The sequence below is a fragment of the Catenuloplanes sp. NPDC051500 genome (assembly GCF_044454585.1).
GTDB lineage: Bacteria > Actinomycetota > Actinomycetes > Mycobacteriales > Micromonosporaceae > Catenuloplanes.
Genome location: NZ_JBITDX010000002.1, coordinates 346,029 through 401,601, shown reverse-complemented (window position 1 = coordinate 401,601; position 55,573 = coordinate 346,029). Strand labels below are relative to the sequence as shown.

The 55,573-nt window shown below is 71.3% G+C and carries 52 protein-coding genes and 1 pseudogene (2 of these 53 only partly in view); 27 read left to right on the top strand and 26 right to left on the bottom strand.

The features are described 5' to 3' along the window. From ACIA8K_RS04790 to ACIA8K_RS04770, 5 genes are all read right to left on the bottom strand, one after another. Positions 1-460 carry the 5' end (the start) of an AraC family transcriptional regulator ligand-binding domain-containing protein gene (locus tag ACIA8K_RS04790; RefSeq protein ID WP_396055000.1) on the bottom strand. The gene continues 485 nt to the left of window position 1, outside the view, so only the first 460 of its 945 coding nucleotides appear in the window; the start codon lies at positions 458-460; its stop codon lies off the left edge, out of view. 38 nt (positions 461-498) lie between these two features. Then, positions 499-1,422, bottom strand: a complete 924-nt coding sequence (locus ACIA8K_RS04785; RefSeq protein ID WP_396054998.1) for an oxidoreductase — start codon at positions 1,420-1,422, stop codon at positions 499-501. Between the two features lie 108 nt (positions 1,423-1,530). After that, positions 1,531-2,175 carry a hypothetical protein gene (locus ACIA8K_RS04780; protein ID WP_396054996.1) on the bottom strand — a complete coding sequence of 215 codons (645 nt, stop codon included), beginning with the start codon at positions 2,173-2,175 and terminating at the stop codon, positions 1,531-1,533. 247 nt (positions 2,176-2,422) lie between these two features. Continuing rightward, positions 2,423-2,926, bottom strand: coding sequence for a hypothetical protein (locus ACIA8K_RS04775; protein ID WP_396054994.1), 504 nt, complete (start codon positions 2,924-2,926; stop codon positions 2,423-2,425). A 54-nt stretch (positions 2,927-2,980) separates the two neighbouring features. After that, positions 2,981-3,796, bottom strand: a complete 816-nt coding sequence (locus ACIA8K_RS04770; RefSeq protein ID WP_396054992.1) for a hypothetical protein — start codon at positions 3,794-3,796, stop codon at positions 2,981-2,983. Between the two features lie 66 nt (positions 3,797-3,862). Between ACIA8K_RS04770 and ACIA8K_RS04765 the strand changes: the two genes are divergently transcribed. Next, positions 3,863-4,108, top strand: a complete 246-nt coding sequence (locus ACIA8K_RS04765) for a hypothetical protein (RefSeq protein ID WP_396054990.1) — start codon at positions 3,863-3,865, stop codon at positions 4,106-4,108. 13 nt (positions 4,109-4,121) lie between these two features. Here ACIA8K_RS04765 and ACIA8K_RS04760 read toward each other — a convergent pair whose 3' ends face one another. Continuing rightward, complete coding sequence (locus ACIA8K_RS04760) at positions 4,122-5,525, bottom strand: amidase (RefSeq protein ID WP_396054988.1); 1,404 nt, start codon at positions 5,523-5,525, stop codon at positions 4,122-4,124. Positions 5,526-5,622: 97 nt separating this feature from the next. Here ACIA8K_RS04760 and ACIA8K_RS04755 point away from each other — a divergent pair, with 97 nt between their 5' ends. Beyond that, positions 5,623-6,189 (top strand): helix-turn-helix domain-containing protein, encoded by a 567-nt coding sequence (locus ACIA8K_RS04755; RefSeq protein WP_396054986.1) that lies wholly within the window; start codon positions 5,623-5,625, stop codon positions 6,187-6,189. Continuing rightward, positions 6,186-7,433: an MFS transporter gene (locus ACIA8K_RS04750; RefSeq protein WP_396054984.1), complete on the top strand. Its 1,248-nt coding sequence runs from the start codon at positions 6,186-6,188 to the stop codon at positions 7,431-7,433. Before ACIA8K_RS04755 ends, ACIA8K_RS04750 begins: the two co-directional genes overlap by 4 nt. A 241-nt stretch (positions 7,434-7,674) precedes the next feature. Here ACIA8K_RS04750 and ACIA8K_RS04745 read toward each other — a convergent pair whose 3' ends face one another. The 3 genes from ACIA8K_RS04745 to ACIA8K_RS04735 form a co-directional block, all read right to left on the bottom strand. Then, positions 7,675-8,190: a 2'-5' RNA ligase family protein gene (locus tag ACIA8K_RS04745; protein WP_396054982.1), complete on the bottom strand. Its 516-nt coding sequence runs from the start codon at positions 8,188-8,190 to the stop codon at positions 7,675-7,677. A gap of 1,111 nt (positions 8,191-9,301) precedes the next feature. After that, the gene (locus tag ACIA8K_RS04740; protein ID WP_396054980.1) at positions 9,302-9,781 is read right to left on the bottom strand and encodes a CAP domain-containing protein; all 480 of its coding nucleotides are present in this window, start codon (positions 9,779-9,781) and stop codon (positions 9,302-9,304) included. Between the two features lie 171 nt (positions 9,782-9,952). Continuing rightward, on the bottom strand, positions 9,953-11,638 hold the full coding sequence (locus ACIA8K_RS04735) for a RecQ family ATP-dependent DNA helicase (RefSeq protein WP_396054978.1): 1,686 nt from the start codon (positions 11,636-11,638) through the stop codon (positions 9,953-9,955). Between the two features lie 192 nt (positions 11,639-11,830). Here ACIA8K_RS04735 and ACIA8K_RS04730 point away from each other — a divergent pair, with 192 nt between their 5' ends. Next, positions 11,831-12,742, top strand: coding sequence for a metallophosphoesterase (locus ACIA8K_RS04730; RefSeq protein WP_396054976.1), 912 nt, complete (start codon positions 11,831-11,833; stop codon positions 12,740-12,742). A 28-nt stretch (positions 12,743-12,770) separates the two neighbouring features. Here the strand turns inward: ACIA8K_RS04730 and ACIA8K_RS04725 are convergent, their stop codons facing one another. The 5 genes from ACIA8K_RS04725 to ACIA8K_RS04705 are packed head-to-tail and all read right to left on the bottom strand — an operon-like array spanning position 12,771 to position 17,491. After that, positions 12,771-13,346: a DUF4145 domain-containing protein gene (locus ACIA8K_RS04725; RefSeq protein WP_396054974.1), complete on the bottom strand. Its 576-nt coding sequence runs from the start codon at positions 13,344-13,346 to the stop codon at positions 12,771-12,773. A gap of 23 nt (positions 13,347-13,369) precedes the next feature. Next, complete coding sequence (locus ACIA8K_RS04720) at positions 13,370-14,281, bottom strand: hypothetical protein (protein WP_396054972.1); 912 nt, start codon at positions 14,279-14,281, stop codon at positions 13,370-13,372. 10 nt (positions 14,282-14,291) lie between these two features. Further along, a complete protein-coding gene (locus ACIA8K_RS04715; protein ID WP_396054970.1) occupies positions 14,292-15,440 on the bottom strand; it encodes a DUF3696 domain-containing protein in 1,149 nt (382 codons plus the stop codon). Continuing rightward, a complete protein-coding gene (locus ACIA8K_RS04710) occupies positions 15,437-16,594 on the bottom strand; it encodes a DUF262 domain-containing protein (protein WP_396054968.1) in 1,158 nt (385 codons plus the stop codon). The genes ACIA8K_RS04715 and ACIA8K_RS04710 overlap by 4 nt, the downstream gene beginning before the upstream one ends. A gap of 51 nt (positions 16,595-16,645) precedes the next feature. Then, positions 16,646-17,491 (bottom strand): helix-turn-helix transcriptional regulator, encoded by an 846-nt coding sequence (locus ACIA8K_RS04705; RefSeq protein WP_396054966.1) that lies wholly within the window; start codon positions 17,489-17,491, stop codon positions 16,646-16,648. A gap of 129 nt (positions 17,492-17,620) precedes the next feature. Between ACIA8K_RS04705 and ACIA8K_RS04700 the strand changes: the two genes are divergently transcribed. After that, the gene (locus ACIA8K_RS04700; RefSeq protein ID WP_396054964.1) at positions 17,621-18,571 is read left to right on the top strand and encodes a zinc-binding alcohol dehydrogenase family protein; all 951 of its coding nucleotides are present in this window, start codon (positions 17,621-17,623) and stop codon (positions 18,569-18,571) included. Between the two features lie 47 nt (positions 18,572-18,618). Here the strand turns inward: ACIA8K_RS04700 and ACIA8K_RS04695 are convergent, their stop codons facing one another. Together ACIA8K_RS04695 and ACIA8K_RS04690 are read right to left on the bottom strand one after the other, a co-directional pair. Beyond that, positions 18,619-19,068, bottom strand: a complete 450-nt coding sequence (locus tag ACIA8K_RS04695) for a MarR family winged helix-turn-helix transcriptional regulator (RefSeq protein WP_396054962.1) — start codon at positions 19,066-19,068, stop codon at positions 18,619-18,621. Positions 19,069-19,226: 158 nt separating this feature from the next. Further along, positions 19,227-19,904 carry a pentapeptide repeat-containing protein gene (locus tag ACIA8K_RS04690; RefSeq protein WP_396054960.1) on the bottom strand — a complete coding sequence of 226 codons (678 nt, stop codon included), beginning with the start codon at positions 19,902-19,904 and terminating at the stop codon, positions 19,227-19,229. Between the two features lie 140 nt (positions 19,905-20,044). Here ACIA8K_RS04690 and ACIA8K_RS04685 point away from each other — a divergent pair, with 140 nt between their 5' ends. The 3 genes from ACIA8K_RS04685 to ACIA8K_RS04675 all read left to right on the top strand — a co-directional run bounded on the left by ACIA8K_RS04685 (position 20,045) and on the right by ACIA8K_RS04675 (position 21,894). After that, positions 20,045-20,203: a hypothetical protein gene (locus ACIA8K_RS04685; RefSeq protein ID WP_396054958.1), complete on the top strand. Its 159-nt coding sequence runs from the start codon at positions 20,045-20,047 to the stop codon at positions 20,201-20,203. Between the two features lie 88 nt (positions 20,204-20,291). After that, positions 20,292-20,912 carry a hypothetical protein gene (locus ACIA8K_RS04680; RefSeq protein ID WP_396054956.1) on the top strand — a complete coding sequence of 207 codons (621 nt, stop codon included), beginning with the start codon at positions 20,292-20,294 and terminating at the stop codon, positions 20,910-20,912. 28 nt (positions 20,913-20,940) lie between these two features. Continuing rightward, on the top strand, positions 20,941-21,894 hold the full coding sequence (locus ACIA8K_RS04675) for an LLM class F420-dependent oxidoreductase (protein ID WP_396054954.1): 954 nt from the start codon (positions 20,941-20,943) through the stop codon (positions 21,892-21,894). A 142-nt stretch (positions 21,895-22,036) separates the two neighbouring features. Here ACIA8K_RS04675 and ACIA8K_RS04670 read toward each other — a convergent pair whose 3' ends face one another. Together ACIA8K_RS04670 and ACIA8K_RS04665 are read right to left on the bottom strand one after the other, a co-directional pair. After that, complete coding sequence (locus ACIA8K_RS04670; protein ID WP_396054952.1) at positions 22,037-22,318, bottom strand: GNAT family N-acetyltransferase; 282 nt, start codon at positions 22,316-22,318, stop codon at positions 22,037-22,039. A 9-nt stretch (positions 22,319-22,327) separates the two neighbouring features. Beyond that, a complete protein-coding gene (locus ACIA8K_RS04665) occupies positions 22,328-23,548 on the bottom strand; it encodes a cysteine desulfurase-like protein (RefSeq protein ID WP_396054950.1) in 1,221 nt (406 codons plus the stop codon). A 60-nt stretch (positions 23,549-23,608) separates the two neighbouring features. On the opposite strand from ACIA8K_RS04665, the gene ACIA8K_RS04660 reads away from it, so the two are divergent. The 6 genes from ACIA8K_RS04660 to ACIA8K_RS04635 all read left to right on the top strand — a co-directional run bounded on the left by ACIA8K_RS04660 (position 23,609) and on the right by ACIA8K_RS04635 (position 27,395). Further along, a complete protein-coding gene (locus tag ACIA8K_RS04660) occupies positions 23,609-23,947 on the top strand; it encodes a hypothetical protein (protein ID WP_396054948.1) in 339 nt (112 codons plus the stop codon). A 51-nt stretch (positions 23,948-23,998) separates the two neighbouring features. Then, positions 23,999-24,820, top strand: a complete 822-nt coding sequence (locus tag ACIA8K_RS04655) for a DUF1206 domain-containing protein (protein ID WP_396054946.1) — start codon at positions 23,999-24,001, stop codon at positions 24,818-24,820. 156 nt (positions 24,821-24,976) lie between these two features. Then, positions 24,977-26,167 carry a mechanosensitive ion channel family protein gene (locus ACIA8K_RS04650; protein ID WP_396054944.1) on the top strand — a complete coding sequence of 397 codons (1,191 nt, stop codon included), beginning with the start codon at positions 24,977-24,979 and terminating at the stop codon, positions 26,165-26,167. A gap of 39 nt (positions 26,168-26,206) precedes the next feature. Further along, positions 26,207-26,662: a phage holin family protein gene (locus ACIA8K_RS04645; protein WP_396054942.1), complete on the top strand. Its 456-nt coding sequence runs from the start codon at positions 26,207-26,209 to the stop codon at positions 26,660-26,662. 2 nt (positions 26,663-26,664) lie between these two features. Continuing rightward, on the top strand, positions 26,665-27,090 hold the full coding sequence (locus ACIA8K_RS04640) for a DUF3618 domain-containing protein (RefSeq protein WP_396054940.1): 426 nt from the start codon (positions 26,665-26,667) through the stop codon (positions 27,088-27,090). Between the two features lie 32 nt (positions 27,091-27,122). Next, positions 27,123-27,395 carry a DUF4235 domain-containing protein gene (locus ACIA8K_RS04635; protein WP_396054938.1) on the top strand — a complete coding sequence of 91 codons (273 nt, stop codon included), beginning with the start codon at positions 27,123-27,125 and terminating at the stop codon, positions 27,393-27,395. Between the two features lie 327 nt (positions 27,396-27,722). Here the strand turns inward: ACIA8K_RS04635 and ACIA8K_RS04630 are convergent, their stop codons facing one another. Together ACIA8K_RS04630 and ACIA8K_RS04625 are read right to left on the bottom strand one after the other, a co-directional pair. Then, positions 27,723-28,058 carry a hypothetical protein gene (locus ACIA8K_RS04630; protein WP_396054936.1) on the bottom strand — a complete coding sequence of 112 codons (336 nt, stop codon included), beginning with the start codon at positions 28,056-28,058 and terminating at the stop codon, positions 27,723-27,725. Continuing rightward, positions 28,052-29,038: an aldo/keto reductase gene (locus ACIA8K_RS04625; protein ID WP_396054934.1), complete on the bottom strand. Its 987-nt coding sequence runs from the start codon at positions 29,036-29,038 to the stop codon at positions 28,052-28,054. Before ACIA8K_RS04625 ends, ACIA8K_RS04630 begins: the two co-directional genes overlap by 7 nt. A gap of 78 nt (positions 29,039-29,116) precedes the next feature. On the opposite strand from ACIA8K_RS04625, the gene ACIA8K_RS04620 reads away from it, so the two are divergent. The 6 genes from ACIA8K_RS04620 to ACIA8K_RS04595 all read left to right on the top strand — a co-directional run bounded on the left by ACIA8K_RS04620 (position 29,117) and on the right by ACIA8K_RS04595 (position 37,986). After that, positions 29,117-29,896, top strand: a complete 780-nt coding sequence (locus ACIA8K_RS04620) for a trans-aconitate 2-methyltransferase (protein WP_396054932.1) — start codon at positions 29,117-29,119, stop codon at positions 29,894-29,896. Continuing rightward, positions 29,893-30,903, top strand: coding sequence for an adenosine deaminase (locus ACIA8K_RS04615; protein WP_396054930.1), 1,011 nt, complete (start codon positions 29,893-29,895; stop codon positions 30,901-30,903). The genes ACIA8K_RS04620 and ACIA8K_RS04615 overlap by 4 nt, the downstream gene beginning before the upstream one ends. Before the next feature lie 76 nt (positions 30,904-30,979). Then, positions 30,980-31,987: a hypothetical protein gene (locus tag ACIA8K_RS04610; RefSeq protein ID WP_396054928.1), complete on the top strand. Its 1,008-nt coding sequence runs from the start codon at positions 30,980-30,982 to the stop codon at positions 31,985-31,987. After that, entirely contained in the window at positions 31,984-33,165 is a 1,182-nt protein-coding gene (locus tag ACIA8K_RS04605; protein WP_396054926.1) for a trypsin-like serine peptidase, read from the top strand. Before ACIA8K_RS04610 ends, ACIA8K_RS04605 begins: the two co-directional genes overlap by 4 nt. Further along, complete coding sequence (locus ACIA8K_RS04600; protein WP_396054924.1) at positions 33,162-34,979, top strand: trypsin-like serine peptidase; 1,818 nt, start codon at positions 33,162-33,164, stop codon at positions 34,977-34,979. Before ACIA8K_RS04605 ends, ACIA8K_RS04600 begins: the two co-directional genes overlap by 4 nt. A gap of 61 nt (positions 34,980-35,040) precedes the next feature. Next, entirely contained in the window at positions 35,041-37,986 is a 2,946-nt protein-coding gene (locus ACIA8K_RS04595; RefSeq protein ID WP_396054922.1) for a hypothetical protein, read from the top strand. Position 37,987: 1 nt separating this feature from the next. Here the strand turns inward: ACIA8K_RS04595 and ACIA8K_RS04590 are convergent, their stop codons facing one another. The 5 genes from ACIA8K_RS04590 to ACIA8K_RS04570 form a co-directional block, all read right to left on the bottom strand. Continuing rightward, positions 37,988-38,338: a hypothetical protein gene (locus ACIA8K_RS04590; protein ID WP_396054920.1), complete on the bottom strand. Its 351-nt coding sequence runs from the start codon at positions 38,336-38,338 to the stop codon at positions 37,988-37,990. A gap of 29 nt (positions 38,339-38,367) precedes the next feature. Further along, positions 38,368-38,718 (bottom strand): hypothetical protein, encoded by a 351-nt coding sequence (locus ACIA8K_RS04585; protein WP_396054918.1) that lies wholly within the window; start codon positions 38,716-38,718, stop codon positions 38,368-38,370. A gap of 54 nt (positions 38,719-38,772) precedes the next feature. Continuing rightward, positions 38,773-41,484: an RICIN domain-containing protein gene (locus tag ACIA8K_RS04580; protein ID WP_396054916.1), complete on the bottom strand. Its 2,712-nt coding sequence runs from the start codon at positions 41,482-41,484 to the stop codon at positions 38,773-38,775. A gap of 230 nt (positions 41,485-41,714) precedes the next feature. Further along, the gene (locus ACIA8K_RS04575; protein WP_396055642.1) at positions 41,715-43,115 is read right to left on the bottom strand and encodes an ATP-binding protein; all 1,401 of its coding nucleotides are present in this window, start codon (positions 43,113-43,115) and stop codon (positions 41,715-41,717) included. 29 nt (positions 43,116-43,144) lie between these two features. Then, entirely contained in the window at positions 43,145-43,834 is a 690-nt protein-coding gene (locus ACIA8K_RS04570; protein ID WP_306832792.1) for a response regulator transcription factor, read from the bottom strand. Between the two features lie 297 nt (positions 43,835-44,131). On the opposite strand from ACIA8K_RS04570, the gene ACIA8K_RS04565 reads away from it, so the two are divergent. From ACIA8K_RS04565 to ACIA8K_RS04535, 7 genes and pseudogenes are all read left to right on the top strand, one after another. Then, a complete protein-coding gene (locus ACIA8K_RS04565) occupies positions 44,132-45,214 on the top strand; it encodes a lytic polysaccharide monooxygenase (RefSeq protein ID WP_396054914.1) in 1,083 nt (360 codons plus the stop codon). 60 nt (positions 45,215-45,274) lie between these two features. Next, positions 45,275-46,309 (top strand): L-glyceraldehyde 3-phosphate reductase, encoded by a 1,035-nt coding sequence (mgrA, locus tag ACIA8K_RS04560; protein ID WP_396054912.1) that lies wholly within the window; start codon positions 45,275-45,277, stop codon positions 46,307-46,309. Between the two features lie 264 nt (positions 46,310-46,573). Further along, positions 46,574-47,971, top strand: a complete 1,398-nt coding sequence (locus ACIA8K_RS04555) for an AAA family ATPase (RefSeq protein ID WP_396054910.1) — start codon at positions 46,574-46,576, stop codon at positions 47,969-47,971. Further along, the gene (locus ACIA8K_RS04550; RefSeq protein WP_396054908.1) at positions 47,968-49,005 is read left to right on the top strand and encodes a tetratricopeptide repeat protein; all 1,038 of its coding nucleotides are present in this window, start codon (positions 47,968-47,970) and stop codon (positions 49,003-49,005) included. The genes ACIA8K_RS04555 and ACIA8K_RS04550 overlap by 4 nt, the downstream gene beginning before the upstream one ends. 96 nt (positions 49,006-49,101) lie before the next feature. Then, positions 49,102-51,111, top strand: a pseudogene (gene thrS / locus ACIA8K_RS04545) (threonine--tRNA ligase); the annotation flags it as partial. A 330-nt stretch (positions 51,112-51,441) separates the two neighbouring features. Next, positions 51,442-52,485 (top strand): pectinesterase family protein, encoded by a 1,044-nt coding sequence (locus ACIA8K_RS04540; RefSeq protein WP_396054906.1) that lies wholly within the window; start codon positions 51,442-51,444, stop codon positions 52,483-52,485. Positions 52,486-52,571: 86 nt separating this feature from the next. Beyond that, positions 52,572-53,027 (top strand): HIT family protein, encoded by a 456-nt coding sequence (locus ACIA8K_RS04535; protein WP_396055640.1) that lies wholly within the window; start codon positions 52,572-52,574, stop codon positions 53,025-53,027. Positions 53,028-54,099: 1,072 nt separating this feature from the next. On the opposite strand, the gene ACIA8K_RS04530 is transcribed toward ACIA8K_RS04535, so the two are convergent. Further along, positions 54,100-55,573, bottom strand: the 3' portion of a protein-coding gene (locus tag ACIA8K_RS04530; RefSeq protein WP_396054904.1) for an elongation factor G-like protein EF-G2. 671 nt of this gene lie beyond the right edge of the window; the window shows 1,474 of its 2,145 coding nt (coding positions 672-2,145); its start codon lies beyond the right edge, outside the window; the stop codon is at positions 54,100-54,102.

Genomic DNA, 55,573 nt, shown 5'->3' with positions numbered 1-55,573 from the left:
GGCCGTGCGGTGGGCTCGGCATCGCGATCCGCGCCGGGACGATCCGGCGCCGGGTGGCCAGCCGGGCCAGCGCCACCCAGAACGCCAGCTCGTACGCGACAAGGCTCGGCGGCGGCGCCGGATCGACCGGCCACTCCACGGTCAGGCGCAGCTCGTCCCCGCCGCCGATGATCAGCCGTTGCGGCCCGATCAGGCGCTTGTGCACGGAGATCCGTTCCGCCGCGCGGCGCAGGTCCGGACTGCACAGCGCCGCGAAGACCGGCGGCTGGAACGTCTCGGTGCTCATCCGCTCCGCAAGCCGGACCGGGGACGCGGGATCGCCGGTCGTCTCCTCCATCGCGGTCCAGCACCTGTAGAACTGCTCCGGCGTGAGCGAGACCGTCCCGTGCAGGAACAGATCCTCCGGCAGCCCGGCGGCGCGCAGCACCGGCCCGGCCGGAATGCCCAGATCGGCGAACACCGCGACGGTGCCGGGGCTTAACGTGAACCGGGTCTGCGTCACGGGCAGCGGCTCACGTCGATGTCCAGGCCGGTCAGGTCGCGGGAGACCTGCCAGAGCACCCGGATCGCCCGCTCCGCACCCGGGCGGACCAGGCGGCGCCGCACCGGAGGCCCGGCCACGGCCCAGCGCGGTCCGTAGAGCGTGCCGCCGTCCGCGCGTGGATCGGTGGCGGCGCGCAGCTGGCTCAGCGCGCCGCGCTCCGGGGTCATGCCGATCACGCGGGCCATCGGGAAAATGATGCCACCGCGCCGGCCCGCGACGCCGCCCGCGGCCGAGAGGTCCATCAGGTCCGAGTTGGTGAAGCCGGGCTGGGCGGTCAGCGCGCGGGCGGAGAGGCCGGCCCGCCGGAACTGCCGGTCCAGCCCCTGGGCGAAGTGCCGGTTCGCAAGCTTCGAGTCGTCGTAGGCGCGCCAGGGGGCGTACCCGCGCGGCGTGTTGTTGATCTTCTGGGGTGTGCCGCCGTGCTGGGCGGTGCTGGTAAGCGTCACCACGCGCGCGCCGGGCGTGCGGACGAGGGCCGGGAGCAGGCGTGCGGTGAGCGCCCAGTGGCCGAGGTGGTTGATGCCGAACTGGGTCTCGAAGCCGTCCACGGTGCGGCCCTCGGGCACCGCCATCACGCCCGCGTTGTTGATCAGCAGATCGAGCCGCGGGTGGGCGGCCAGGATCTCGCCGGCCGCGTGTTCCACGGACGCCAGCGAACCCAGATCAAGAACGACGATCTCCACAGCGGCCCGGGGGTACGCCGCGGCCAGCCGATCCCTCGCGGCCACCGCCTTCGCCCGGTTGCGGGCTGCCATGATCACGTGTGCGCCCTTCGCGGCCAGTGCGGTGACAGTCGCCAGGCCGAGGCCGCCGTTGCCGCCGGTCACCACCGCGACGCGGCCGTGCTGCTGGGGGATGTCCGCTGTCGACCATGCCATGTCGTCACTCCTCGTCGTGCACTTCGCGGGCGTCAACGACGCTACGAAGTTCGGGAGTGACTGACAGTGGCGGAATGCGCCGGTCTTGTGGCCGATCGCGCCATCGCGTCAGGCGGAGCCGGTGATCGCCTTCTCCCAACCCGGCGGGAAGGAGACGCCGAACTGGAGCGGCGGCACGTCGGCGTCCGGATAGGTGATGCCGACGCGGCGCCAGAAGTCGACGAAGACCCACGCGTCGGTGAGCGCGTACTCGTCGTCCGGGTGCGCGCGGCGGTCGTCGTCGTCAAGCTCGTCGCCGGTGAGTGGAGTGAGGTAGTCGGTGATCTCGCGGGCGTCCACGCCGAACACGCCTGCCACGACAGCGGTGTCGGAGATCCACCGATGTTCCGTGCCGGACTCCTCCTCGAAGTAGTCCGGGCGGGACGTGAAGCGGTCGCGCTCCCGCCCGGCGTCGAAGATCAGATGGCTCCAGAAGTCGTCCTCGTACGCGGAGACGCAGCTGGCGATCGTGTTCAACCGGCCGCTGACCGCCTGGGCCATCTCCGCCGCGGCCTCCGCGCTGGTGCTGGGCCACATCACGACGGTCCAGCCGTCCAGCGGCTCGTAGACGTCCGCCTGATCGGCGATCTTGCCACCATCGGCCGAACCGATGCGCGCCTCCACCCCGCGTTCGGCGGCGTAGGCGACGACGAGCCGGGCGACCTCACCCGCGTCGTCGTGCCGGAAGGCGCCGAGCTCCACGACACCGCTCACGGTTGACCCCTCCGTCTCGACCTCGCCTCATCGTATGGGGCGGTTCATGACGGCTAGGATGGATTTACGGGATTTGCCGGTCCGCGTCGATCGCGTCGGCCACGTCCGCCCCGGACCTCGCTGCGCTTCACCGCGAGCGACCAGTCGGCGCGACTCGGATGGCGCCCGATGATCCACCGCCCGGCGGCCGCGGCGCGAACGGTTCAACCGCGCCGCCGGGGCCGCCGGATGGATCGCTGCCGGCGGGTCAGTCGTTGAAGATGGCGGAGAGTTCGTCGCGGAAGCGGCGCTCGTCCTCGGTCACCACGTCGCCGCCGATGCCCAGGATGCCGCCGGACGGGGCCGCCGTGACCACCTGCTCGGCGATCGTGACCAGCCAGTGCGTGTACGCCCCGGCCTGCCCCTCGTCCACCTTCTCCCGCAGCAGCGTGTGCGCCTCCCGCGCACGGTTCAGCACGTCCGCGATGTACGCCTCCGGGTCGCTCGGCGTCAGCGCCGGCAGCTCGTCGCCCGCATCCGGGTCGCCCACCCGGCTGACCAGCTCCTTCGCCACCTCGGTGACGAGCCAGTTGCCGGACTCACGCCCGGTCGAGATCGCCTCCAGCCCGGCCGCGTTCTCCTGCAGGGTGCGCTTCGCGCCGTCCGACTCCGCGGCCGACGCCGCGGTGAGCACCGCGTGCGGAAGGCCCACGAGCAGGCCCCACTCCTGGTCGGAGAACCCGAGCTGGCTGAATACCGGCTGCTCCGTCACTGTGACACCTCTCGGCTTTCATGGTGAAGAAAAGTCTTGCGAATCATGCCAGCCTTACCCCTTGCCGGTACGGCGGAACCCCGCCGTCACCCCCGCGGCGATCAGCAGCACGGCGCCGAGCAGCGCCAGCGGCCGGACACCGACTGTCATGTACGCCCACCAGCCGGCAGCCGGCGATATCGGGACCGGGGCCAGCCGGTTCAGCACCGCGCTCGCCAGCGTCAGCGCGGTCGCCGGCATCGCCAGCAGCGACCCGGTCAGGACCAGCGCCGTCCCGGCCCGGCCGGCGGACAGCGTGACGCCCACCGCCCAGCCGAGCAGCAGCCCGGACAGCGCGCCCAGCACCAGGAACATGACTGTCGGCAGCGGCTCGTTGCGCAGCAGGATCAGCGCGAGGTCGGCCTTCGGGTCCGGCACGCCACGCAGCTCACCGTCGACGACCGGGGAGAGCGCGAGCGCGACATCGTTCCGGACGGCCCGCAGCTCGCCGTCCGCGACGTCGCACTCCCAGCCGTCCTCCTCAAGCGCACGCCGCACCTTGTCGAACACGGGCTGGTAGGCGTCGTTCGTCTCCAGGTCGATCCGGGTGTACCCGGCCTCGTAGCCGTCACCGCCGAGCAGCCACCGGGCGGGCGTGTCGTCCTCCGGGCCGTACGCGAAGAGGTGGTTGGCCCGCTCCGACCCGATCACCCGCAACTGCGGATCGGCCGCGAACGCCGTCACCTCCGCCTGCGTGATCCCCGGCAGCGGCCCGGCCAGCCGCCACCCCACCCAGGACCCGGCAGCCAGCCCCGCGGCCATGAACGTCAGCGCGACCAGCCCGGCGACGACACCACGGCCGACCCCACCCGGTCGAAGGAGAGAGCGCATGGGGCACGACGGTAGCCGAGCCGCGCACAGTGGAGCGTGTGCGGGGCCGATCAGGCATGTGAGTGTATGGAAAGGTTGTCCTCGACAGTGCGCGGCGAGACGGGAGCACGGCAGATGGGCGAGATCCACGAGTTCATGGCGGACGTGGACGGGGACGGCAAGGACGACTACGTGGTGGCGGAGCGGGCCGAGGACGGCAGCATCATCACGGCCGCGGACCTGGACGGCGACGGGATCTTCGACGTGGTGACCTACGACGAGGACGGCGACGGCGTCGCGGAGCGGTCCTGGGAGACGCGTCCGCAGAGCTGATCGGAACCGTGCGCTAACCGACGAACAGTGACGGCTGGCGGTCCCGCCACGGGGCCGCCTCCTCCAGCTGCGCGGCAAGGCGCAGCAGCAGGTCCTCGCGGCCGTACCCGGCGGCGAGCTGCACGCCGATCGGCAGCCCGGCCCGGCTCTGACCGAGCGGCAGGCTGATCGCGGGCGTGCCTGACACGTTGAACGGCGCGGTGAACGGGCCGTAGGCGAGCATCGTGCGCAGCCAGCCGCGTGCGTCGTGCGCCGGGTTGTCGTAGTCGAGCGTGCCGTGCGGCGCCGGCAGCTGCCCGAGCGTGGGTGTGACAAGCACGTCGTACCCGCCGGCGAAGAAGTGCCCGATCGACCGGGTGACCCGCTGCCGCGCGTCGAGAAGCGTCAGCAGGTCCGCGGCGGTCGCGGCCTCGGCCTCCCGGATGAACGCGCGCGAACCGGCCTCCAGCAGCGAGGGATCGGGCCTGCGCCCGCCGCGGAGCACCGCTAGCCCGGTCGCGATCCCCCCGAGCATCAGCGATTCGACCACGTCCTCCGCGTCGAATTCCGGGCGGGCCGGCTCGACCGTGTGCCCGAGCCACTCAAGCAGCGCGCCGGCCGTCTCGGTGGCGGCCGCCACCTCGGGGTCGACCGGCACGCCGGACCAGGGTGCGACCGCCAGCGCCACCCGCAGGCGTTCCGGGGCGGCGGTGAGCTCGCGCGCGAACGGGCGTACCGGCGGCGGGGCCTGATGGGTGTCGAAGTGGTTCGGGGTGCTTACCGCGTCGAGCAGGCGGGCCGTGTCCCGCACCGTGCGGGTGAGCGCGAACTCGTAGATGTGCCCGAACGCGACGTCGCTCCCGGGCGTGCGGCCACGGCTCGGTTTCAGCCCGACCAGGCCGCACGCGGCGGCCGGCACCCGGATCGAGCCGGCGCCGTCGTTTCCGTGCGCGACCGGCACCGCACCGGCCGCGACAAGCGCCGCCGCGCCGCCGCTCGAGCCGCCGACGCCCCGGTCCGGCGCCCACGGGTTGCGGGTGGGGCCGTGCAGCACCGGCTCGGTGGAGAAGCTCAGCCCGAACTCCGGCGCGGTGGTCTGCCCGAGCGTGACCAGGCCTGCGGCCCGGAAGCGGGTCATCAGCTCGTGGTCGGCGTCCGCGATGACGCCCCGGATCGCGCGGCTGCCCAGCCGGAACGCGGTGCCCCTGGCGAACGGGCCGCTGTCCTTGATCAGGAAGGGCACGCCGCCGAACGGGCCGTCCGGGTCGTGGCTGCCCGCGGGCTCGTAGAGCGGGCCGGTGAGCGCGTTGAGGTCCGCGTGCGCGGCGGCAAGCGCACGGCGGGCCGCGTCCTCGGCGTCCTGCGGCGTGATCTGGCCGGTGGTGATCAGTTCGCGCAGGCCGGTGGCGTCGTAGGCCGCGTACTCGTGCAACTCCATGCGGCTCAGCGTGGCGTGCGTGAGCCGATCAGGCGACAGGTTTTCCTATCCTAAAGACATGTTGCTAAAGGTATCTTTCTAAAGCATGCTCTAGGGTATGGCGAACGACTCCGTGAACCTCAATGATCCGAAGGCGCTCCGGGCCTACGCACACCCGCTGCGGCTCAGCCTGATCGGCATGCTCCGCCGCAACGGCCCGATGACCGCCACCCAGTGCGCGGCAGAGCTCGACGAAAACGTGCCCAACTGCTCGTTCCACCTGCGCCAACTCGCCAAGTACGGGCTGGCCGAGCGCGTCCCCGGCGCCGACGGGCGGGAGCGCCCCTGGCGTGCCACCGCGAACATGACGTCCTGGGTCGACGACTCCGACGACCCCGAGGTGCGCGCGGCCACCGACCAGCTCAACGCCGCGATCCTCGCGCAGTACGTGCGGCGCGCCGAGGCCTACCTCGCGGTCCGCGGCGAGGACTCCCCGGAGTGGCGGCGCGCGGCCGGCTTCGGCGACGCGATGATCTACGTGACCCCGGACCAGCTCCTCGCGCTGAACGAGCAGATCGACGAACTGCTCGCCCCCTACAGCGACAAGGCCCGGCGTGCCGAGGGCTCCCGGCCGGTCTCCATGGTGCAGCTGAGCATCCCGACGCCGGAAACGGGCGCGCCATGACCGCCGTCGCCGAACGCTCGCTGCTCCGCGCCCCCGCCTTCCGCCGCTACTGGTCCGCGCAGTCCGTCTCGCTGATCGGCGAGGAGATCACGCTTATCGCGTTGCCGCTGCTGGCCGTGCTCACCGTCGGTGCCGGCCCGGCCGAGATGGGCTACCTGACCGCCGCCTCGCTCCTCCCCAACCTGTTCTTCTCGCTCGTCGCGGGCGCCTGGGTGGACCGCCGCCCGATCAAGCGGCACATCATGATCGGCGCGGACCTGGCCCGCGCCGCGCTGGTACTGCTCGTGCCGCTGCTCGCGATCACCGGCGTGCTCGAACTCCGGCACCTCTACGTGATCGCGTTCGCCACCGGCACGCTCACCGTCTTCTTCGACGTCTCCAACAGCAGCCTGTTCGCGTCAGTTGTCCGGCGCGAGGACTACATCGCGGCGAACTCACTCGTCAACGGCTCCCGCGCGATGGCGTTCGTGGCCGGCCCGAGCCTCGGCGGCCTGCTCGTCCAGCTTGTCACCGCGCCGTTCGCCCTGGTCGCGGACGCGCTGTCCTACCTGGGCTCCGCGCTGCTGCTGTCCCGGATCACGCCGGACGAGAGCAACGCCGTCGCCGCCGGTACCGAACGTACCGGCATCGCGACCGGCCTGGTCTTCGTCGCCAGGTCCGCGATCCTGCGCCCGCTGCTGCTCGGCGTCACCGTGCTGAACCTGTTCAACTACGTCTTCCACGCGCTCTTCATCCTCTACGCCACCACCACGCTCGGCCTCTCCCCGGGCCAACTCGGCCTGCTGCTCGGCCTCGGCTCGGTCGGCGGCCTGCTCGGCGCCGTGGTCACCGGCCGCCTCACCCGCCGCTTCGGCGTCGGCCCGGTCGCCGTCGCCGGCTACGTACTGTTCCCGCTGCCCCTGGTGCTGATCCCGCTCGCCTCCGGAGGCGAACCCACGATCATGGCCATGGTCTTCGTCGCCGAATTCCTCAGCGGCATCGGCGTGATGATGCTCGACATCGCCGTCGGCTCGCTCCAGACCGCCGCCACCCCGCACCACCGCCTCTCCCTGGTCAGCGGGGCCCGCCGTACCGTCAACTACGGCGTCCGCCCGGTCGGCGCGCTCCTCGGCGGCCTGCTCGGCGAAACCATCGGCGTCCGCCCCACCCTCTGGATCGCCACAGTCGGCGCGGTCTCCGGCGTCCTCTTCGTCCTCTTCTCGCCGATCCCCCGCATCCACGACCTCCCACCCCAACCCGACTGACAGAGCCAGATCACAATCCTGCTTTCCCACTCTGTGGGTGGTGCCGCCCGCACGCTCCCGCGGGCCGCGGCCCCGCCGTGGCCGGGAAACCCACGCGGCCGCACACCCCTCGGCCGGGCGCGGCTGCGGGGGCCGTGAACCTCAATCGGCTCGGCTCGGCTCGGCTCGGCTCGGTTCGGTTCGGCCGACGCTCGACCTCAGCCCCGCTCGGCTCAGCCGTCGCTCACACCTCGACCTCGGATCAGCTCAGCCGGTGATCGATCTCGTTCGCGTGATCGGTCACCGCGGCGCCGGTCACCGTCGCCTTCAGCGGGAGGACTTCGATGCAGCGGCGTACCGCGTGGGCCATCTGTGCATTCGGCACCCGCATCGAGACGGTGCAGTGCGGCACCCAGCGCCCGGGCAGATAGTGCTCCCACACCTCGACACCGGCCGCCGCCAGCCGCTCGTGGACGGCTCGGTGATGTGCCAGCAGCTCCTCGGTCGGGGTGACCCCCAGCCACAGCACCCGCCCGACGAACTGCCCGGAGAAATCCATGCTCAGCGAATGCCCCGTGCCGACCTCCAGCCCGTCGAGGGCCTCCGCCACCACGTCCGGATCCAGCCGCGGTGCCGCCGCAAGCGACACGTGCGGCCGGTGCCGGTTGCCGAGCAGCCCTGCCATCGTCGGCACGCCCTCCGCCTCAAGCGACCGCCACAGCGTCTTGATCCGCCGGTTCGCATCGGTGTCCAGATACATCTCGATCGCCGCAACCACGCGGCCACGCTAGTCGATCGTGCCCGGCCGGCTGCGAAGGAGTGACGTCACACGGTCCCCCCGCCTCAGGCGATCGCGGCCGTTCAGTCACCGGCGGCGAGGATGTGGCGCCGGCAGCGACGCGGTGGGCCCGGAAAGATCAAGAGCGGCATCGAGGAAGAGGTCCGGGCGATCCCGAAGATCGCGCGGCCGGCCGCCGGTTGGCGGTGTCCAGGCGGGTTCATGGGGCCGGAGATGTGCGGTTGCCGCGATCGGGTGGGGCTCGCGATCCGTGGGGCGGGGGTTGCGCAGGCAGCCGCTGGTCGGCGGTGCGCGGGTTCGTGGGGCCGGAGAACTGCGGTGGGACGGCGGTTGGGCCGGGCTTGGGATCCGTGGGGCGGCGGTGGCGCGACCAGCCGCCGGTCGGCCGAGGTCCGGGGCTCCTGGGGGCGGGGCTTGCCCGGTAGGGCCTCGGATTCGTGAGGGCCGCGGGCAGTCGCCGGTGGGGCGGTGGGGCGGCGGTTGAGTGAAACCCCGGGACTCGTGACGGGTGACGGCTGGCGGTGGGGTGGCGGTCGGGCGGGGCGCAGGGCTCGTCCGGGTGCGGCGCTGCCAGGTGGCTGCCGGATGGGTGAGGCGGGGCTCGTGGGGGCGGCGGCTGTGCGAGTCGTGCGCCGAAGCGGGCAAGAGGGGCGCCGGGAGTCGTTACGGTCCAGCCCGATCAGTGGCTGTCGGCGTGGGTGGCGGGGATCGTGCGCCGTGCGCCCGATTTTTCACCATAAAGCGTTCAGTCCATCACCACGCATTGAAGTCGATCACCGTCGACTGTACGTAGGAGTGGTTATGGGGGCCGGATAACCACTCCCACGTACATTCGACGGATGATCATTGGTGTTGCCTGTCATGTTCGATGATCTCGCTATCGGACTTTTCGGATATCGGAGCTATGTGGGCCCGCCACCTGCTGATTGATCAAGCAAAGAGCGCTGGATGGCCGAATCCTGGCATCAGAAGATCCGACGCCGAGGTGACTGGGCGGAGCGCGACGAGGCGTCTTTCAACCCGCAAATAGAGCTAGGGATCGGTGTCCGAGGACGCCGATCCCTAGCTCAACGGGGGGTGAGGGAAGTCTTTACTTGCCGCCGAATTCCTGGGTCCAGTAGATGGTGCCCTTGGCGTCGCGGGCGACGCCGACGCCGATCTTGGCGGCCTTGCAGTTGAGGATGTTCTTGCGGTGGCCGGGGCTGTTCATCCAGCCGGTCATCACGCCGGTGGTGCCCGCGTAGCCCCAGGCGATGTTCTCGCCCACGGCGGGGGCGTAGCCGGCGGACTTCACGCGCTGGGTGAAGGTGGAGCCGTTGCGGCCGGTGTGGGAGAAGTAGTTGAACTTGGCCATGTCGCTGGAGTGTCCGCGGGCGGCCTTGGTCAGGCCAGGGGAGACGACCAGCGTCTTGCAGCCGGCCTTGGCGCGCTCGGCGTTGGTGTGTGCGACGACCTGGGTCTCCAGCGTGGTGGCCGGGGTCACGGCGGCGGTCGCGGCGGTGGCGGTGCCACCGATCACGATTACGGCGGCGACGGCGGTCAGGGCGGCGGAGCGGACCAGGTTGCGCAAGATGCGTGCCTCTCGGTTGGCGTTCGCTGTGCGGTGTGGCTCAGCGTTACGCCAATCAAGTTCGGCGGGCCGTCGCAAACCTTGAAGGATCGACCAGGTGCTATGCGGTGAGGGCTCGGGTCCCGTCCGGGTGCGAGGATCGGCACCCGGACGGCAACCGGCTGGTCGTGGCTAGTCGTCCTCGGTCGGGACCAGGAGTTTCTGCTTGCTGACCACCTTGACCGAGAGCGTCTTGTAGCCGACCGAGTCGAACAGCACCGTCATCTTGTCGTTCTCGTAGCCGAGGACGAGGCCGGGGCCCCACTCCTGGTGGCGGACCGTGCTGTGGATGGGGAAGAGCTCCTCGGCGGCCGGGACCTGCGGATCCGAGGCGGCGCCGGTGGGAGCGGGGGAGACCGGCGCGTCGTCCGGCGGGTTGAGGCAGTTGTCGCAGTGGCCGCAGGGCTCGGGGAGGTGCTCGCCGAAGTAGGCGAGCAGGATCTGACCGCGGCAGGACCGGGTCTGGGCGAACGCGCGCATCATGTCGATCCGCGAGCGTTGCACGGTCTGCTGCCGTTCGGACTCGGCGGCGGCGAGCTGCGCGGCCTTGGCGGCGGGCGGCGCGTAGTTCGGCGCCAGCACCTTCGTGGTGCCGATGGTGACCACGGACTCGACCTGCTCCAGGAGTGCGAGGAGCTGGCCGAGCTTGCGCATGCCGAGCCCGGTCTTCTCGCGCAGTTCCGCCTTGGTGTGCGCGCCGGTCCGCAGTACGGCGGCCAGCTCGCGGAGCTCCTTCTCGTCGACGGCGCCGCCGGTGAAGTAGCGCTGGATGTTCTCGTCCTCGGCGCGCCAGAGCAGCAGCGCGCGGGCGGGAGCGCCGTCACGCCCGGCACGGCCTATCTCCTGGAAGTAGCTGTCCGGGGAGTCGGGCAGCGCGACGTGGGCGACCCAGCGGATGTTGGGCTTGTCGATGCCCATGCCGAACGCGCTTGTCGCGACCATGACCTGGATCTTGTCGGCGAGGAACTCCTCGTGCCGTTCCTCGCGCGCGCCCGCGTTCATGCCGCCGTGGTAGAACGCGGCGGCGTACCCGGCCTCGGTGAGCTTTTCGGCCAGTTCCTCGGCGGCGCGGCGGGTGGCCACGTAGACCAGGCCGAGGCCCTCGTCCTCGTCGAGCAGCGCGGTCAGCCGGCGCCACCTGTAGTTCTCGTCCGGGCAGTAGGCGACCTCGAGGAACAGGTTCGACCGGTCCAGCTCGGAGATCATCGGCTTGACGTCGCGGAGCTGGAGCCGCTTGATGATGTCCTCGCGGACCGGCGGGGACGCGGTCGCGGTGAGCGCCAGGATCGGCGGGCGGCCGATCGCGCGGATCAGGTGGCCGAGCGCCAGGAAGTCCGGGCGGAAGTCGGGGCCCCAGGAGGAGATGCAGTGCGCCTCGTCCACCGCGACAAGCGCGGGGCGCAGCGATCGGATCTCGACCTGCATCGGCTCCGAGGCCAGCTGCTCCGGCGTGGTGAACAGGAACCGCGCCTTGCCGGTACGGACCGCCTCCAGCGCCTCGGCCTTCTGGTTCGCGGTTTCGGCCGAGCTGATCCGGACCGCGCGCAGCGCCGGGCTGTCCCGCTCGTTGAGCGCGGCGATCTGGTCCTGCTGGAGCGCGAGCAGCGGCGAGATCACCACGGTCGGGCCGGGCAGCAGCGTGGCCGGGATCTGGTAGAGCGCGGACTTGCCGCCGCCGGTGGGCATGACGACAAGCGCGTCGCGCCGCTTCATCACGGTTCGCATCGGCTGAAGCTGGCCGGGGCGGAGCGTCCGCCAGCCGAAGTGCTTCTTGGCGGCGCGCTTGATGCGCGAGGTGAGCAGGGAGAGAGTGATCATGAGGCGGCCATTGTCCCCGTCCGGTTCGGCCCGCGTCGATGCGGCGTCGTGTGCCGCGTGATTTTCCCGGATTGGGGACGCGACAAACGCCACTCGCAATGGAGACCATCAGCCAGCCCACCTGCCGCGGGTCCTCGGCGTCTTCCAAAAAATCATCAGGGGGTACGCCCCGCGCATGGTTCCCTTCACGCCATGCGACTGCTGAGCGACCGGCCCTCGACGCTTACCTCGATCGCCTACCGGCAGGCCCGGCCGGGCGGCGGAAGCGAGAGCGCGGTGCTCCCGGTGCAGCGGATCATCGCCGACGGCCTCCCGAGCGGCTGCCGGGCAGTGCTTGTCGCCGGGGACCTGCAGGGCGTGGCGCCGTCACCGTTCGGTGGCGATCCGGTGCTGCTCGGCCTCACGCTCGCGGATCACCTCGGGCTGTGGGCCGGGCAGGGACTGGTTCCGCCGCCGGCCGAGGTGGGGGTCGTGCTGGCCGGCGACCTGTACGCGGCGCCGGGCGCGGACCGCCGTGGGGCCTCGGGCGAGGTGGCCGACGTGTGGCTCGCGTTCGCGGCCGCCGGGTGCGCGTTCGTCATCGGCGTGGCAGGCAACCACGACGTCATCGACGCCGGGCGGCTGGCCGCGCTCGGGCCGTCGATGACGTCGCCGGGGACCGTCCGGTCGCCGGGGACCGGACGGCCCGCCGTGCCCCGGGCGGCTGAGGCCTCGCCGGAGAGCAGGGGCGGCCGGCCGGTTCCGCTCGGGCCGACGATGACGCTGCTGGACGGCGAGGCCGTGGCCGTGGGGGGCGTGACGATCGGCGGGCTGGGCGGTGTCATCGGTGATCCGGCGCGCCCGCATCGGCGTACCCGCGAAGATTTTCTGGGTGGTCTCGGCCGCCTGCTCGATGACGGGCCGCCGGACGTGATGGTGTTGCACGAGGGCCCGTCCGGCGGACCGGGCCGGCTCGGCGATGAGGACGTCCGCAGGCGCCTCGCCCGCCGCCCACCGCCGCTCACCGTCTGCGGCCACGTGCACTGGCCCGAGCCGGTCGCCGCGCTTGGCGCCGGTCGGGTGCTCAATGTGGACGGACGCGCGGTCCTGCTCGCCGCGGTCTAGGCGGCCGTCGGGAGCGGCCGGACCCGTTTCATCGGGACTCCACCCTCGCCAGTTCGGTGGCCAGCCGCCAGGAGGCGCCGACGAACTCCCTCGCCTCGGCGGCAGTGGGCACCGCCTGGCCGTGCGCGACCCGATTGCGCAGGTCGCGCAGTTGGCGGGCCAGCTCGTACAGGTCCATGCTGATCTCTCCGGATCCGGTGAGCGCCCTCAGCTCCGCCATGGTCCCGAGACGGCCGGTCGCGCCCGCGAGCCGCGTCGTCCCCGCCTCGACCAGGTTCCACGCCCGCATGATCGCGTTCACCGGCTTGCGACCGGTCTCGTCCAGGAGATCGCGCAGGCTGGGACCGTCGCCGACCGCCACCCTCTCGTTCGCCGTGACCACCCCGGGCAACTCCGCCGGAACATCGGGGACGATGGCCTCCGCGATCGCGCCGACCGCCTCCATCCGCTCGCTGAAATCCAACTCCACCCCGGCCCCGGAGAACCGCGTCACCCGGCCGATCGCCCGCCCGATCTCCCGCTTCAGCAGCACCACGGATATCAGCACGACAGCCGGCCACGCCAACCCCGTGACCAGCGCGACAATCCCTTTGAACCATTCCACCGGCGGAGTGTAGCCAGTGGACCTCAGCGCAGCTTGTCCCCGATGTAGGCGATGACGACCTTCCCCGCGGCCGCGTCCCAGCGGAAGTGCATCCTGCCCGCCCAGGGCGTGAATCTGGCATGGGTGTCGAAAGCCATGGTCCCGCCCGCCGCGGGATCATCGAAGTAGCAGAGTCTCTTGCGTTGCTCATGCTCGGGAGTGACCTTGACCGGCCAGGTGGGGGCCTGAGGGCTCGATGTGTCGCGGCCGGCGACCGCCCCTTCGAACGCCGCCAGGAGCCGCCACACGGACGGGAGCAGCGCAGGCTGCAGCCTCGCCAGGTCGTCCTCGACTCGGGGGAGGAAACGGAGGTTCGGCAGGAGATCGTTCCGCACCGCCCACAGCGCAGGCCCGTTTCGGATGCCGCTCGTTCCAGCCGACCTTATCCAGGCATCGTGCAGGTCCACGTGGGCGGCGACGCTCGCGTGAGGTATCCGCTCGCTCGACGTCTCGATCTCGCCGTCGTCGAGCAGTTCCTCACGGTGAAGCTCAAGGTGCGGAACGTCCCACGCGGGCGAGAGCGCAAAGCTCACCGCGAGCCCGCCGACGAGATGCGCTGTCCCGAGGCCGAGCGCCTCGGTGCCGTCGAACGTGTACCTGGTCAGAGACCGGATCTCGGTATCGAGCACAGAGGAGAACGGGGCGCGGGTCAGCTGGAGTTTGAGGAAGCGCGCGGCGTCGCGGTTCCGCCCGTCCGCCTGCCACTCGGCGAAGACGACGCCGTCCCCGATCAGTAGTTGATGAAAGTAGGCCTCGGCCACCAGCGCGGTGTCGGTTCGCCGGAGACGCACCGCTTGGACGACGGCGATCAGTTGCGTGAACGCCTCCCCGAGGTCCCTGGCGGTGATGTCGGCCTGGTGGTGTGAGTGCTCGTTCAGACATAGCAGCAGCGTCATCGTGGTCTCGTCAGCTCAGCAGGCGGTCGAGGGCCCTGTCCAGTTCGTCGAAGAAGCCAGGCGGCCAGTTCGACAACATCCCGTCCGGAGAGAGCGACGGTGAGGTGACCGACAGGTGCGGGGCTCGACGGCCACGATCCGGGGTGGCGCGTTCCCTGTCGAAGTAGTGGATCGCCACGTCCGACGGGCTCAGCAGGGAGTCCTTGACGGCCAGCCGTACACCGTTGAGGACGTGGTCGCTGTGCGTCTCCACGATGACCTGCGCCCCGGCGGCCGCGCTGGCTGCGGCGAGTCTGGCCATCATGATTTGGCCGCGCGGATGCAGGTGAGCCTCGGGATTCTCAAGCATGACGACCGAGCCGGGGGTGGCGATCAGACAGGCGACGATGATTGGCAGTGCGTAGGTGAGGCCGAAGCCGACGTTCGTCGGCCGGTACCGGTTGCTGGACGCCGGGCCCGTCCGGCCGAAGAATCCGTAGCTGAGCAGCACCGAGTCGGTTCCGGTGAGGTCCTCGGCATTGACGTTGACGCCCGGGCAGATCTCCTGCAGCCAGAGTTCGACATGGTCCAGCAGTGTGCCGCCACGCGCTTCCGGCCGGCGTACCGCCGATGTCATCGGCCTGTCGCGGTGAATGCGGAGGTAGTTCGCGGTGTGCTCGCCCCGTGCGCCCAGGAAGGACCGGAGGGCTGCGGCGTTGTAGGACTTTTCGTAGGTCACGGCCGGCGCGACCCGGTCGGCGCGTAGGTACTGGAAGGCCGGGCCGAACAGCCCGGTCCGGCCGACGTCATCGGCCACCATGTCCAGGGGCAACAGGTCGGCCTCGCGGTCCCGGGCCAGTTCGTAGGTGCTCCGCCAGACGAGTTCATTGCCGTCCTGCCGGAGGCTGAAAGTGATGTGCGGACGCCCACCCCGGCTGACGTGGAAGTCCTCGTGCAGCACGTCCACGCCGACGCCGAGCGACACCAGCTCCCCGTTGAGCAGCAGGCCCCCGTCGCGGGTCAGCAGCGCGGCCTCGTATGACTGGCGGAGCAGTGCGAGCGCCTGCATGAGTGTGCTCTTACCAGCGCCGTTCAGCCCGGTGAGCAGCGTCAGCCCAGCCAGCGGCAGGTCGAGGGAGGCGAATGCTTTGAAGTTCTGAATGGTGATTCTATCGATCATGAAAGCACCCGCATGAAAAGGTTTCGGACGTCGTCGAATCGACGCCGAACCTTACCGGGGTCGTCTATGTTCCGGGAGATCGCGGCCACGAAATCACCGTTACGCATGAGATCCATGAATCCGGCCTGGACGGCTCCGCGTCGCTCGGCCAGAACCGCCCGCCGTTCGACCGTGAAGGACGCCAGGTTGACCGTGATCGCCTCGAACAACGCCTTGTTCAGTGGAAGCAGCAGATCCGGGTTCTGCGGATCCCGCCTGCGGAAGGTGAAGCTCCCGAAGATCTCTTCGGCCGAGGTCATGGTCGCGTCGAATGTCGCGCGAAGTGCCTCGGTTTCGGCCCGGCCCGCTGCGCTCAGCCGGCGGATGCACTGTTTCAGCAGATCGTCGAGATCGTCGTCCTCGGCAGGCGAGGCCAGGTGGTAGGCGAGGAAACGCAGAATCATCTCGGCGTCCGTGGATCGATCGCTTCGGGTGCGGCGGCTTACCGTGGACCGGAAGGCGACCCCGGCCGCCCAGCTTTCGAGTAGCTGGAGGACCGCCCTCGGGGCCAACGCGATGTGCAGCTCGGTGCTGTTCAGGCGCAGGCCCTCGGTGTTGAGCCGGCTGAAGACGTCGTACTTGACCAGGTTCGGTGTGTCCAGCCGGGCGAGCACGACGCCGAATTCGTACTCCCGTAGCCTGGTCTGCAGCCGGCCCGGAAGATCATCGAAGCTCGCGCCGGCAAACTCGCTCATGTATTCGAGATCGCGTAGTCGCAATGGCTCGGCGTCGATGGAATCCGGTTCGACGAATTCGCGGATCGCGGTCAGGCGCTGGATGCCGTCAACGATCACCCACACACCGTCCTCGGTTTCTGCGGCGAGGAGATTGGGCAGCGGGAGCCGGAGAAGCAGCGACTCGATCAACCTGCTCTTCGCCTCGGCGTTCCATTGTCCGGAGCGCCTCTGGACCGGTCTGAGTAGGCTGATCTGCCCGGTACGGAGACGGGACAGCAGAAGATCGACCGTCATCCGGCGGATGATGACATCGACCTGATCGGGATCGAACGGCCCACGGACTGCCGGATCCTCTTCGAAACCGGGCTCCACCTCGAACGGCCGGTCTTGCGAATTCACCTCTTCGACCAGGTCGTCGGGTTCGTCGACGCCGGTCATCACGTGCCTCCTGGATAGGTTCCCGCCGTGACCATGCTATCGGTGGGTCACTCAGGCCGAACGGAGCGCGGCCTCTTCAAGCAGGCGTAGTTTCTCGACCGCCGGGCTGCCGTCCTCGGCGGTGTAGGCGATGAGCATCGGGCCGGGGGTGGGGCCCGGGAGGCGGTAGGCGTCCCAGTCCAGGGTCACGTCGCCGACCAGGGGATGGATGACTCGCATGCGGCCGCGGGTGGTCTCCTCGATGTCGTGGCGGCCCCACAGGGTGCGGAATTCGGGGCTGTGGACGGCCAGTTCGCCGACCAGCTCGACGGCGCGGGGGTGCATGGGGTCGGCGGCGACGGAGGTGCGCAGCATGGCGGTCAGTTCGGCGACCGTGGCGGCGCGCTCCGGGCAGGTCAGGTCGGCGCCGGGCTGGAAAAACAACACAAGCACGTTGCGGGTACGCCTCGGGAGCGCGCTGAGGTCGCCGAGAAGCGTTTCGGCCGGCGGGTTCCAGGCCAGGATGTCGAGGTGGCGGCCGACCACCATGGCCGGGCCGCTCATGGTGCGCAGCAGGCGAAGCGCGGTGGGCGGTACCACCTCTGGCGTGCGGGCCCTGGTGCGGGCCGGGCGGCGTGCGGCGGCGGCGAGCGCGCGGAGGTGCCGGGTCTCCTCGGGGGTGAAGCGCAGGGCGCGGGCGAGCGCGTCGAGGACCTGCTCGGACGGGCGGACGTCGCGGCCCTGCTCCATCCGCTCGTAGTAGTCCTCGCTCACGCCGGCAAGCAGCGCCAGCTCCTCGCGCCGCAGGCCGGCCACCCGGCGCCGGGGGCCGGGCTCCAGGCCGACGTCCTGCGGGCGGACCCGGGTGCGGCGGGCCTTCAGGAACTCGGCCAGTTCCCGCCTCGGGTGATCGTCCATCCGCCCAGTATGCGCGCGGCGCCCGGGCCGAGGGTGGGTCTGATCTTCCGAGGATATCCGCGCTGAGGGGACCGGCCCGCCGGGCGCCGAGGATCATCCGGCAAGCAGGATCCAGCGGAAGGCCCACCCATGCAGGCTGCACAGATGTTCTCGTTCGGCGCCCCGGACGTGCTCCGGGTGACCGAGGTCGGCCGCCCGTCGCCGGGGCCGGGTGAGGTGCTTGTCGCCGTGGGCGCCAGCAGTGTGAACGGCCACGACACGCTGATCCGGGCGGGTGCGCTGACTATCGCGTCCGGACGCCGGTTTCCGATAGGCACCGGGCTGGACTTCGCCGGCGTGGTCGCGGAGACCGGGCCGGGTGTGGACCTGCGGGCCGGCCTGCCGGTCTGGGGCCTTGTGCACCCGCGTGGCAGGCATGCGGTCGCCGGTGCGGCCGAGTACGTGGTCGTCCCCGCGAACCGGGTCGGCGCGCTGCCCGGCGGGCTGTCCATGGTGGACGCTGCCGCGCTTGTCGTCCCGGGCATCACCGCGCTGGCGGCGCTCGGCCCGGCGACGCGTCTGGCGCGTGGCGAATCGGTCCTGGTCCGGGGCGCGGCGGGCGGGGTCGGCACGGCGGTGACGCAGCTCGCCCGCGCGATGGGCGGCACGGTGACCGCGCTGGCCCGGTCGTCGCAGCGGGAGTTCCTCACCGGTCTGGGCGCGGCGCGGGTGCTCGACTACCACGAGGTCACGCCGGCCGAGCTGGATGCGTTCGATGTGATCGTCGATACCGTGGGGACGGAACTCGGCGCGTACCGGCGGCGACTCGCCAAGGGCGGGCGGATGGTCACTGTCGCGTTGTCCGGCCCGGCCATCGCCGCGATCGCCGCGTCCGCGGTCTACGGGCCGCGCCGGATCCGGGCGTTCAGCGCGAATCCGCTCACGCCCGAGCTTGACGAACTCGCCAGGTACGTCGCGGCCGGGTCGGTGCGGCCCGTTGTCGACCAGGTCTTTCCGCTCGCGGACATCGCGGCCGCCCATCACGCGTTCGCGCGGCGCGGCGTTCAGGGCCGGCAGGTCGTGACGGTCACCGCGGACTGAGCCGGCGATCAGAGCCAAGGGACTGAGCCGGCGATCAGAGCCGAGGGTCAGACCGTGGACGGCAGCCGGCTCAGGGCTTGGACCAGCGGCGCCAGCTCGGGCATCCGGCCGGCCGCGTCCAGCGCGCTCGCCAGCACCTCGTCGTGCGTCGGCCGCGCCTCGGCGAGCAGTTCCCGCCCGGCCGGGGTCAGCTCGGAGTAGATGCCGCGGCGGTCCTCCTGGCACAGGTAGCGGGCGAGCAGGCCACGGTCCTCAAGCCGGTTGACCAGGCGGGTCGCGGCGCTTGAGGAGAGCGCGGCGGCGCGGGCCAGCTGGGACATGCGCATGTGGAAGCCGTCCTGGCGGGAGAGCGCGTCAAGCACCGTGAACTCGACCACGGACAGGCCGTGGCCCGTCGCCAGCGCCCGCTCCAACGCGGCGTCGATCAAGCCGTGCAGCGCGGCAAGCGTCCGCCAGCCCTGCGCCCGGACCTGCACCGCGTCATCCGCGATTCCCATGGCGGCCAGCCTAACAGGCGCAAGCTCATACCAGGCGTGTGCAATGATCTCGTGCAGATCGGGGGGGTACGGCCGCTCGGCGACGACCGGGTGCTTGTGCTCGGCAAGGGTGCGCTGTATGCGGTGGGGGTCGGCGCGGGTTGACGGCCGGTCCTGCGCTAGTCGGAGTTGATCGTGATGCCCATCGCGGCGGCGAGGACGAATGAGAGTGCGGGTAGGTCGGCCTCGTGGAAGACCGCGCCCCGGAGTTGGGCGGGGCTGCCGACGCCGGCCAGCGCACACCCCCGGAACCGGGTGCCGGTCAGGTCGGCCTGATGCAGCTGGATGCCGCTGAGGTCGCAGCGGGTGAAGCGGGCGCCGCGCAGGTCCGCGCCGGTGAGGTCCGCGCCGGTGAAGTCACAGCCGATGAAGTGGACGGCCTCGAAGCGGGTGAAGCGCCACGCGGACAGGTTGAAGCGGCACTCCTCCGCGCGGACGTCGCGCAGCACGCCGTCCGCGATGGTGAGGCCTGTCATCCGGGAGTCGCGCAGCTCGACGCGGGTGAGGGTGCCGCCGTCGCTCGTCAGGTTCGCCCAGTTGGAGTGCTGGATCAGGCAGTCGGTGAGCGTGAGCTGGTCCAGGCGGGAGCCGGAGAGGTCGGCGGCGCGGAACCGGCACTGGGTGAACCTGACCCCCTCGGCCTCGCGCCCGGACAGGTCCACGTCGTAGTAGGCGAGGCGCTGGTAGGAGCCCTCCGGTTCCGGGTCGCCGGTCGCGATGTCCACGCCCGCGGGCGGCTTGGGCGGTTTGGGATCGGCGAAGACTGCGGCGGTGGCGCGGCGGCGGGACGGAGGCACCCGGTCACCTTAGACAAGGCCGGGACGAAGACAAGGCCGGGACGAAGGCAAGGCCGGGACGAAGACAAGGCCGGGACGAGGGCACCGCCGGTCCGATGTGCCCGCTCGCCGTACCCCCGACGGGGTCTTATGGTTTTGGGGTGGAATCTTTGCTGACACCCATCCGGGTGATGTCGTCGCTCGCCGTAGAAGATCGAAGCTGGTTCGACATCCCGCTGGTGCGGGTCGTCGGGGCCATTGCAGGCGCATTGTTCCTGGTCGTGGCCATCAGGTCGATGTTCGGCGGCGGTAAGCGTTAGTCGTTCGGCCGTCATGCCTCGCGGGGTGCTGTCCGGGTACCGTGACGTGCTGCGCAGAAACGGAGAGTAACCGACCCGGGGCGGAATTGTGGATCTCGAACTGTCACAGCACCATCTCGCCGCCGGGCTGGCCCGGGTGGCGGTCGCGGAACAGACGGCCGGGCAGGAGGGCACCCGGACGCTGGCTCAGCAGCAGGTGCTGCTTCTGCTCGGCCGGCGGGACACCAGCTGCCCGCTGTCCGAGCTGTCCCGTGATCTGGGCATGACCACGAAGGCGATGTTCGCGGCCGTGGAGGCGCTTGTCGCGGACGGGCTGGTGGAGATGGGGCCGACGCCGTCGTTCTCGCCGAGCGAGGTGCGGCTGACGCTTACCGAGGCCGGGCGGGCCGAGCCGGTCGAGCCGATGAACTGGGCCGCGGACCTGCTCGGCGGCCTGCGGGAGCTGGATGCGCTGCGCCGCCAGCATCTGCTCGACGTGGTCACCACCCGGATTCGGACGCTTCAGGCGGCGGACCAGATCCCGATCACGAAGATGTGCGTGACCTGCCGGTTCTTCGAGTCGTACGCGTACCCGGGAAGCGGGCAGCCGCACCACTGCTGGCTGGTCGGCAGCCCGTTCGGCCACCTGGACCTGCGCCTGCGGTGCCCGGAGGCGAAGACCACGGGCGAGCCGATGCACGTCATGCTGGCCCCGCGCGAAGACGATTGACCTGGTCCGGACGGGGTATCCGGCCCACATGAAGGTGGGTTACTTCCTCTCCAGCGAGGAGTTCACGCCGGCCGAGCTGCTGGACCAGGCGCGTCGCGCCGAGCAGGCCGGGTTCGAGTCACTCTGGATCTCCGACCACTACCATCCGTGGGTCGACGCACAGGGCCAGAGCCCGTTCGTCTGGTCCATGATCGGCGCGCTCAGCCAGGTCACGACGTTGCCGATCACCACGGCCGTGACCTGCCCGACCGTGCGCATCCACCCGGCCGTGCTGGCCCAGGCGGCCGCGACCAGCGCGGTGCTGACGAACGGGCGGTTCGTGCTCGGCGTCGGCTCCGGGGAGGCGCTCAACGAGCACATCTTCGGCGACGCCTGGCCGAACGCGGACGTCCGCCTGGAGATGCTCGAGGAGGCCGTCGCGGTGATGCGCGCGCTGTGGGAGGGCGGGTTCGTCAACCACCGCGGCACGCACTACACGGTGGAGAACGCGCGGATCTACACGATGCCTGAGACGCCACCGGCGATCTACGTCTCCGGGTTCGGGCCGAAGGCGGTCGACCTGGCCGCGCGGATCGGCGACGGCTACGTCAGCACCAGCCCGGACGGCGAGCTGGTCCGGCGCTTCCGGGACGGCGGCGGCGGATCGAAGCCGGCACAGGGCGGCTTCAAGGCCTGCTTCGCGCCGACCGAGGACGAGGCGGTGCGGATCGCGTACGAGCGCTGGCCGAACGCGGGCGTGCCGGGCGAGCTGTCCCAGGTGCTGCCCTCGCCGAAGCACTTCGAGCAGGCGTCCGAGATGGTGCCGCCGGAGAAGATGCGCGAGGCACACGTCTGCGGCAGCGATCCCGATGCGCACCTGCAGCAGATCGAGCAGTACGCGAAGGCCGGCTTCGACGAGGTCTACGTCTCCAACATCGGGCCGCACCAGGCCGGCTTCTTCGACCTCTACAAGTCCAAGGTCCTGCCGGCCCTCAAGCGCTGATCACAGTCACAATCGCAGAGGCGGCTTTCCCGCTTCCAGCGTGGTCCGGTTCCGCGCGCTCCCGCGGCCTCGGATCCGTGGCTGGCCGGGAAAAACCCCAACGCGGGGTGTTTTCCCGGCCATGGCCCGATCGGCGGCGGTCTCAGGCGGCCAGCAGGTCCTGGTAGTCCGGGTGGCGTTCGATATAGGACTTGATGAAGGCGCAGCGGGGGACCACGGTCCCGCCCCGGGCGCGCACCGCGTCAAGCGCGCCGGCCGCCAGCTTCGAGCCGAGCCCCTGACCCTCGAAGGCGGAGTCCACCTCGGTGTGCGTGAAGATCGTTGACGAATCCCGCAGCCGGTACGCCGCGAAGCCGGCCACCGCGTCGTCGACCACGATCTCGAATCGGCCCTCGCCGGCGTTGTCCCGCACCTCGATACCCATGATCGGAGCCTAGCGCGGGCAGAGGTCGGACAGCGCGCTCAGCAACAGGTCGACCTCGGCCTCCGTGTTGTAGTGGTAGATCGACGCGCGGACCGCGCCGCCGCCGTCGCGCAGGCCAAGCGTCTCGAAGTACTCGTAGGCGTAGTAGTCGCCGGCCGAGACGCAGATGCGGCGCTCGCCGAGCAGCGCGGCGGTCCGGGCCGGGGACTGGTCCGCGAGCCGGAACGAGATGGTCGGGCAGCGGCGGCCGCTCGACGTGTCCGGCGCGAAGATCGTGATGCCGGGCAGCGTGGCGAGGCCGTCGGCGAGCCGGGTGAGGAGCGCGTCCTCGTACCCCTGGACGGCCTCGAAGGATGCGGCGAGCCGGCCGCGGCGGGAGGCGGCGCCGGTCGACGGCACGAGTGTGGCCAGGTGCTCGATCGCGGCCGTCACGCCGGCCAGCTGCTCGAAGCTCGCGGTGCCCAGCTCGAACCGGTCCGGGACCGACTCCGGCGACGGCGCCAGCTTCATCGGGCGCAGCCGCTCCCAGACGGCCGGGTCCGCCGCGACGGCCGCGATGTGCGGGCCGGACCACTTGTACGCGCTCGTCACGTAGAAGTCAGCGCCGAGCGCGGCCACGTCAGTGTGGTGGTGCGGCGTGCTGTGCACCCCGTCCACGTAGGTCAGCGCGCCCACCCGGTGCGCGATCGCCGAGATGGCGGCCACATCCGGCGCGGTGCCGTTCGCGTTGCTGCCCGCGGTCAGCGCGACCAGCCGGGTGCGCTCGCCGACCAGCTGCGAGTACTGCGCGACCGGCAGCCCGCCGGTGGCCCTGTCGAACTCGGCCCAGCGGACCGTGACGCCGGCCCGCGCCGCGACCTGCACCCACGGGCGCACGTTGGCGTCGTGGTCGAGCCGGGACACGACGATCTCGTCGCCGGCGCGCCAGGTGTCCGCGAGCGCGCGGGCGGTGCGGTAGGTGAGCGCGGTGGCGCTCGGCCCGAGCACGATGCCGTGCGGCGCGGCGCCGAGCAGGTCGGCGAGCGCGTGCCGGGCACCGGCCACGATCTCGCCGGAGCGGCGGCCGGGCTCGAACGCGGCGCTGCGGTTGGAGACGGCCGCGCGCAACGTGGCGGCGACCGCGTCCGCGACCGCGGTGGCGACCTGGCTGCCCCCCGCGTTGTCGAAGTGGATGTAGCCCTCGGTGAGCGCGGGGTAGCGGGACCGGATCGCGTCGACGTCAAACGACATGCGGCGCACGATAACGCGCGTTGATCATGTTGGTGGTGCCGCCCCCGTACCCTTGGACGGGTGACGACGAACCGACGCATCATCCGCGCCGTGCCCGCCGCCCTCCTAGGAGCCGTGCTCGCGCTCTCCCTGGCTGCGTGCAGCGGCGATGGCTATGACACCAACTGTGGCCTGGACCAGTGCACCGTGACGTTCGACCGTGGCGCCACGGCCAGCGCCAACGTGCTCGGCATCGAGGCGAAACTGATCGAGGTGCAGGGCCAGACCGCCACGGTCGAGGTGGCCGGTGAGCAGATCGGGCTCACCGTCGGCCAGGCCGCGACCGAGGTGGGAAATTTCCTGGTTTCACTCGAATCGCTTACCGACACCCAGGCCGCGATCCAAATCTCAGTCGCCTAGGAAGCCCTACCAGCACGTTTGGAAATCTCCTCATTCGGTGATTGACGCTTCATGTCGCTCTCGCATGAAGCTCGTGGCACCGCATCGCGTGCCGCCAACAGCAAGGCGCTTGAGATGCTCGCCCGGGCCGGATTCATCGGGTACGGCGTGCTGCACCTCCTGCTCGCATGGCTGGCCCTCCAGGTCGCGTTCGGATACGGAAGCGGGGAGAACTCGCAGTCCGGCGCCCTGGAGGAGCTGGCATCCAAGCCGTTCGGCGCGTTCCTGGTCGGCGCGATCGGCGTCGGCCTGGTCGCGATGGCGATCTGGCAGGCGCTCGAGGCCGCGATAGGCCACCAGGCCGAGGACGGCCGGGAGCGCGTGTTCGAGCGCGTCGTGTCCGTCGGCCGCGCGCTGATCTACCTGTACTTCGCGTTCACCGCGTACAAGGTGATCTCCGGTGCCAACTCGTCGAACGCGGACAGCTCGCAGAAGCTCACCGAGAAGCTGATGTCGGCGACCGGCGGCCGTTTCCTGGTCGGCCTCGTCGGGATCGCCGTCATCGCGATCGGCATCGGCCTGATCTACCACGGCTGGAAGAAGAAGTTCGAGGAGCACCTGAACACGGGCCAGATGAGCGCCCAGCTGCGCACGATCTCCCGTCGCCTCGGCATGGCCGGCTACATCTCCAAGGGTGTGGCGTACGGCATCGTGGGCATCCTGGTGGTGTCCGCGGCCGTCACCTACGACGCGGAGAAGGCACGCGGTCTGGATGCGGCGCTGCGCACGCTCGTCGAGCAGAGCTACGGCCCGATCCTGCTTGGCCTGGTCGCGGTCGGCATCGCCTGCTACGGCGTGTACTGCTTCGTGCAGGCCCGGTATCGCAAGGTGTAGCGAAGATTAAAAAAAGGCCGGGTCGTGTTACGCGACCCGGCCTTTCCGTGTGGTGTGCCTAGCATGGGTCGCGAGGTTTTCTCGCCCCGGCGCTCGGGCAGATGACTCAGCTTTGAACGACCAAGACGACCCCCGCACGGAAGGAGAGACGTTTCCGTGGAGGACATTCTGATCACGGTCGGAGTGACCCTGGGGGCCGCCGCGCTCGCGCTCGTGTTCGTGGCGGTCACCCATGTGATCATCAAGAAGCTCGCCCGGCACTCCCAGCTCGCCTCCGAACTGGCGGAGCACACGCACCGCCCGGTCCAGTTCGCGATCACGCTGATGGCGATCCAGCTCGCGGTCCGGTTCACCACCACCGAATGGGCGGGTGAGGAGTGGCGCCGGCACCTGCTGCACGCGCTTGTGCTCCTCGTCATGGCCGCCGGCGCGTGGCTTGTCGGCGCGTTCCTCGTCGCGTTCGAGGACGTGACGCTTGCCCGCTGGCGCACCGACGTGCCGGACAACCGCCGCGCCCGCCAGCTGCACACCCAGGTGGTGATGCTGCGCCGGGTGACGATCGCGGTGATCGTGGTGGTCACGGCCGGCGTGATGCTGATGACGTTCCCGGACGTGCGCGCGGTCGGCGGCGGCCTGCTCGCCTCCGCAGGCCTGGTCTCCGTGGTCGCGGCGCTCGCCGCCCAGACGCTGCTCTCCAACTTCTTCGCCGGACTGCAGCTGGCGTTCAGCGACGCGGTGCGCCTCGACGACGTGGTGGTCATCGAGGGGGAGTGGGGCAAGATCGAGGAATTGACGCTCAGCTACGTGGTGGTCCAGATCTGGGACGACCGTCGGCTGATCCTCCCCACCTCGTACTTCACGAGCAAGCCGTTCCAGAACTGGACGCGTACCGCCTCGGCCGTGCTCGGTACCGCGGAGTTCGACGTCGACTGGTCCGTGCCGGTGCAGGACATGCGCGAGGAGATGCGCTCGCTTCTGGAAGGCACCCAGCTGTGGGACGGCCGCGTCTGCGTACTCCAGGTGACTGATGCGACCGGCGGCATGATCCGGCTCCGGGCGCTCGTCAGTGCGCAGGACGCGCCCACGCTCTGGGACCTGCGCTGCCTGGTCCGCGAACACCTGGTCGCCTGGGTCCGGGACCGGCGCCCGTCCGCGATGCCGCGCTGGCGCGCCGAGGTCGGCGACTCCCGCGGCGATCTGGACTGGCAGTGGGGCGAGAAGCGCAGCCGCCCGGAGCCGCGCCCGTCCGAGCCGGTCGACGACGCGCGCCTCTTCGGCGGCAGCGACGACGGCGAGGAGCGCAGCAACGCGTTCGTGGGACCGGAAGAACATGTTGTCAGTCGCTAGGCCTGCATAAATACTGCCCGGACGGGGAAGACAGAAGACATGGCGGATGTCCTGAACCGAAGTACCGCTCCGGCGGGCAATGGCCGGGTGGTGACCCGGGTCGGCGAGCCTTCTACGTCTGAGCTGGTACAACGTGCCAGCGAACAGATCACACGACTCATCAGGGACGAGTTCGCGCTTGCGAAGGCCGAACTCACGGAGAAGGGCAAGCACGCCGGTGTGGGCGTGGGGCTCTTCGGTGGTGGCGGCGCGCTCGCGCTCTACGGCGGCGGCGCCGGCATCGCCACGATCATTCTGGCGTTGGCGCTGGTCATGCCCGCTTGGGCGGCCGCGCTGATCGTCACGGTGGTGCTCTTCATCGGCGCGGGCATCCTCGCGTTCCTCGGCAAGAAGCAGGTCTCCCAGGCCGTGCCGGCGATGCCGCAGGCCGCCACCGAGGGCGTCAAGGCCGACGTCGAGGCGGTCACCGAAGCCGTGAAGCGGGGACGGTCATGACCATGGAGGACGTACGTAAGAACGGCACACCGCAGGACATCGACGAACTGCGGGCGGAAATACAGCGCACCCGGGCCGAGCTGGGCGACACCGTCCAGGCCCTGGCCGCGAAGGCGGACGTGAAGGCGCGCGCCAAGGACCAGGTCGAGCAGACCAAGGCCGCGATGGCCGCGCGCGTGAACGACGCCAAGGACGCCGTGACGTCCCGTGCGCAGGAGGCCGCCGGCCTCATGTCCGTGCGGGCGCACGAGGCGAAGGGCATCGTGTCGGTTCGTGCGAATGAGGCGAAGGACGCGGTCTCGGTCCGGGCCCACGACGCCGGTGACGCGGTGCGGCGCAACCCCGCGCCGGCCGTCGCCATCGCGGTCGGGGCGATCTCGGCCGCCGCGTTCGTGCTGACGCTCTGGCTGATCCGCCGGCGCCGCTGACCCCCCAACGACGCTGACAAGGAGAGATACCGGTGGGTAAGAAGATCAACGCGCTGGCTTACAAGCCGGTCGGCATTCTCGCGGGTGTCGCCGCGGGCGCCGTCGCAGGCGCGGTGTTCAAGCAGGCCTGGAAACTCGCCGGTCGCGACGACGACGCGCCGAACGCTACGGACGAGGACCGCGGCTGGACCGAGATCCTGATCGCCGCCGCGCTCCAGGGCGCGATCTTCGCGGTGGTCAAGGCCGCGGTCGACCGTGGCGGCGCCGTCGGCGTCCGCAAGGTCACGGGCCACTGGCCCGATTAAATTTCGAGGGTACGCACGGAGCGCGGGGGCGCGCTTCGTGCGAGGTATTCACGGCGGGGGTGGCCATCGGGCTACTCCCGCCGTCGCCGTTCTCCCTGGTGAGGGCGCTGTATCGACGTGGGTGTAGGAGCGAGGCGCGGTCCAGGGTCGCTTGGGCCTCGCCGCAACCCGGCATCCCACGTCGATACAGCGCCTGGCTGCCGTAAAGCCTGTTTGACGGATCCCGGCGAGCCGAGGGCGCGGTCCAGGTGTTGTCCGGGTGTTCGCAGCGTGCGGTCGCCGGGCGCCCGGACCACGCCGCAGGCCGCCGCGATCCATCGAACTCGTCTAGCGCCGGTTGGTGACGCTTGCGTCGTCCCAGTTGGGCAGGGGGGCATCGTCCCGTATCGGGGGGAGGCCCACAGCGGTCGGCTGCTCGGTGATCGGCAGCAGTTCCGGCGCGGTCGGGGCCGGCGTCGGCGGGCGCACCCGGGACCGGACCCGCAGCCCCACCACCATCGCGGCCAGGCCGGCGACCAGCAGGACCGCGCCCGCGACCGACCAGGCCGGGCCCTTGGTGATCGAGCTGCCCGGGATCATCTCCAGGCCCTCGAAGATCCACAGGGCGCCGAGCACGAAGCCGAGCAGGCCCAGCGTCAGCGTGCCCCACACCTTGGTCACCATCGCGCGTGCACCTGCGGCCGGATCAGCTCGTCGTAGACCTCCGCCACGGCCGCGTGCGTCTCCACGGACAGTTGCGGCAGCGCGGCCGCGGCCGCGTTCCCCTCGGCCTGGGCGGCGTTGCGGGCACCCGGGATGACCACTGTGACGGCCGGCGCGTCAAGGATCCAGCGGAGCGCGAACTGCGCGGTGGTGGCGTCCGCCGGGACCAGCGGGGCGAGGCGGCGGACCGCCTCCAGGCCGGTCTCGTAGTCGACGCCGGAGAACGTCTCGCCGACGTCGAAGGAGTCGCCGTGCCGGTTGTAGTTCCGGTGGTCGTTCGCCGGGAACGTGGTGGACGCGTCGTAGCGGCCGGAGAGCAGGCCGCTGGCGAGCGGGACGCGGGCGATGATGCCGACGCCGGCCTCGAGCGCGGCCGGCAGCACCTGCTCCAGCGGCTTGAGACGGAACGCGTTCAGGATGATCTGCACGCTCGCGGTGCCGGGGCGGGAGATCGCCTCAAGTGCCTCCGCGCAGGTCTCGACGCTCACGCCGTATGCCGAGATGCGCTTCTCCTCGACGAGCGTGTCGAGCGCGTCGTAGACGGCCTGCGTCGAGAAGACCGCTGTCGGCGGGCAGTGCAGCTGCACCAGGTCGAGCGTGTCCACGCCGAGGTTGGTGCGGGAGCGGTCGGTCCAGGCCCGGAAGTTGTCGAGCGTGTAGTTGCCCGGCTCCTGCGGCAGGCGCCTGCCCATCTTGGTGGCGACGGTCAGCCCGTGCCCCGGGTGCTCGCGCAGGTAGCGGCCGATGACCTGCTCGCTGCGCCCGTCGCCGTAGACGTCCGCGGTGTCCAGGAACGTCACGCCGGAGCTGACGGCCGCGTCGATGGTGGCGAGCGCGTCGTCCTCGTCGACCTCGCCCCAGTCCGCGCCGAGCTGCCAGGTGCCGAGTCCGATGACGCCGACGGCCCGGCCGCCGAGCTTGGGGAAGCTTCTTTTCTCCACGTCGCGAGCCTATCCCGCGTCCGGGTGCGGCGCCGGATAGTGTCTACCAAGACGGACGTACGGTTTGGGAGGAATGACATGTGGGATCCAGACGTGTATCAGCGGTACGGCGACGAGCGCGCGCGGCCGTTCTTCGACCTGGTCGGCCGGATCGCCGCCGACGCGCCGCGCCGGGTGGTGGACCTCGGCTGCGGGCCCGGCGACCTGACCGCCACCCTCGCCGCACGGTGGCCGGGCGCGCGCGTCGAGGGCATCGACTCCTCGCCCGAGATGATCGCCAAAGCCTCGGGCCCGGTGGAGTTCGCGGTCGGTGACGTGCGCACCTGGCAGCCCACGCCGGACGTGGACGTGCTTGTCAGCAACGCGGTCCTGCAGTGGGTACCGGGGCACGAGGCGCTGCTGCCGTCCTGGGTGGCGGGCGTGGCGCCGGGCGCGGTGATCGCGCTCCAGGTGCCTGGCAACGTCGACGCGCCGTCGCATCGGGCGCTTCACGCGCTCGCCTCGGAGCCGCGCTGGCGGGACGTGCTCGGCGGCGTCGGGCTGATCCGGCGGGTGCCGGACGCCACGGCGTACGCGCGCATCCTCACCGCGGCCGGGTGCGCGGTCGACGCGTGGGCCACCACCTACCTGCACCTGCTGCCCGCGGACGGGGACGAGCACCCGGTACTGCGCTGGATGGACGGGACCGCGTTGCGCCCGGTCAAGGCCGCGCTCCCGGCGGCGGACTTTCCGGTGTTCCGCACGTCGCTGGGGGAGCGGCTCGCGGAGGCGTACCCCGTGGAGAATGGTCTTGTCTATTTTCCCTTCCACCGCAATTTCGTGGTGGTCCGTACGCCACAGGGGGCAGCGCAACCATGAGCGACCTGACCGGGTTCATCGCCGGATTGCCGAAGGCCGAGCTGCACGTGCACCACGTCGGCTCGGCATCGCCGCGGATCGTGGCCGAGTTGGCCGCGCGGCACGAGGGCAGCACGCCGGTGCCGGCCGACCCCGAGGCGCTCGCGAAATACTTCGAGTTCCGGGACTTCGCGCACTTCATCGAGGTCTACCTGAGCGTCGTCGACCTGATCCGCGAGCCGGAGGACGTGCGGCTGCTCACCTACGAGATCGCCCGTGAACTGGCCCGCCAGCAGGTCCGGTACGCCGAGGTGACGCTCACGCCGTACTCCACGGTCCGGCGCGGCATGCCTGCCGAGGCGTACTGCGAGGCGATCGAGGACGCCCGGCTGCGCGCGGAGAAGGAGCTCGGCATCGTGCTCCGCTGGTGCTTCGACATCCCGGGCGAGGCCGGCCCGAGTGCGGGCGAGGACACCCTGCGGATCGCGCTTGACCAGCGGCCGGACGGGCTGATCAGCTTCGGGCTGGGCGGGCCGGAGGTGCCACGGCCGCAGTGGAAGCCGTACTTCGACGAGGCGCGCGCGGCCGGCCTGCGCTCGGTGCCGCACGCGGGCGAGACCACCGGGCCGGAGACGATGTGGGACGCGATCCGGGAGCTTGGCGCGGAACGGATCGGGCACGGCATCGCGGCGGCGCAGGACCCGGCGCTGATGGCGTACCTGGTGGAGCACGGGATCGCGCTTGAGGTCTGCCCCACGTCGAACGTGCGGACCCGCGCGGTGGCCTCGCTTGACCAGCACCCGCTGCCGGCGCTCGTCGCGGCCGGCGTGCCGATCAGCATCAACTCGGACGACCCGCCGATGTTCGGCACCACGCTCAACGACGAGTACGGAGTCGCGGCCCGCCTGCTCGACCTGGACGAGACAGGCGTCGCCGACCTGGCAAAGGCGGCAGTCACGCAGTCCTTCATGCCGGAGAACGACAAGGCCGCGCTGATCAGCGAGATTTCCGCTTACGCAGCAGGCTGATTATCGGGCATCCGTCGTTGACAGCACCCCGGCGTGGGCGAAAGCTCAGAACCGTCCACGTTGGGGGGTGCAGATCATGGCGCGTCTGCTGGAATCGCTGCCGGAGCACATCGAGGCCGCGGTCGAGGTGCGGGACGCCTGGCGCCGCCGGGCCACCGCCGGCCTCGAGTTCCTGGTCCAGGACCTGTCCCGGTGGGCGCCCGGCGCGGTGCTCCGGGTCGCGTTCCTGGACGGCGGCACCGAGGCCCACGCGCGCATCGCGGACGCCACCCGGCAGATCACCGACGCCTGCGGTGTCACGCTCGACTTCGGGCTGGACCCGGCCACCGGGGCGTACCGGCGCTGGACCACCGCCGACACCACGTACGCCGCGGAGATCCGGGTCAGCTTCGACCAGGGCGGCTACTGGTCGCTCGTCGGCACGGACAGCACCGACCCCACGCTCGCCGAGGCCGACTCGCCGCTCGGCGGCAGCCCGCACCAGCGCAGCCTCAACCTGGCCGGCTACGGCGGGATCCTGCCGGACGACTGGGCCGGCACGGTGCGGCACGAGTTCCTGCACGCGCTCGCGTTCAAGCACACCCACCAGAACATGCGCGGCCCGTGCGAGGGCGAGTTCCGCTGGGAGGACGACGACGGGTACGTGCCGACCCGCAACGACCGGGGCGTCTTCATCGCGGACGAGGCGGGGCGGCGGCCGGGCGTCTACACCTACCTGGCCGGGCCGCCGAACCGCTGGTCGCGGGCCCGGGTCGATGCCAACCTGCGCACCACCGAGTCGGACGACACGACCGCCGGCCCGTTCGACTCGGATTCGGTGATGCTGTACCAGTTCGAGCCGTTCTTCTACCGGACCGCGCCGTCGCCGTGCGCGCCGACCGGGAACGGCGTCGACCTGTCGGCAGGCGACATCAGGGGTCTGCAGCTGCTCTATCCACCGGAGCCGGGTGGTGAGCTGGCCACCCGGGCCGAGACCGCGCTGACGGCCGTCTCCGGGGGCGCCGAGTCGATTGGGGGCGGGGACCCGTACCGGCAAAGGCTTGTGGAGGTTCTGCGCGGTCTGGCCGAAGGACGGGTGCCATGAGCGGCGACGCGCGCAGATACCTCGACCTGATCTCCACCGGCGGTGGTCAGCGCACGCTCGCCGAGTCCGCCGCGTCCACCGCGGGGAACGCGGCGCCCGCCGCCAAGACCGAGCTGATCGAGCGCCTCGAGGCGGAGCTGACCTACGTCGAGACGAAGACCGGCGTGGTGGGCGACCAGGCGCAGACCAAGGCGCTGTTCGACCACGCGGGCGCCGCACTTGACAAGCTGCTCGGCGACGGGACCGCGGCCACGCTCACCGAGGCCGACGTGGCCGGCCTGGAAGCGGTGGTGGTCACGGACGGCACCCGGCCGGTCCTGTTCGTCGAGGACGACTTCGTCGACCTGCTCGCGCCGAGCATCGGTGCCTACGCGGCCCCGATCTCCCGGCTCTCCGAGGAGATCCGCACGGTCTGCCGGTCCGTCGGGCGCGTCGACGACCCGGCCGCCGCGCCGCTCGGCTACCAGGGCACCGCCTGGGTCGTCGGCGAAGGCCTCGTCGCCACGAACTTCCATGTGCTGCAGGCCATCGCGCCGCGCGGCACGCGGGTGGACGGGCAGTTCACCGGCCGGCTCAACCCCGGCGTCGCGGTCCACTTCGGGCACGAGGTCGGCCGTCCCTGGCCGGAACGGCGGTTCCCGATCCGGCGCGTCGTCGCGGTCGGCCGGGAAGGCTCGCCGGAGCGGGTGCACCCGGTGCTCGGCGGCCTCAACTTCGACGGCCTCGACCTGGCCATCCTCGAACTCGAACCGGTGCCCGGCCGCCCGTTCCCGCCCCCGCTCCCGGTGGCCCGCGGCGACGACCCGGTCACCCGCGGCGGGCTCGCCACCGCCGGCCGCGGCGTCTACCTGGTCGGTTACCCCGGCAACGAGCAGTCGACCACCCGCACGCTGTTCACGAGCATCTTCGCGGGAGTGAAAAGCTACAAGCGGCTCGCGCCCGGCCGGATCACCGCGGCCGCAGGCGACCTCGCCGACGACCCGCGCGGCTGGATCCTCGCCCACGACGTCTCCACCCTCGGCGGCAACTCCGGGTCCGCCGTCGTCGACCTGGACGCGGACGGCCGCTCCGTGCTCGGCCTGCACTTCGCCGGTCAGCCCGAACGGCAGAACTGGGCGCACGCGCTGGAGCGGATCACCACGGAGCTGGCGGCGGTGCTGCCCGCGGCGGCCCGATGACAACTGTCACCGCCGGGCCCTCGGTGTCCAGGCCTTCGGTGACCGGGCTCGCCGAGACGGTGACCGCCGCACCGACCGACTGGATCGTTGTCGAACGGGTCTGGGAGCGGGTCAGCCGCTCGCACGACGTCCACCAGCCGCCGCAGACCAGCCCGAACCTGCACGATCTGCTGATCGATGCGTTCACCGCCGCCCAGGACGGCGGCTTCCTCGACGTGTTCGCGTTCGAGCTGATCAAAGAAGGGCTGGCCGGCCCGGAGCTGGTCACCCGGCTGCGCGCGATCGACGCGGACGCGGGCGGATTCCGGCTCCAGGCATTCCAGAACGGGCACCGGCAGGCGGTCAACCCGCTGCTCTACGCGGACGGCCTGCTCCGCGCCTGCGAATACGTCTGCCGGATCGACATCGACGGCACCCAGGCCGGCACCGGCGTACTGGTCCGGCCCACGGTCGTGGCCACCATGGCCCACGTGATCTGGCCGCTGCTCACCGTCGCCGCGGACGGCACGCTCACCGCGGCGGACGGCAGCCTCCGCCGCCTGGAGATCCGGTTCCGCGACTACGTGGACCGCGCCGCCGCCCGCGCCGGCGGCGAGACCGCCACGCTCCACCCGGACTGGCTGCTGCACGGCAGCCCACCCACGGACGCGGAACGGGCCGCACGCGACGTCCGGGACATCGTCGGCATCGCCTCCCCGGCCGGCCCCTGGGACCTCGCGCTGATCCGGCTCGCCACCCCGCCCAAGGGCGCCGCGCTTCCGGAACTGCTGGGCAGCCCGCCGTCCGGCCCGTTCGAGATAAACCTGCTCCACCACCCGCACGGCCCCAACCCGGACGGCGAACCCCTGCTCCTCTCCGGCGGCAGCCTCGGCGAACAGCTCGGCGCGCCCCCGGTCCGCTTCCTGCACGACGTCAACACGCTCGGCGGCTCCTCCGGCGCCCCGGTCTTCGACAATCGCTGGCGGATCGTCGCGCTCCACCAGGGCGGCACCGCCGGCGCCGGCAACCGCGCCGTCCCGGTCCGCGACTGGACCGCCACGCTCGACCGCCCGCTCCCCGACGACGTGCCCTACCTGCGTACCCTGCCGCGCTTCGACAACGCGCCGGTGATCGGCCGCCGCGCCACCCAGCAGCGGCTCTGGCGCGCGCTGCGTCCCGGCGCGACGGCCGCCGACCGGCTCTTCGTGCTCCGCGGCGGCCCCGGCACCGGCAAGCGCTTCACGAAACGCCTGGTCCGCTCGTTCGTCGAGGCCCACAGCGACGGCGTGGTGGTCACGCTCGACCTGGCCAACGCGCTCGCCTACGACGCCGACGGCTTCGCGGCCTGGGTCACCGGCGCGCTCTCCGCCCCCGGTGTCGCTCCCGCGCGCGGCGAGGCCCTGACCACCGGTCCGCGCGAGGTCCGCGACGACGTGCTGCCCGCGCTCACCCGCCGCGTCGAGGAGATCGGCGGTGACCGCGCGGTGTGGCTTGTGCTCGAAGGCTTCGGCGGAGCCGCGCTGGACGTGCCGCCCGGCGTGAAGGACGTGGTGGTCAACCTGATGGGCCGCCTCCGCGACAACCCGTCCCAGCGGCTGATCCTGGTCGGCTGGAACGAACCCCCGCCGGAAGGCTTCGAGGCAGCGATCGAGGACCTGGAGTTCCCGTCGTCGTACGACGTCGCCGCCCACTTCACCCCACCCGGCCGGCAGCCGGCGGACGCGCTTGTCGCCGCCGTCCCGTCGCTGCTGGCGTTACAGGCGGCGCAGGGGTTGAACGGCTATCCGGCCGCGCTTGCGGTGCTCCGCATGCTGGCGGCCGGGGTCGCGGCATGAGCCACGTGCCAACTCGCCGCCGGCCGTGTCGTTGCGGCAGCACCACCGGCCGGAACCCGGCATGACCTCGCCGGAGACGGACGCGGCGGTCGCGGCGATCCGCGAGATGTGGCAGGACCGGTCCGCGGGCGAGCGGTCCGCGTTCACCTCAGCGCTCACGCCACCACCGGTCGTGCCCACCCCATCAGAAGACCACATCACGAGGGTACGGGTGAGAGCCGCGCTGTCCGGGGCGGTGGACCCGGCCGAGCTGGGCGAACCATCGGTGCTGGAGGCACTGTCACCCGAATTCGATCGGTCCTACGTGGACGGCAATTGGCGCTGGACCCTGCGCAGCGGCCCGCGCCGCACGGTGCTGCGGTCACTGGCCGGCTCGCCGGACCGGCTGGCGGCCGGGCTGGCCGACGCCCGCTCCCTGCCGACCGACGAGGCCGGCCTGTACCTGCGCAGTCTGGCGGCCCGCACGCTTCCGTCGGCGGTGCTGCCCGGCACGGCTGCCGCGCTCGCGGAGCCGTCGTCTCGGCACGCGGACCTTCTGCGCGAACCGCAGGCGTCCCCGTCCGCGCTTCCGGCGCGGCTGGTGTTGCAGGCGCTGGCGTGGGCGGAACCGTTGGGCGGGTTCGCCGGGGATCTGGCGGAGGCGCGGCGGCGGGTAAGGGTCGAGGCGGTCGCGGCCAGCTATGGCGCGCTGCTTGCGAACGGTTTCTTCGGCCGTGACGAGGAGCTGGCCCGGCTGCGCGACTTCGCCACCGTTCCGGTTACGCCGGAGGACCGGCCGGTGCCGCTGCTTCCGGTCATCGGCCTCGGCGGCGCCGGGAAATCGACAGCGCTGGCCGCGTTCATCGAGCCCTACCTGCGCGAACTCGGCCGCCCGGCCGCCACCGGCCCGGTCGTCATCGTTGTCGACTTCGACCGGGTCCAGTTCCGGATCGACGCGGAGCTGGAACTCAGCTTCGAGGTCAGCCGCCAGCTCGGCAACGCCCATCCGGTCGCGGCCGCGGACTTCTCGGCACTGCGCTACCAGGCCCGCGAGGAACGTGCCGGCTCGGCGGCGGCCCGCTACGCCGGATCACTCGCGGCCGGCGAGGGTGCCGGCGACGCCCCCGCCTTCGAACGCGACGCGTCGCTGCTCGTCCGCATGCACGACCTGGACAACCGTGCGGTCCTGCTGATCCTTGACACGTTCGAGGAGTGGCAGCGCGAACGCCCGGACCCCGGCCGGCCACGCACCGGCGGCAACGACCCGGAGGCCCGGATCCTGCGCTGGATCGCCCGCCTCCACGACACCATGGGCCTGCGCGGCCTCCGTGTCATCCTCTCCGGCCGCGCCGACGTGGCCATCGACGCCACCGAGATCACCGGCCGGGTCGAGGTGGCCGAGGCCGTCTGCCTCGCGGATCTCGCCCCGGAAGCCGCCGCCGAACTGCTCGCCGCCCACGGTGTGCCCGCGGAACAGGCGCCGGCGCTCGCGGATCTGGTCGGCGGGAGTCCGCTCACGCTGCGGGTGGCGGCCCGATTCTTCGCCCACCTGTCGACGGACGAGCGCGCGACCTTCATCGCAGGGAACGCCGCGTCGGTACGCGACCTCGACGGCGACCTGCGCCGCGAACTCCTCTACGAACGCTTCCTCGGCCACATCCCGGATCCCCGGGTCCGCAGCCTGGCCCACCCCGGCCTGGTCCTGCGCCGCGTCACCGCCGGCCTGATCCGCCACGTGCTCGCCCCGCACTGCGGCCTCGGCGACCTCACCGACGCCGACGCCACCGAGCTGCTCGAACGCCTGGCCGACGAGGTCTGGCTGGTCAAACGGGACGGCGACACGATCCGCCATCTCCCCGACGTCCGCCGCGCCATGCTCCACCTGATGACAAGTGACCCGGCTAAGGCGGACAGCCTGCGCCTGATTCACCAGGCGGCTGCCGACTGGTACCGGTCGGGGCGCGATCTGCTCGGCGAGGCCGCCGCGGTCGAGGCGCTCTACCACGACCTGATGCGGGACCCGGACGGAATAGCCCGGCTGGACGCGCGGGAGTCGCGCGATCGGCTGATCGCATTGGGCGAGTCGGTGGTGGATCTGCCGGCGCGGACCGCCGTCGAGGTGCGGGTCCTTCGGGATGAGCTGCCGCCGCTGGCTGAGGTGCTGACCACCCGCGACCAGATCTGGGCGAAATGGGTGGATCACCGGGGGTGGGTCCACGTCGACGGCAGGGCGGCGCTTGAGGCGTTGTCCCTGTTGGAGAAGCGGGACGTGCGGTCCGAGCCGTCGTGGTTGGCGCGGGCCTACTGCGACCTCGGCCGGTGGGGCGACTACCGGCCGGCGGCGGATCGGTATGACGACCGGCGGATCCCGCCGCACCGCTATCAAGCCATCGCCGCGCTGCTGTCCGGGGATGAGGTGACCGACGCCGAACTGCCGGCGGTCTACGGCGACTCCAGCGGCGAGGCCGGACATTTCTCCCATATTCTGACCCACTACTACTACCGGCTTCTGCTGCGCCCGCCGGCCGATCTTGCTCGCTGGCGAGGCGCAGAGCCACAGCTCGTAGGCTTCGCCGCCGTGTTGCCGTCGATACATCGCAACATCTTCGACCTGTTTCCGGTCGACGAACTCCGCCGCACCCTGGTCTGGGTGGGGGCAGGGTGTCCGGGCGGCTCGACCGTGCTGACCGTCGTGGACGCATGGGGTGGGCGGCCTCTCACGAGGTCGCTCGTCGCACAGGATCCGACGCTGCTGTGGGCGCTGCGCGGCGACAATCCCGAGTTGCGCGCCGCTGCGCGGACCGCGTTGGCGGAGATCGGCGAGTCGGCCGCCGGCGACGCGGACGCGCTGGCCGCGATCGACCTGCGCGGCGACCTCGGGCGCTTTCTGGACGAGAGCGTCGACCGCCACCCGGACGCGGTGCTGCTGCAGCGCGTCCGGGACGCCTTCCACCGCTGGGACCGGGCCAACAACGCACTTATCGCGGCGATCGTCCGGGACGTCGAGGCGGGCTGGCCCGACTCATGAGTCAGACCAGCTGGAAGAGCAGCGCGAAGCCGCCGGTCACCAGCCCGGCTCCGACAAGCCAGCCCAGCAGCAGTCCGTCGGCCGACCCGGTTCGGGCCCGCAGTCCCGGCACCGCGGCGATGATCAGCAGGACGAGCAGGTACAGCACCGCGAGACCGATCAGTACCGGCAGGAAGCTCAGTGCGGCGGCCATCGCCCCGCCCTCGCCGCCGAAGCGGGTGGCGAGGAAGAGGCCGAGGGCGAGGAGGGCGACAAGCGCGATGTGGCCGAGGACGCCGAGGCCGAGGTTGCGGCTGAAACGGTTCACGGTCGGGTTGCCCTTCGCCTGCCGGAGCCCACGCGGCCCGGTCATCCACTGTGACGGGCGCGCGGGCCGGGAGTTCAACGGCGGCGGAAGGTCACCAGGGTGACGGCGGAGAAGAGCAGTGCCACCAGGCCGGCGCCGATCAGCAGCGCGGTGACCGAGGCGCGGCCGGCGGCCGGAGTGTCGATGTCGGCGAGGCGGACCTGCGGGGCCGGATCGATCACCGTGGTTCCGTCCGCGGCGTGCGTCAGAGTGCGCATCACCGCGTGCGGCACGGCAGGCGGCAGAGCTGGTGGGAAGGCCTGCGCCCAGGCCGCGGCCGGCGACGACCCGGCGTAGACCGGGTCGTGCCAGCAGATGACGATCGCGACGACGCCCAGGATCAGCAGGATGGCCCAGCGGACGATCCTTCCGCGTGTGAAGAACACGCCGTCCTCCTCATGCGAATACGAACGCGAGCGCGAGCGCGCGGTCACGGCCGGTCAACCCGGTAGTGCGGTCCACGACTGGTGGAGCTGGTCCTTCGGGCTCTGCAGTGCGAGGACCCGTGTGCCGCCGTACCGCTGCTCGCCGAGACCGATGACCAGGTCGGCGCCGGCGGCCCGGAGCGTGAAGCCGTGTTCGGTGGGCAGGACGACCCAGTGCTGTTCAACGGCCGTCTCCTTGCAGGTGACCTGGACCAGGGGTACGCCGGCGGCGATCTCGCCGCCGAGCGGGATCACGCACTTCTCGGTGGCGCGTGAGACGAGCTGGAAGCTGTTGCCGACGCGGCGGAGGCTCCACTGCTGCTGGGTGACGCCCTCGGCGCGCTGGACGACGATCGGCGTGAACTCGTTGGTACGCGCGCCGTAGAGGTGGGCGGCGCCGCCGGTGAGCGCGTTGTTGAGCTGGAACCAGCCCTCCATGATCGGGCGCGCGGCCGGTGCGGTCTTGGCGGCGAGCGCGTCGGTGAACTTCTCGCCGTCGTTGACAAGCACCTGGATGCTGTACTGCGTGTCCGGCCGGAGTCCGATGATCCGGGCTCGGGTGGCGGCGGTGACGCCGATGATCTGGCCGTTCACGGTGACCGTGTAGTGCACCGCGTTTGACGCCGGGTTCCAGCTGACCCGGGTGGACGTGCTTGTGGTGTCCCGGATCTTGAGGAAGCCGGGGGGCGGGGGCGCGCCGACCGGCGGCTCGCTGGCCAGGCCGGAGTCCTTGTCGGGCGGCGGCGGGGACAGCGACGGTGCCGGCGAGGGCGGCGGGGCGGCGGACGGCGTGGCGGATGGGCTCGGGGGGACGGGTGCGCCGCCGCCCCCGCCGCCGAGCAGGTTGCCCAGCAGGCCGCCGACCAGGCCCTTGTCATCGTCGTCGCCGACGTCCTCCGGGTCCTCGGGGTCTTCCGGGTCGTCCTCGCCACTGGTCGGCGTGGGACTGGCCGGGGTGGGTTTCGGGGTCTGCGACGGCGGCGTGGTGGACCGGCCGGGCGACGGTGACGGGTTGCCCCGTGGCGCGGTCGTGCCGGGGGCGGCGCCGGAGTCTCCACCTGTGCCGGGTGCGGGCGTGGGAGTGGCCTCGCGGATCAGGAACTCGCTGTCAGCCACGTTCCAGTTGTCGGCGAGGTAGCTGCCGGGGCTCGGGTCGGTGTTGAAGTAGTCGTCGCCGCCGCAGTCGAGCAGCGCCTCGCCGGACGGGCTGTCGCACTCGATGCGCAGCTCCTCGCGGCTCTCGTCGGAGTAGCACATCAGGTCGTGGTCGTCGAGGCAGTGGCCGATGCCGCTGCCGTTCGGCGCGCCGTCCGCGACGCCGCCGAGCGTGTGTACGAGCTGGTGGGTGGCCATCGGCGCGGACCAGCAGCCGGCGTCGACGCGTGCGTACGACGGGCCGCCGTTGTTCAGGTTGCCGCCGTCGCCGCGTGCGTCCTTGACGAACGTGGCGATGCCGCAGTAGACGTTCGTGTCCGCGAAGATCAGGTATTTGCGGTCGGTGCGGTCGTAGCCGAGCTGCCGCATCGCCTCAAGCGACACGTCGAAGCTTGTGAACCTGTCGGACGGGATCTGCACCTCGGTGACGTCGACGCGGCAGTCGGGCGTGGTCACGTAGCGCACGTGCCGGACGCCGCCGGTGCGGGCCGCACTTGCGGAGAAGATCTCGTCGACCTCCGCGGCCCACTGCCTGATGGACGGCAGGTAGCGGCTGTAGCGGCTGACCGCGTCCGTCGGGTAGGCATAGATGATCTGCACGCGTTTGCCCTGGTAGCCGTCGCCCTCGCAGGCCACGCCGTCCTCGCCGAGCGTGAAGGCGGCGTCGCCGCTGGCCGGGTCCGGCACCAGCGCGGGCATGCTGCTTGCGGGCACGACCGCGCCCTCGTCGCGCACCACGTCAGCGTCGTCGGGGACGCTTCCGGTGTACCGGACCGGCTCGACCATCGGTGGCACGCCCTCGGCGATCGGCGCCACGTCCTGGGTGACCTTGAACGACGGGGGTGCCGGGTCCGGCCCGTACGAGCAGACGTCCTTGCCGCCCTTGACCTCGTAGGCCCCGATGCAGACGGAGTTGCGGCTGGCCGGGATGAGCCCGTCGTAGACCAGGCCGTCCTCCGGCTCGCTGGCCGGCAGCGCCGCGATCGGCACCAGGCCGGGCAGCGAGGCGAGGCCGGGCGTCCACTTGGTGAACAGCGCCGGGAGGATCAGCAGGACCACGCCGACGAGCACCGCGGCGCTGGCCAGGTTCAGCCGGCGGGGGAGGCGCACGGTGCCGGGCAGGTCGCGGGCCGCGGAGGTGCGGCGCACGACCTGGCCGTGCCGCTTGGCGGACCGGGAGACGGGCGCCTCGGCGGGTGCCGGCACGGTCTGCCGGCCGCCACGGTCACGGCGGATCGCCTGCACACGCATCAGCTGCGTGCGGCTCGCCCAGGCCGGAAGCTCCTGGACGCGGCGTCGCGCCCCCTCACGGCGTACCGCGGAGGGGGGTAGAGGATCCGACGACGCCTGTGGCGTGGTGCCGGACCGCGACGTGATTGACGTGATGACCCGGCGCGCCTGATCCCAGCGTCGCGCGAGGTCGAGGCGACTCGCGAGCCCCGTCTGCTCCGGCTCCGGCTCGCCCGCACGGCGGTGCCGGGCGGAGGTCGAGGCGGTGGAGACCGGAAGATCCCGGACGGGGGAGCGCGTGGTGGCCGTTCGCCGCTTAGGAAGCTCGCGGTGCGACGACACGCGTGTGATACCTCCGTTGGTGGGCGCGCGACGGGGTGAGGGTTTGGGGGACCGCACCCCGCCGCGCGCGGGTCACACCGGACCGGGGTGTGGGGACGTAATGCGGGCGGTGGTCCGATGAAACCGGATGGGATCGGGTTGAACACTGCCACCTGGCAGGTAGCCGTGGGAACTGCCTTAAGCGGAAACTAAGCAAAGCTTGGGATTCGGTTCGTTGGGTCGCATCAGTGTCACTCCGAGTGATCCCGTGGGCGGGGCCATCGGGGCCGTTCGCGCTCGCCGGCCAACCTGCCGACCAGCCCGAACCTGCTTGCCTGTTTCGGTTTCGCCTCCGCGTCGCCGAAGAGCATGACCACGCTCGCGCCGCCGAGCGAGGATCTGGCGATGCTTACCGAGCCGCCGGTGGCGAGCGTGGCGCGCTTCGCGATGTCCAGGCCGAGGCCGGTGGAACCGCGGTCGGACGCGCCGCGTTGCAGCGCCCGCTCGGGGTCCTCGATGCCGGTACCGGCGTCGTCGACCCGCAGCGCGATCCAGCCGTCCCGCCGGGACACGCCGATCTCGAACGCGGTGCCCTGCGCGGTGTAGCGGAACACGTTGCCAAGCACCGCATCAAGCGCGGCGGCCAGCTCGGAGCGGGGCACCAGGATCGGGATCCGGGTCTGGGCGCCGACCACCCGGTACGGCCGGTTCTGGTCGCCGGCGAGCGCGGACCAGAACGTCATCCGCTCCCGGACCACCTCGCTGACGTCGCAGGAACCCTCCTCGGGCGGGGGTGCGCCCCGGTCCGCGACCGCGCGCCGGGTGGTGGTGATCAGCGCGTCGACCTCGCCCTCAAGCGTCACGATCGCCTGCCGGATGCGGCGGATGGTGCGCCGCCGGTCCAGCTCGGCTGCGGAGAAGTTCCCGACGCTTGTGTCGTCGGGGTCGAGCGCCTCCGCGTCAAGCCGCAGCACGGTCAGCGGGGTACGCAGCCGGTGCGACAGGTCCGCCACCATCTCCCGTTCGTTTGTGCGTGACGTGACAAGCCGGTCCGCCATCCGGTTGAAGGCGTAGCCGGCCTCGGCCAGCTCGCGCGGGCCGGTCGGCTCGATGCGCACGCCGAGGTCGCCGTCACCGACCGCCATCGCGGCCCGGACCAGCGAACGTGCGGACCCGACCGCCTTCGCGGCCAGCCGGTCGACGACGAAGACGCTTGCCGCGACCAGGCCGAGCGTGATCACGGCGAGCGTCCACCAGACCACCGGCACGCCGTCGCTGAGCGCGCCGGCCGGCACGAACACCTCGATGACCACTGTCTTCTCGCCGACGATCACCGGTTCCAGACGCAGCACGCCGCCGTCGACGTCGACGGTGACCGGGCGGCCGCCGCTGACGGTCCGCGTGATGTCGGAGTCGGAGGCGCGACCGGCTGCCTCCTTCGACAGCCCGAGCACGACGGGCCTGCCGGTGAGCGGGCCGCTGCCGGCCGCCTCGACCGCACGGGCGACACCTGCCTCGTCGGCCTGGGCGGCAAGCGCGCCGGCGACGATCGCGCTGCGCCGCCCGGCCTCGGTGAGCGCGCGTTCCCGCGCGTCCTCGGAGACCTGGATGGCAAGCGGGATCACGAAGACCAGCGCGGCCACCGCGGTCATCGCCGCGCTGACGTACGCCAGCCCCACCCTCAGTCCGGTGCCACCAACCGGAATCCGACCCCCCGCACGGTGCGCAGGTAGCGGGGCTTCGCCGCGGACTCGCCCAGCTTGCGGCGGAGCCAATACAGGTGCACGTCGATCGTCTGGTCCTCGCCGACCGATGGCTGTCGCCATACCTCCTCCAACAGCTCCCGGCGGGACACCACGCGGCCCGGGCGGGCGGCGAGGTAAGCGAGTAGATCGAATTCCTTGCGGGTCAGCGCGAGCGGGGCGCCGTCGAGCTGCGCGGAGCGCTCGCCGACGTCGACCCGCAGGCCGCCGACCTGGTGCACGGCCGGCTGGGCCGTGCGGGTGGCACGCCCGGCGCGGCGCAGCACCGTGGTGATGCGCGCGTCCAGGTGGGCGCCGGTGAACGGCTTGACCATGTAGTCGTCCGCGCCGGAGCGCAGCAGCCGCACTATCGACTGCTCGTCATCGCGCGCGGTGGCGATGATGATCGGCACGTCGGTGATGCCGCGCAGCATCCGCAGCGCGTCCGCGCCGTCGAGGTCGGGCAGCCCGAGATCCAGCACGACCAGGTCGGGCGTCTCGGCGGCGACCCGGCGTAACGCCTCAAGCGCCGTGCCGACGGCATGGACGGCGTGCCCACGGTCGGCGAGGCTGCGCAACATCGCGCCTCGCACGACGTGGTCGTCCTCGACGAGCAACACCGTGGCCATGCGAAGAACCTACTTGGCCTGGCAAGCGCCGCGGCCTGTGGGGCATCGATGTTGTGGGATGAGTAAGGAAATATCGGGCTATAACCACCGGATCAAAACCATTAGTGGGTACGGGTTTCAGCCGCTCGTCCGAGGCGGGCCAGCCGTTCGGCGTACCCCCGGCTGCCTGTCGGGTTTGCGGTTTTGATTGACCTGTGTGAATCTTTTTGCGGGAGCCACCACGACGCGCGGAGAGCCTTGGGCAGCTCGGATGCCGCGCCGTTCCGTCCGGTCTGACGCTGTTTGGAGTGCTCTCTCATGTCCCGAAATGTCTTGCTTCGCGGGCTGGCCGTGCTGGCCGCCGCGATCGTCACGCTTACCGCCGCCGGGGCGCTGCCCGCCCAGGCGCACGGCAACATCCAGAACCCGCCGTCGCGTAACTTCTCCTGCTGGGATCGGTGGGGTGCCGAGTTCCAGAACCCGGCCATGGCCACCGAGGACCCGATGTGCTGGCAGGCCTGGCAGGCCGACCCGAGCGCCATGTGGAACTGGAACGGCCTGTTCCGCGAGGGCGTCGCCGGCAACCACCAGGGTGCGATCCCGGACGGCCAGCTGTGCAGCGCCGGCCGGTCGAACAGCGGCCGTTACAACGCGCTCGACACCGTCGGCAACTGGCGTGCGACGAACGTGTCGAACAACTTCACCGCGCACATCTTCGACCAGGCCAGCCACGGTGCCGACTACTTCCGCATCTACGTCACCAAGCAGGGGTACAACCCGACCACCCAGCCGCTCACCTGGGGCAGCCTCGAGCTGGTCAAGGAGGTCGGCAACACGCCCGCCTCGCAGTGGAACCAGGTCTCCGGCGGCGTCGCGCTCGACGTCCCGGTCAGCGCGCCGGGCCGTACCGGTCGGCACGTGGTCTACACGATCTGGCAGGCCAGCCACCTCGACCAGTCCTATTACTGGTGCAGCGACGTGAACTTCGGCGGCACCGGCTCGACCCCGACGCCGACCGCGTCCGCCACCTCGTCGCCGACGCCCACCCCGTCCGCGAGCGTCTCGCCGACCGGATCGCCGACGCCGACCCCGACCGCGGGCACGGCCGGCTGCTCGGTGACCTACTCGACCGCGTCCACGTGGTCCGGTGGCTACCAGGGTGACATCAAGGTCACCGCGGGTTCCACGGCGATCAAGGGCTGGACCGTGAGGTGGTCGCTGCCCAGCGGCCAGACCGTCAGCCAGTCCTGGAACGCGACTGTGACAAGCAGCGGGAGCGCGGTGACAGCCACCAACGCGAGCTACAACGGCGCGCTGAACGCGGGGGCGAGCACCTCGTTCGGCTTCGTCGCCACCGGCACGGCGTCCACGCCGACGCCGACCTGCTCCGCGACCGTGTGATCCGCGACGACCGGGGCCGTCCACCGGGCGGTCCCGGCCGTCGGCGCATATAAAGGCAGGATGACCTACATTCCCGCTCCCGGCCGATATGACGGCGCGATGAAGTACCGGCGCACCGGGCGGTCCGGGCTGATGCTTCCGGTGCTGTCGCTCGGCCTGTGGCACAACTTCGGCGACGACGTGCCGTTCGAGACGCAGCGCGACATCGTCCGGGCCGCGTTCGACGCCGGGATCACCCACTTCGACCTGGCCAACAACTACGGGCCACCGTACGGCGGGGCCGAGCGCACCTTCGGCCGGCTGATCCGTGAGGACCTGCTGCCGTACCGCGACGAGATCGTGGTCTCCACCAAGGCCGGCTGGGACATGTGGCCCGGCCCCTACGGCTCCGGCGGCGGCTCCCGGAAGTACCTGCTGGCAAGCCTGGACCAGTCGCTCGACCGGCTCGGCCTGGACTACGTCGACATCTTCTACTCGCACCGGTACGACCCGGAGACGCCGCTTGCGGAGACCGCGTCCGCGCTCGACGCGGCAGTGCGCGCGGGCAAGGCGCTCTACGTCGGCATCTCGTCCTACGACGCGGAGCACACCCGCGAGATGGCCGGGCTGCTGCGCGAGCTCGGCACGCCGCTGCTCATCCACCAGCCGTCCTACTCGATGCTCAACCGCTGGATCGAGACCGAGGGACTGCTCGACGCGGCCGCCGACGAGGGCGTCGGGGTGATCGGCTTCACCGCGCTCGCGCAGGGGCTGCTGACCGGGAAGTACCTGCACGGCATCCCGGCCGGCTCCCGCGCTGACCAGGGGAAGTACACGATCGACGACGACCGGGCCGCGCAGCTCACCGGGCTGAACGGGATCGCGGAACGGCGCGGGCAGAGCCTGGCACAGCTCGCGCTGGCCTGGGCGCTGCGCGACCCGCGCGTCACGTCGCTGGTGATCGGCGCGAGCAGCCCGGCGCAGCTCGACCAGAACATCGGCGCACTCGACTCGCCGGACTTCACCGACGACGAGCTGGCCGAGATCGACAAGCTGCTCGCCTCGAACACCACCTCGGTGGACGGCTGGGAGGACGCGCGCCGCGGAACGCTCTGACGGTCGCTCCGGCTGGCGGAGCTGCCTGGCCGGTGGTGCGCTGCGGCCGCCGCTTTCGGCTGGCGGTGCGCTGCAGCTCTGGCGGTGCGCTGCAGCCGGCGCTCACGACTGGCGAGGTGCTGCGGTTGGCGGTGCGCTGCGGCTGGCGCTCACGGCTGGCAGGTGCCGCAGTTGGCGAGGTGCCGCAGCTGGCGGTGCGTTGCGGCCGGCGAGGCGCTGAGGCCTGGGGCTCCGGTTGGCGTCGCGTGGGTACAGTCCAGAGCCATGGCTGATGAGTCGCGCCTGATCACGAGCTTGCGCACCGCCGTGGAGGCGTCGCCGGACGATGTGCCGCTGCGCCTGCACCTGGCCGAGGTACTGCTCTCCGACGGTCACGCGGACGCGGCGATCACCGAGATCGCGATGACGCTGCAACGGGCGCCGGGGGATGCGGACGCGCGGGCGCTGATGGCCCGCGCGATGTCGCTCCCGGCGCCCGGCGTACCCGCGAAAGGGTTTGACTGGAAAGCCGCCGAGGACGAGGTCGGCGACGCGATCCCACCCCGGTTCACCACGTCCGCGAGCACCGGGAGCGACAGCGGGCCCGGCGCCGCCGAGCCCGACAGCGGCACCGCGCCCGACCACCGCACCGGGTCGGGCAGCGGCACCGAGTCGGGCAGTCGCATCGAGCCGGGCAGTCGCATCGAGCCGGGCGGCGTTCCCGGGCGCGCGAGTTTCACAAGGGCGCCGGGGCCCGAGCAGCTGCGCGCGGACGGCGCGCCGCCGGAGGCCACCGACCTCTGGCAGCCCGAGACGGTCGGCGCGCTGACGCTTGCCGACGTGGGCGGCATGCAGGAGGTCAAGGACCGGCTGGAGGCCGCGTTCCTGGCTCCGATGCGCAATCCCGAGCTGCGCAAGCTCTTCGGCAAGAGTCTGCGCGGCGGCCTGATGCTCTACGGCCCGCCCGGCTGCGGCAAGACGTTCATCGCGCGGGCCATTGCGGGCGAGCTCGGCGCGCGGTTCCTCAGCGTCTCGATCAACGACGTGCTTGACATGTGGATCGGCAACTCGGAGCGCAACATGCACGAGGTGTTCGCGACCGCGCGCCGGATAGCCCCCTGCGTGATCTTCCTCGACGAGCTTGACGCGCTCGGCGGCAAACGCACCCGCGCCGTCGCGAACACCATGCGCACCACGGTGAATCAGCTGCTCACCGAGCTGGACGGGGTGAACCCCACCGCGAACGACGGCGTCTTCGTGCTCGGCGCCACCAACGTGCCGTGGGAGGTCGACGTGGCGCTGCGCCGCCCGGGCAGGCTGGACCGGACGATCCTGGTGCTGCCGCCGGACGGGCCGGCCCGCGCGGCGATCCTCGAGTACCACCTGCGCGACCGCCCGATCGAGAACGTCGACCTGGACCGCCTGGTCAAGGTGACCGACGGGCTCTCCGGCGCGGACCTCGCGCATCTCTGCGAGTCCGCCGCCGAGACCGCGCTGCTCGACTCGGTGCGCACCGGCACGGTGCGCATGATCGGCATGCCGGACCTGCTTGCCGCCGCGAAGGCCACGGTCCCGTCCATCGAGCCCTGGTTCGCCGCGGCCCGCAACGTAGCGATGTTCGCAAACGACGGCGGCATGTACGACGACCTGCTCGCCTACCTCAAGGCCCGGCGTAAGTTGTGACGCTGGAGCGGGCGTCGCTGCTTGTCGAGGCCGGGCGGTTCGACGCGGCCGGGACGATGCTGTCCCGGATGGTCGCGGAGAACCCGGACGACGCCGGCGCCTGGGTGCTGCTCGGCCGCGCCCACCTCGGCAACGGCGAGATCCCGGCGGCGCTCGCCGCGCTCGACGAGGCCGTCCGGATCGCCCCGCACGAGTACCTGGTGCTGTACCTGCGCGGCTACCTTCTGGTCCGGGCCGACCGGGATCTGGAGGCCGAGGCCTCACTGCGTGCCGCGATCGCCGTCGCGCCGGACGAGGCGGCGACCTTCGTGGTCCTTTCCCGCCTGATCCGCGGCGCGCCAGGGCGGGCGCAGGAGGCGTCCACGCTTGCGCGCGAGGCGGTCAACCGGGACCCGGAGCTGCCCGGCGCGCATCTGGCCGTCTGCCTGGCCGCGGCGGTGCTCGGCGACAACGACACCTGCGAGCGCGCGCTGCGCGAGACGCTCCGGCTCGACCCGGAGCACGAGGAGGCGCAGACGCTGTTCACGCTGGCTCAGGCGGAGGGCGCGTCGGCGGGGCGGGCGTCCACCGTGATCGCGGATGCGCTCGCGGCGAATCCGCAGCTCGACGGGCTGCGCCCGACGCTCGACCACGCGGGCTATCTGCTGCTCCGGCGTACCCGCTGGCCTGCTCTGGTCTGTCTGATCGTGGCGGGCTTCGCGGCAGGCATTCCCGCCGGGGACGAGCCGCAGGTACTGACCGGAACGCTGTCGTCCCGGCTGTGGGGTCTGCTGATCATGGTGCTGATCTGGGGTGGCGCGTCGTTGCTGCGATACCGCACGCTGCGCAGCGGCGTCCGGCTGCACCTGTCCGTGCTGCTCCGGCGTGGACTCTGGTCCCGGATCGTGGTGGCGCAGACCGTCATGATCATGGTGGCGGCGCTTGTCGTCCTGTTCTGGCCGTGGTCCGATCCGGAGTCGCCCGGGGCACTCCTCGGCTGCGTGCTGCTGCCGACCATGATCATGATGCTTGCCGACGCGCGGATGAAGCGGTAGACGACCCCGGTGCTTGACCACCGCGTCGCCCGTCAGGGGTGCCGCCCGCAGCGATAGCATCGGAGGGTTGTTCCTCAACCGATCGGAGATCACACCGTGTCCGCACCGACATCGAAGCCCGCTGAGACGGACCACGTCGTCGTCCCGGCCGGGACGACGGCGGCCGACGCGGTGGCGGCGATCGGCCTCCCCCTCGCCGGCCCGAAGGCGATCGTCGTGGTCCGCGACGAGCACGGCAGACTGCACGACCTGGACTGGTCCGCCGACCACGAGTCGGTGATGATCCCGATCCCGCTCGACTCGCCGGACGGGCTCAACGTGCTGCGCCACTCGACCGCGCACGTGCTGGCACAGGCCGTGCAGACGCTCTTCCCGGAGGCGAAGCTCGGCATCGGGCCGTACATCCGGGACGGCTTCTACTACGACTTCGACGTGGCCAAGCCGTTCACGCCGGACGATCTCAGCAAGATCGAGAAGAAGATGCAGGAGATCATCAAGAGCAACCAGCGGTTCCGCCGCCGGGAGTTCACCTCGATCGAGCAGGCGCGGGAAGAACTGGCCAACGAGCCGTTCAAGCTGGAGCTGGTCGGTGAGGCAGGCGCCGGTGGCTTCGACGCCGACGAGATCATGGAGGTCGGCGGCGGCGAGCTGACCATCTACGACAACCTCGACGCGTCAGGCGAGAAGGTCTGCTGGGGCGACCTCTGCCGCGGCCCGCACCTGCCCAACACCCGGCTGATCGGCGCGTTCAAGCTGATGCGCTCGGCCGCCGCCTACTGGCGCGGCAGCGAGAAGAACCCCCAACTGCAGCGGGTGTACGGGACGGCGTGGCCGACCCGGGACGCGCTCAAGGCGTACCAGAAGCTGCTCGAGGAGGCGGCCCGCCGCGACCACCGCAAGCTCGGCGCGGAGCTGGACCTCTTCTCCTTCCCCGACGAGATCGGCTCCGGCCTGGCGGTCTTCCACCCCAAGGGCGGCATCATCCGGCGCGAGATGGAAAACTACTCGCGCGAGCGGCACGAGGCGGCCGGCTACTCGTTCGTGAACACGCCGCACATCACCAAGGGCAGTCTCTTCGAGACCTCAGGGCACCTGCAGTGGTACGCGGACGGCATGTTCCCGCCCATGGAGGTCGAGGGCGCGGACTACTACCTCAAGCCGATGAACTGCCCGTTCCACAACCTGATCTTCCGTTCGCGCGGGCGATCGTACCGTGAGCTGCCGTTGCGGCTCTTCGAGTTCGGGTCGGTCTACAGGTACGAGAAGTCCGGCGTGATCCACGGCCTGACCCGGGTGCGCGGCATGACGCAGGACGACGCGCACATCTACTGCACGCCGGAGCAGATGGGCGACGAGCTGAAGTCGCTTCTCACGTTCGTCATCGAGTTGCTGCGCGACTACGGCCTTGACGACTTCTACCTGGAGCTGTCCACGCGCAACCCGGAGAAGTCAGTCGGCACCGACGAGAACTGGGACCGGGCCACCGAGGCGCTGCGGATCGCGGCCGAGGACTCCGGCCTGGACCTGGTGCCGGACCCGGGCGGCGCCGCGTTCTACGGCCCGAAGATCTCGGTCCAGGCGAAGGACGCGATCGGGCGTACCTGGCAGATGTCCACAATCCAGGTCGACTTCAACCTGCCGGAGCGCTTCAACCTGGAGTTCGCCGCGTCGGACGGCACCCGCCAGCAGCCCGTCATGATCCACCGCGCGCTGTTCGGCTCGATCGAGCGCTTCTTCGGCGTGCTCACCGAGCACTACGCGGGCGCGTTCCCGGCCTGGCTCGCGCCGGTGCAGGTGGTCGGCATCCCGATCCGCGAGGACCACGCCCCCTACCTGGAGGGCTTCGTCTACCTGCTCAAGGCCGCGGGCATCCGCGCCGAGCTGGACGCCGGCGACGACCGGATGCAGAAGAAGATCCGCACCGCCCAGCAGCAGAAGATCCCGTTCATGGTGCTGGCCGGGGACGAGGACGTGGCCGGCCAGACCGTCTCGTTCCGCTACCGGGACGGCTCCCAGCGGAACAATGTGCCGCTCGACGAGGCGGTCCGGCACGTCTCCGACATCGTCAGGTCCCGCACCAATGTGCCGCCGTCCGCGACTCCGGTGGAAGAGGTCGCGGCGCCGGACACCAGCGCGGCGGACCTGGAGGAGCGGACGATGCAGGAGGTGACGGCGCTCGCCAACCAGGCGGCCGCCAAGCACGCGCAGTAGGACTTCCGGGAAAGGGGGCCTCCGGGCCCCCTTTTTCGTGCGTGTGCCGGGCTTGCAACAAAGCTGCACATCGATGTCGTTGACCCGGTCGCGGGCGCACGTTAGCGTTCGTCTCACGCTGCGGAAAGCGCTTTCCAAGGCGGCTCCATGTGACATTCACCGCCCGCTCGACGGCGCCGCGTTCGCCCGGCGCGGCGTCGGAGCGGCCACGCCGAGGAGCACACCATGCGCCGACGGACCCTCTTCGCCGCGACCGGCGCCGGCGCGCTGGCGGCGGTCACCGGAGCCGCACCCGCCCAGGCCCGTACCCCGGCCGCGGCTGACCCGGCCGCCCGGCCGGTCTGCCGGACCGTCGTGCCCGGCGACAGCATCCAGGCCGCGATCGACGCGGTCGTCCCCGGTCAGCCCACCACGATCCTGATCAGGCCCGGGACGTACCGCGGGCAGGTGATCATTCCGGCCGACAGGCCGTTCCTGACCCTGATCGGGCTCGGCAGGCGGCCGTCCGATGTGGTGATCGTCGACGACCGGGCCAACGGCACGCCGAACCCGGCGACCGGCGGCACCTGGGGCACCTCCGGCAGCGCGTCCGTGACCATCTCGGCGAGCGATCTGACCGCCCGCAACCTGACCTTCGCGAACGCGTTCGACGAGGCCGCGCACCCGGAGTTCACCGGGCACCAGGCGGTCGCGGTGCTGACCCGCGGCGACCGGCTGATCTTCGACGGCGTGGCGTTCCTCGGCAACCAGGACACGCTCTACGTGAACAGCCCGGCCGCCACCACGATCTCCCGCGCCTACTTCCGGGACTGCTACGTCGAGGGCGACGTCGACTTCATCTTCGGGCGCGGCACCGCGGTCTTCGCGCGCTCGCACGTCCACTCGACGAACCGCTCCATGGGCTACGTGACCGCGGCCAGCACCGACGTCGCCAACCCGCACGGCCAGCTCTTCACGCGCTGCCGCTTCACCGGCGACGCGCCGGCCGGCACGGTCTACCTGGGCCGCCCGTGGCACCCGAGCAACGACCCGAACGCTATCGGCCAGACGGTCATCCGGGACTCGTACCTGGGCGCGCACATCCGGGTCGACACGCCGTGGAGCGACTTCGGCACCTGGCCGTGGACCGAGGCCCGTTACGCCGAGTGGCACAACTACGGCCCCGGCGCCGCGGTGAACGACAACCGGCCGCAGCTGACCTCCCCGAACGGCTACGATCCGCGCACGTTCCTGGCCGGCACGGATGGCTGGAACCCGGTCAGCGCCTAGTATCGGAGTCCGTGGGAGATACCGCGATAAGTCCCGCCGTGACCGGGGAGCCCGACTCCCTCGACCGCCTCTGGACGCCGCACCGGATGACGTACATCGCAGGTCAGGAGCATCCGGCCGAGGGCTGCGCGTTCTGCCAGGCACCGGAGCTGCCCGAGCCGGACAGCCTTGTGGTCGCACGCGGCACGCTTGTCTACGCCGTGCTCAACCTGTACCCGTACAACCCGGGGCACCTGCTCATCTGCCCTTACCGGCACCTGCCGGACTACACGGGCCTCACGGTCGAGGAGACGGCGGAGCTGGCGGCGTTCACCCAGACCGCGATGCGCGTCATCCGCGCGACAAGCAGCGCGCACGGCTTCAACATCGGCATGAACCAGGGCGCGATCGCCGGGGCCGGCATCGCTGCCCACCTGCACCAGCACGTTGTGCCGCGGTGGGGCGGCGACGCCAACTTCATGCCGATCGTCGGCCGCACCAAGATCCTGCCCCAGCTGCTCACCGAGACGCGCGACCTGCTGACCGCCGCCTGGCCCACCTGAGACCACGATCCAGTTCCAGTTCCAGTTCCAGTTCCAGTTCCTTTTCCCGCTTCCGGCGTGGTGCGGCCCGCAAGCTCCCGCGGGCCAACCTCGCTGAGGGCAAAGTCTCCGCTGGCGCTCCGCTTTCCCCTCCGCATCGGAGCCGGTTCCGCCGCTGGTCACCCCAAACCCGCCGCCGCCGTCGCAGGTCCCGTCCCCCGCCGCGACCTCCGGATCGCGAACGGTCTCCGAACCCCGGCGGCGGGCGCCCGGATCTGCCTTCGTGCTTCCGCTCGGGCGGTCCTGCATCGAATTCTCGCGCCGCTGGTCCTCCATCGGGTCTCGCTCTGTCGGGCCTCGCTCCGACGGTTCTCCGCGGAGAGTGATCGACGCCGGAGCCTCGGATGGCGCCGTGACCGCTTCCTGGTGATTTGCCCTGCCGCAGCCGCCACTGGAGTCTCAAGGGGCGGCTTCGCGAGCCCGATGCGAGCTGATCAAGCATGAGATCGAGAAGCATCAACCGCTGACATGAACGCTAGGCACGTAATGATGCGCTTATTACGTGGCTAGCGTTCATGTCGGCAACGTCACTCCTCGTGCTGCCTCGACATAAACCGAAATTTCGGGCGCGGCGGGCCCTCTTCGAGCCCCGGTCCCGCCTACGTCGCTTACCGGCGGCGGTGATGGATAGGCGTGGAGCGCAGCAGGGCTTCCGGCGAGGCTTGCGGGACAGCAGGAAGGCAATCCAGCTAGCCTCCTAGGAAGCCCGGATCCGACGCGGCCGAGAGTGTGCCCCGGGCGCCTGGCCCGCAACGACTCCCGCGCATCGGTGCGCACTTCCGCGACCACCCCACAACCGGCGCCGCGTCAGTTGGGCGGGATCGGTGATGTGAGCGCAGAGTTTCGGTCACCACCCCCGGACCGGAGGCCACGACGGGCCGCACCAGGCACCGACCGGAGACCGTCGCGGCCCGCACCCGCACTGCGGACGGTCCGCGCTGCGACGGCCCGCACCCGCGCGGAAACGGGAAAGGAACGTGGCTTGAAAGGCGACGGCCCGGGACGTAGCGGTCCCGGGCCGTGAAGTGCGGGGTTAGGACGGGGCGTGCTCCTTCTTCACCGCGTCGGCCAGGTGCGCGGGCATCTGGTCGTAGCGGGCGAACTCCCGGCCGAACGTGCCGGCGCCGGAGGTCATCGAGCGCAGCTCGACGGCGTACCGGACCAGCTCGGTGGCGGGGACCTCGGCGCGGATCAGCGTGCCGTCGCCGTCCGGGTCCGACTCGCTGCCCTGCACCCGGCCGCGCCGGCCGGACAGGTCGCTCATCACGGCGCCGACGTAGGCGTCCGGGACGCGGATGGTGACCTCGTCGACCGGTTCGAGAAGCGTGATCGCGGCCTTCTCGGCGGCGTCGCGGAGCGCGAGCCCACCTGCGGTCTGGAACGCGGCGTCGGACGAGTCGACGCTGTGCGCCTTGCCGTCGACGAGCGTGACGCGCAGGTCGACGATCGGGTAGCCGGCCGCGATGCCGCGCTCCATCTGGGCGCGCACGCCCTTCTCCACGGACGGGATGTAGTTGTGCGGGACGGACCCGCCGACCACCCGGTCCACGAACTCGAAGCCGCTCCCGGCCGGCAGCGGCTCGACGGTGATGTCGCAGACCGCGTACTGGCCGTGGCCGCCGGACTGCTTGACGTGCCGGCCGTGGCCCTGCGCGGGCCCGGCGAACGTCTCCCGGAGCGCGACCCGGACCGGCTCGGTGTCCAGATCGACGCCGCCGGTACGCAGCCGGTCGAGCACCACGTCCGCGTGCGCCTCGCCCATGCACCAGAGCACCAGCTGGTGCGTGTCCGGGTTGCGCTCGAGCCGCAGCGTGGGGTCGCCGGCGACGAGCCGGCCGAGGTTCTTCGCAAGCGCGTCCTCGTCGGAGCGGGACTTGGCGACGACCGCGACCGGCAGCAGCGGCTCCGGCATGTCCCACGGCTCGACGAGCAGCGGCAGGTCCTTGGTGGAGATGGTGTCGCCGGTCTCCGCGCTGCCGGACTTGGTGATCGCGCAGATGTCGCCGGCGATGCACGAGGTGACCTCGCGGAGCGCGGTGCCGAGCGGGGAGTAGATGTGCGCGACCCGCTCGTCCGCGTCATGGTCCGGGTGGCCGCGGGAGGCGAGGCCGTGCCCGGAGACGTGCACCACCTTCTCCGGCGTGAGTGTGCCGGAGAACACCCTGACCAGCGACACGCGGCCGACGTGCCGGTCGATCGTGGTCTTGACCACCTCGGCGACGAGCGGGCCGTCCGGGTCGCAGGTGAGCGGCTCACGGGCGGAGCCGTCCAGGCCTGTGACAGTGGGCAGGTCGTGCTCGAGCGGGGACGGGAACGCCTTGGTGAGCAGCTCAAGCAGCACGTCCAGGCCGACCCGGTCCGGCGCGCAGACCGGGACGACCGGGTAGAAGTGGCCGCGGGCGACCGCACGCTCCAGGTCCGCGATGAGCACGTCGACGTCGATCTGCTCGCCGGCCAGGTAGCGGTCCATCAGCGTCTCGTCCTCGGACTCCGCGATGATGCCCTCG

Excerpts from the sequence above, each read along its gene's own strand:
- ACIA8K_RS04770 (WP_396054992.1), bottom strand. The coding sequence starts at position 3,796 with ATGCGCTCTCTCCTTCGACCGGGTGGGGTCGGCCGTGGTGTCGTCGCC.
- ACIA8K_RS04540 (WP_396054906.1), top strand. The coding sequence starts at position 51,442 with ATGCGCCGACGGACCCTCTTCGCCGCGACCGGCGCCGGCGCGCTGGCG.
- mgrA (WP_396054912.1), top strand. The coding sequence starts at position 45,275 with ATGACCTACATTCCCGCTCCCGGCCGATATGACGGCGCGATGAAGTAC.
- ACIA8K_RS04700 (WP_396054964.1), top strand. The coding sequence starts at position 17,621 with ATGCAGGCTGCACAGATGTTCTCGTTCGGCGCCCCGGACGTGCTCCGG.
- ACIA8K_RS04720 (WP_396054972.1), bottom strand. The coding sequence starts at position 14,281 with ATGACGCTGCTGCTATGTCTGAACGAGCACTCACACCACCAGGCCGAC.
- ACIA8K_RS04785 (WP_396054998.1), bottom strand. The coding sequence starts at position 1,422 with ATGGCATGGTCGACAGCGGACATCCCCCAGCAGCACGGCCGCGTCGCG.
- ACIA8K_RS04675 (WP_396054954.1), top strand. The coding sequence starts at position 20,941 with ATGAAGGTGGGTTACTTCCTCTCCAGCGAGGAGTTCACGCCGGCCGAG.
- ACIA8K_RS04710 (WP_396054968.1), bottom strand. The coding sequence starts at position 16,594 with ATGACCGGCGTCGACGAACCCGACGACCTGGTCGAAGAGGTGAATTCG.
- ACIA8K_RS04645 (WP_396054942.1), top strand. The coding sequence starts at position 26,207 with ATGGCGGATGTCCTGAACCGAAGTACCGCTCCGGCGGGCAATGGCCGG.
- ACIA8K_RS04575 (WP_396055642.1), bottom strand. The coding sequence starts at position 43,115 with ATGACCGCGGTGGCCGCGCTGGTCTTCGTGATCCCGCTTGCCATCCAG.
- ACIA8K_RS04735 (WP_396054978.1), bottom strand. The coding sequence starts at position 11,638 with ATGATCACTCTCTCCCTGCTCACCTCGCGCATCAAGCGCGCCGCCAAG.
- ACIA8K_RS04640 (WP_396054940.1), top strand. The coding sequence starts at position 26,665 with ATGGAGGACGTACGTAAGAACGGCACACCGCAGGACATCGACGAACTG.
- ACIA8K_RS04555 (WP_396054910.1), top strand. The coding sequence starts at position 46,574 with ATGGCTGATGAGTCGCGCCTGATCACGAGCTTGCGCACCGCCGTGGAG.
- ACIA8K_RS04615 (WP_396054930.1), top strand. The coding sequence starts at position 29,893 with ATGAGCGACCTGACCGGGTTCATCGCCGGATTGCCGAAGGCCGAGCTG.
- ACIA8K_RS04570 (WP_306832792.1), bottom strand. The coding sequence starts at position 43,834 with ATGGCCACGGTGTTGCTCGTCGAGGACGACCACGTCGTGCGAGGCGCG.
- ACIA8K_RS04750 (WP_396054984.1), top strand. The coding sequence starts at position 6,186 with ATGACCGCCGTCGCCGAACGCTCGCTGCTCCGCGCCCCCGCCTTCCGC.
- ACIA8K_RS04600 (WP_396054924.1), top strand. The coding sequence starts at position 33,162 with ATGACAACTGTCACCGCCGGGCCCTCGGTGTCCAGGCCTTCGGTGACC.
- ACIA8K_RS04590 (WP_396054920.1), bottom strand. The coding sequence starts at position 38,338 with ATGACCGGGCCGCGTGGGCTCCGGCAGGCGAAGGGCAACCCGACCGTG.
- ACIA8K_RS04760 (WP_396054988.1), bottom strand. The coding sequence starts at position 5,525 with ATGGAGTTGCACGAGTACGCGGCCTACGACGCCACCGGCCTGCGCGAA.
- ACIA8K_RS04610 (WP_396054928.1), top strand. The coding sequence starts at position 30,980 with ATGGCGCGTCTGCTGGAATCGCTGCCGGAGCACATCGAGGCCGCGGTC.
- ACIA8K_RS04695 (WP_396054962.1), bottom strand. The coding sequence starts at position 19,068 with ATGGGAATCGCGGATGACGCGGTGCAGGTCCGGGCGCAGGGCTGGCGG.
- ACIA8K_RS04665 (WP_396054950.1), bottom strand. The coding sequence starts at position 23,548 with ATGTCGTTTGACGTCGACGCGATCCGGTCCCGCTACCCCGCGCTCACC.
- ACIA8K_RS04535 (WP_396055640.1), top strand. The coding sequence starts at position 52,572 with ATGACGTACATCGCAGGTCAGGAGCATCCGGCCGAGGGCTGCGCGTTC.
- ACIA8K_RS04765 (WP_396054990.1), top strand. The coding sequence starts at position 3,863 with ATGGAAAGGTTGTCCTCGACAGTGCGCGGCGAGACGGGAGCACGGCAG.
- ACIA8K_RS04655 (WP_396054946.1), top strand. The coding sequence starts at position 23,999 with ATGTCGCTCTCGCATGAAGCTCGTGGCACCGCATCGCGTGCCGCCAAC.
- ACIA8K_RS04620 (WP_396054932.1), top strand. The coding sequence starts at position 29,117 with ATGTGGGATCCAGACGTGTATCAGCGGTACGGCGACGAGCGCGCGCGG.
- ACIA8K_RS04755 (WP_396054986.1), top strand. The coding sequence starts at position 5,623 with ATGGCGAACGACTCCGTGAACCTCAATGATCCGAAGGCGCTCCGGGCC.
- ACIA8K_RS04630 (WP_396054936.1), bottom strand. The coding sequence starts at position 28,058 with ATGGTGACCAAGGTGTGGGGCACGCTGACGCTGGGCCTGCTCGGCTTC.
- ACIA8K_RS04565 (WP_396054914.1), top strand. The coding sequence starts at position 44,132 with ATGTCCCGAAATGTCTTGCTTCGCGGGCTGGCCGTGCTGGCCGCCGCG.
- ACIA8K_RS04670 (WP_396054952.1), bottom strand. The coding sequence starts at position 22,318 with ATGGGTATCGAGGTGCGGGACAACGCCGGCGAGGGCCGATTCGAGATC.
- ACIA8K_RS04715 (WP_396054970.1), bottom strand. The coding sequence starts at position 15,440 with ATGATCGATAGAATCACCATTCAGAACTTCAAAGCATTCGCCTCCCTC.
- ACIA8K_RS04705 (WP_396054966.1), bottom strand. The coding sequence starts at position 17,491 with ATGGACGATCACCCGAGGCGGGAACTGGCCGAGTTCCTGAAGGCCCGC.
- ACIA8K_RS04730 (WP_396054976.1), top strand. The coding sequence starts at position 11,831 with ATGCGACTGCTGAGCGACCGGCCCTCGACGCTTACCTCGATCGCCTAC.
- ACIA8K_RS04605 (WP_396054926.1), top strand. The coding sequence starts at position 31,984 with ATGAGCGGCGACGCGCGCAGATACCTCGACCTGATCTCCACCGGCGGT.
- ACIA8K_RS04595 (WP_396054922.1), top strand. The coding sequence starts at position 35,041 with ATGACCTCGCCGGAGACGGACGCGGCGGTCGCGGCGATCCGCGAGATG.